Here is a 56845-nt window from a genome sequence, read left to right as displayed (position 1 = left end):
GCCACCATCCCGATGGTGGGCGCCGTCCCCGGCAGCGAGAGCGTCTTCAACATCGTCTTCGTCCTGGTCGTGGTCTACACCCTGGTCCAGGGGCCGACCCTGCCCTGGCTCGCCCGGCACCTCCGGCTGGGCGACGGCGAGGAGCCCGCCGACCTGGGCATCGAGTCCGCACCGCTGGAGCGGCTGCGCGGCCATCTGCTGTCGACGTCCATCGGGCCGGCCTCCCGGATGCACGGCGTCGAGGTCGGCGAGCTGCGGATGCCGGCGGGCGCCGCGGTCACCCTCGTCGTCCGGGACGGCTCCAGTTTCGTGCCCTCGCCGACGACCGTGCTGCGACGCGGCGACGAGCTGCTGGTCGTCGCCACGGACCCGGTGCGCGACGCGGCCGAGCGGCGACTGCAAGCGGTCTCCCGAGGCGGCAAACTGGCCGGCTGGCTGGGCACCGGCGCCACCCCACGCCGGCGCGGCCACGGCCACGGCCACCGCTGAGGGCCGGGGCCGGCGGGCGGCGAACCGGCGGACATTCCCGCAATGTGGCGAACATCTCCGAGGAACCCAAGGGAAAACGCGTGAAGCCCTGACCAATCCCAGGGCTTCACGCGCTCCGGCCTGTACGATGAAGAACGAACAACGACGAACCACCTCTGCCTGATGCAGAGCTGGCGCGACCGCTCGGCGGCCGCGGTCCCCTGCCACCTGCAGCCACCTCTCGGGGTGCGGACCACGCGGTATCACTCGGTCCAGCGCGAGAGGACAGCTCTCGGCGCGTACCCGTGACGACCTCGCGGACGACGCGCTACCAGGCGGCAGAAAGGCCCGGCCGTGGCATCCGCGGTCAAGCACTCCCGTCCCGGTTACGGACAACTGCTCCGCACCCCTGGTGCGTGGACCTTCCTCCTGCCCGGCTTTCTGGCCCGGCAGCCGTTCGCGATGCTGACGATCGGCATCGTCCTGCTCGTCCAGTCCACCACCGGCTCCTACGGCACCGCCGGCGCGGTCTCGGCCACCACCGGTGTCGCGATGGCCCTGTTCGCCCCGCAGAGCGGCAAACTCGCCGACCGCTTCGGCCAGCGCGCGGTGCTGATCCCCGGCATCCTCGTGCACACCGCCGGCGTCGCGGCGCTGATCGTCCTGGCCCTGGCCCACGCCCCCCTGTGGGCGCTGCTCGCCGTGGCCGTCCCCACGGGCGCCTCGACTCCGCAGGTCGGCCCGATGGTGCGGGCCCGCTGGGCATCCCGGCTCGGCGGCAGCCCTCTGATGCCGACGGCGGCCGCCTTCGAGTCGGTGACCGACGAGTTCACCTTCGTGGTCGGCCCGGTCCTGGCGACCGCGCTGTGCACCGGCATCCACCCGGCCGCCGGCCTGATCGCCGAGGCCGCGCTGACCCTGGCCGGCGGCCTGCTCTTCGCCTCCCAGCGCCGCACCCAGCCGCCCGTCCACCGGGCGCAGGCCGACGACCGCCCGCGCGTCTCGGCCCTGTCGGTCCCCGGCGTCCGTGTGCTGATCGTGGCGTTCCTCGGCATCGGCGCCGTCTTCGGCGGCATGCAGGTCTCGCTGACCGCGTTCACCCAGTCCATCGGCCAGCCCGGCATCAACGGCCTGCTCTACGGGATCTTCGCCGGCGGCAACATGCTCGCCGGGATCGCCTGCGGCGCCCTCGCCTGGAAGGTCGGCCCGCGCCGCCGGCTGCTCGTCGCCTACGGGCTGCTGGCGCTGGCCACCACCCCGCTGTGGGCGGTGACCGCGGTACCGCTGCTGGGCGCCGTCGGTCTGGTCGTCGGCCTCTGCATCGCCCCCGCCCTGATCACCGGCTACACCCTGGTCGAGTCCCTGGTCCCGGCCGCCGCCCGCACGGAGGCCTTCACCTGGCTGACCGGCGCGGTCGCCCTGGGCCAGGCCGCCGCCGCCACCTCCGCCGGCCAGCTCACCGACCGCTTCGGCCCCAGCAGCGGCTTCCTGGTCCCCCTGGCCGGCACCGCCCTGGCCCTGGTGGTCCTGCTGGCCCTCCGCGCCCACCTGCTGCCGCGCACCTCGTCCGTGGTGGCCGGCTCGGACCTGCCGGGCAGGGCGGCCGGGAAGGACTCGGCGACGGAGACGGAGACGGAGACGGACGTGCAGGCGGACGTGGAGGCGGAGGCGGATTCCGCCAGGGACTCGGACAGCGACTCGGATACGGACTCTGCGACGGAGAACGGTATGGCAGCCGAGACCGGTACGACGGCAGAGACCGGCCCGGCGGTGGAGGACCGGGGGCGGGAGCTGGCGAACGCCTGACGGGCGACTGACGAGCGACTGACGGACGACTGAAGGACGGGGCTCGGGTGGTTGCCGGGAGGCGGCTCGGAGGGGCGCCGGGAGGGGGCTCGGGTGGTTGCCGGGAGGCGGCTCGGACGGGCCGCCGGGAGGGGCCTCGGACGGTTGCCGGGACGGGGCTCGGCCGGCCGCCGGGAGGCGGCCCGGACGGTTGCCGGCGCACACCTGAGACCGTCCGTTGTGGACCGGCCCCGGACGTGGGGTCGGTCACCGTCTGCCCGGTCGCAGTGGACTGACGCGCCGGAATACTGCAATATGGAGCGTCGTTAGCACTCATCGAGTGAGAGTGCCAGGAGGAAGACAAGTGCCGACCTACCAGTACCAGTGCACCGCGTGCGGCGAGGGCCTTGAGGCGGTGCAGAAGTTCAGCGACGACGCGCTCACGGAGTGCCCCAGCTGCAGCGGACGCCTCAAGAAGGTGTTCTCCGCGGTCGGCATCGTCTTCAAGGGCTCCGGCTTCTACCGCAACGACAGCCGCGGCTCGTCGTCCAGCAGCAGCCCCGCGAAGAGCTCCTCGTCGAGCACGACGTCGTCCTCGGACTCCGCCGGCTCCTCCTCGAGCAGCTCCGACAGCAAGCCGTCCGCGACCACCGCGTCGTCCTCCGGCAGCACGTCGAGCACCAGCTCCGCGGCCTGACGCCCGGCAGCACCGGCAGCCCAGGCGCCACCGGCAGCCCAAGCACCACCGGCGCCACAGGCACCAGGCACCAGGCACCAGACACCAACGGTCTCTTCGGACCCCGCCGTCATCGGACGGCGGGGTCCGCTGCACGTCCGCTCCCGGGGGCGGAGCCTCTTGCGGGGGCACCTCCGGGGCGGCGGACCTCACGCCGACCGGCCCCGCTAAGGTGACCGCCATGGCTGACGCGGAAATAGGCGTAATCGGCGGTTCGGGCTTCTACTCCTTCCTCGACGACGTGACCGAGATCACGGTCGACACCCCGTACGGCCGCCCCAGCGACTCGGTGTTCCTCGGCGAGATCGCCGGCCGCCAGGTCGCCTTCCTCCCCCGGCACGGCCGCGACCACCGCCTCCCGCCGCACCGCATCAACTACCGCGCCAACCTGTGGGCGCTGCGCTCGCTCGGCGTACGCCAGGTCCTCGGCCCGTGCGCGGTGGGCGGGCTGCGCCCCGAATACGGCCCCGGCACGCTGCTGGTCCCCGATCAGCTCGTGGACCGCACCAAGGCCCGCGTCCAGACCTACTTCGACGGTGAGCCGCTGCCCGACGGCAGCGTCCCCAACGTCGTCCATCTGACGTTCGCCGACCCCTACTGCCCCGCCGGCCGCCAGGCCGCCCTCGCTGCCGCCCGCGGCCGCGACTGGGAACCGGTCGACGGCGGCACGCTCGTCGTCATCGAGGGTCCGCGCTTCTCGACCCGCGCCGAATCCCGCTGGCATGCCGCCCAGGGCTGGTCGGTGGTCGGCATGACGGGCCACCCCGAGGCGGTGCTGGCCCGCGAACTGAGCCTCTGCTACACCTCGTTGACCCTGGTCACCGACCTGGACGCGGGCACCGAGACCGGCGACGGCGTCTCCCACGAGGAAGTCCTCCAGGTCTTCGCCCAGAACGTCGGCCGGCTCCGCGAGGTCCTCTTCGACGCGGTCGCCGCCCTGCCCCAGAGCCCCGACCGCACCTGCCCCTGCGCCGACGCCCACGCGGGCTGGGACCTGGGCATCGAACTGCCGTAGGCGCCTGGCGGGAGTGAGCCGGGCCCGGGCCGGCCCACTCCCGGGCCGGCCCTGCCGGCCGCCGGGCACGGCCGCCTTCTCCTCGCCCCGTCTGCCCCTGCTCGTCCCCCACCCGAGTGACGAAGTTATCCACATCCCGGAGCTTCTCCACAGGCCTCAGCAGGCACGGGCGCGATACGGCACGGTGGTGCTCGCCAAATCCACCAAGGCTCGTCCACCTCCCAACCAGAGACGAGACGAGCCCTTCACCGAGGCGGTACCACCATGCCCAGTACCCCAACCACGCCCTACAGCCCACTCACCTCACTCGCCTCACCCTCTCCTGGCCCCTCTTCCGGTCTCTGGTCTGATCTCTCGTCCCCGCCGCTTCCCACTCCCCCGCGGTGCGAAGTGCCCCACTTTCCACCGGTACGAGCCGGCGGCGGCAGACGGGGATGGGGACGGGCCGCGCCGCGCCGGATGCTGATCGCGGGCCTGGCGATGGCCGCCGCAGCACTGGCCGGTGCGGCCTCGTACGGAGCCGTACGAGCCTTACCCGCGACGGGCTGTCCGTCGGCGGCGGCGCTGGGAGGGCGGTAGCCATGCCACAAGATCGAGTGGCTTCTCCCCACACCGCCCGCGAAACTGCTGCGAGTGGCGGGGCACCTGCCGCGGGGGACGGGGGCCGGTCACTGCGGTCGCGCCAATGGCGGCGCGCCGCCCGCACCGGAACCGCCGGCCCGGTCCACCGGACGAAACCGAAACCCTTCCGCCGGACCCGCACTGACGCACTGGTCGACCGCTGGTTCGTGTTGCCCGACTGGACATCTCCGCCGTGCCCTGCCGTAAGTTGCGGTGCTGGTTGTTCGTGCACCGTCCGTGGTGAGCGTCGTGAGCGTGGAAAGAGGCTGTCAGGTGAGCGAGAGCAAGGGCGTCCTGCAGGGATTCAAGGAATTCCTGATGCGGGGCAACGTCATAGAACTCGCGGTCGCGGTGGTCGTCGGTGCGGCCTTCACCAACATCGTGAACGCCGTGGTCAAGGGCGTGATCAACCCGATCGTCGGCGCTCTGGGTTCGCAGAACCTCGACAACTACAAGGCGTGCCTCACCACCTGCCACACGGACAGGAAGACAGGTGCGTTCACCGACGGGATCTACGTCCTCTGGGGATCGGTGCTCAGTTCCGCGCTGACCTTCCTGATCACCGCCGCGGTCGTTTACTTCCTCATGATCCTTCCGATGAACAAGTGGAAGGAGCGCCAGGCAGCCAGGAAGTCGGTCGACAACACCCCGCTCGCCCCGACCGAGGTCGAGCTGCTCACCGAGATCCGCGACGCCCTGATCGCCCAGCGCACCGCCTCTCCCACCGTGCCCTCCCAAAACTCCGGCACGATCGGTACACAGAAGACCCAGGACTAGCCGGTCAGAGACGACCGACCTCCCAGGCGGCCGCCCCAGAGATCTCAGCGATCTCCGATATCCCAGCGATCTCAGCGTTCTCAGCGATCTCAGAGGTGATGGGGCGGCTTCTCGTCGAGGAAACGGGCGAGGTCGGCAGCGCTGTCCCTGCCGGCCGGCCGTTCGCCCCAGCCCCTGTCGGTGTCGTCCGAAGACTGCTGGTTCAGCGGGTCGTCGAAGATCAGAGCCGCGGCAGACTTGGGGCCCGGGCGCCGAGGAACTGCGGGCGCGGTCTCAGCCCCGGTCTCGGACACGGGCTCAGCGGCGGGCGCCTGCTCACGGCCGCCGTCCCCCTCGAGGGCGGACTCCGGCGCAGACTCCGGGGCAGCAGCATCGACCTGGGGCTCAGCGCCCGGCTCGGAATCAGCGGAGGTACTCACCCCTCCAGAGTACGGGCGTCCCCCAGCGAAGCCGTGGGCGCCAATCCTTCCCCCACCCCACCCGCTTCTCGCCGGTACACCGCCACGGCAGCCTCCACCCCTTCATCTCTCCTCGCCGCTCCGCTCCGCCATCACCCACCCCACGAGCTGGCGGCCGCCGCCGGAGAGTGCGCGGTCATCGGCCGAGTCCAGCTCGACCCACGACTTGGCTCGCCCCACACTTGGTCGCCGCTCATCTCTCCGGCCCGAAGGAAGCCGAGCCGCGGAGAGACCCGCTCCGGACCGTGCTCACCGGCGACCGAGCTTCCGTCACTCGGGGGTTGACCACGTCGCCGAAGCAGCTCGCAGACCGATTACACGGCGAAGCAGCCATATCCGCGGCCCTGTTAATCGACGGCAAGGTGCAGGCAGCACATGTCCCGCACGGGTCACCCAGGTCACATGGGCCGAGCGGAGCCTGCCCTCCGGGTCCTCTACGTCCAGAGTTCTCGACGTTCGGAGTTCTCAGCTTCCCTGGTTCTCGGGTCCTGGGGGTTGTCAGCTTCTCCAGGTAGGTGCCTCCGGCACCGGGCGACGCCGTTCCCTAGTGGCCCTTGTCGTGGGTGGGTATGGGGCGCGGGCGCTGGCCGCCGTTGGGTCTGGTCGGCGGGCTCTGTGAGGCATGGCTGCGTTTGTGGGGGCGGGTCCGGTCGGTGCTGCCGGGAAGGGGGTGGCGAGCGGATGCGGATGATGAGCGCTGGGAGGACATGGGAGTTGCTCACCTTTCAGGTGTGGTGAATGCCGGGGGGCTGAGACGTGGGCCCACGCTGCCGGGGACGGTAGGCGGGGGTGGGCGGCAGTCGGGGGTGGGGCGGTGTGGTCAGCGCGGCGAACGAGCAGCCCCAGACGATGACTTGGCGGGCTGGCCAGTGGGCGGTGGAGGGGGCGCCGTGGGATTTCCGTAAGCCGAGATGGCTGGCGGCCAGGCGGGGCAGGGCAGTGGGGGCTTTGTGCGGACTCTCGTGGGAGAGGAGAGTGCGCAGGCCCTGCCGGGGCAGTTGGCGGGTGGGCGGTTCGCCGATCCAGACGAGGGTGCGGTAGGCGACGCCGAAGGCGAGGAAGACGGTGGCGACGGCGTACGGGAGCAGCGCCGAATCGAAGTGCCGGAGCTGGCGGCTGCCCAGGATGGCGGCGAGGGCGAAAGCGAGGGCGGAGACGAAGGCGAGGAACGGGGCGAGGGCGGAGGCCACGAGTGTGGCGTGGACGGTCGGCGTTGAGCTGGTCCGCGGCGGGTAAGCGGGTGTCCGGGGCGGGCCGATCGCCTCGGTATCGCTGATCGCCTCGCTACTGCCGGCCGCGTCGCTACCGCCAGTCGCCACGGTATCGCCGGTCGCCTCGGTGTCACCGGTCGTCTCGCTGGCGCCGGTCGACTCGGTGTCATCGGTCGTTTCGCTGGCGCCGGTAGCCTCAATGTCTTCGGTCGGCCTGGTATCGGCGGTCGGCCCGGCTCCGTTGGGTGCCGCGGGTGGCCCGGTTGCGATATCCACCTCTGTGCCGTGCGGGGTGGCGGCCGGGTCGGGTGGGGCGGCGTCTGGGGGCTGGGGCACGAGGCCACGCTAAGCAGCTACGGGGCCGTTCGCCCGTTCTGTGACCTCTGTGGGTGACGTACCCAGTGACGTACTCGGTCGTACTCGGTGACCTGCGCGGTCGTACGTGGTCGTACGTGGTGACGTGCTCGGTCATCGGCCGCGGGGCTCGGAGGCGTCGCTACATGAAGCCAGGCGTCCGCCCTCGCGGAAACAGGCGTCCGTCCTATGGCACGGCTATGGCGCCCCCTATGGGATGACTCGGCGCAGGGGGGTTTCCTTACGGGCAGGCGGGTGTGCGGTCCTCGAGGGCCTCGTGCCACCACAGGTCGCGGGTCGGCTTCCAGGACACCGGTCGGGAGCAGCGGTTCACCACCAGGACCTTCTGTACGGGCGTACCTCCCGAGGCGGCAGCGCGCGCCAGCGCGTGGTCGAGCAGCGGTTTCACCGGCCGTACCGCCCCGTCCCAGAACGCCGCGTCCGCCGTGATCACCACCCGGGCCGACGACTCCCGGGTACGCGCGACGAGTTCGGGCACCGTCAGGGAGACCGGCAGGGTCGTACGGATCGCCTCCAGCCGGCCGCAGGCGAGCGTGGCGATCACGGATTCCGGCACCAACGGCAGGTGCACCGCGACCCGGTCACCGGCCCGGACCCCGAGCCGGGTGAGCGCGCCGGCGGCCCGTTCGGCCTGGTCCAGGAGCGCGCCGTGCGTGAGCTCTTCCAGGCGGCCCGGTTCCCCGCTCCAGGTGAGGGCGATCCGCGAGGAATCGGGCTCTTGTATTTCCCCGGCGGGGTCTGCATGCTTGGTGATCACACGGCGCAACATGCGGATCAGCATGGGGATCACCGATCAACGATCGCTGAACGTCCGCTGTACGGGGCCCCGCGCCCGCCCCTTCTCGCACCCAGATTCACGCGCAGCTCTCGTACCCAGCAGCTGGTCCGCGCTCTGACGTCATGCGTCATGCGTCATGACGTCAGCGTCATGCCCCCTTCCGGTGCACTTCATCCCTCCTCTCTGCTTCCGATTTCCGTTGCCTGCCCTCGCGTTGCACGAAGCGTCGGCCCACGAAGCGTGTCGCGATGCCTGTGCGTACGCCGTTTGTCGTCCTTCGGCTGTGTGGCAGGGCACCCGTGAGAGGTGGTCCGTCCTTCCCATGTGCAGGTCCATGCCCGTGCCCAGGTCTATGCGCATGCCCAGGTCCAGGTCCATGTCCGCGCCGCTGGGTTCTTCTCCCTCGTCGCGCCGGCAGGCCCGGTGGGCGCTGGCTGCCGTCGCGACCGGCGCCTTCTGTGTCCAGCTGGACTCCTTCGCGTTGAATCCGGCGCTGCCCGTCATCCGTGCTGACCTGCACGGTTCCGCGGCCGCCACCGCATGGACCGTCAGCGGCTATCTGCTCGCCGCCGGTTCGCTGATGCCGGTCGCCGGCCGGCTCGGGGACCTCTACGGCCGGCGGCGGATGCTGCTCCTCGGGCTGGCGCTGTTCGCGGCCACCGCCTCCCTCTGCGCGCTCGCCCCCTCCCTGCCGCTCCTGGTGGCGGCGCGGGTGCTCCAAGGGGCGGGCGGCGCGTTGATCATGCCCACCGGGTTGGCGCTACTGACCAACGTCTGCCCACTGGGCCGCGAGCAACGCGGCCCCGGCGGGCCCCGGGCGATCGGCCGGGCGTTGGGCCTGGCCGGGCTGGCCACGGTCTGCGGGCCGTTCCTGGGCGGTGTGTTGTCCGCCTCGGTCTCCTGGCGGGCCGTCTTCTGGCTCACCGTGCCGCTCGCCGCGGCCGCCTCGTTCTGCGCCCTGCGTGCGCCCGCGTCACGCGCCGCCGACCCGCGCCCCCTGGACCTCACCGGCGCGGTCACCGCCACCGGGGCACTCGCCTGTCTGGCCCGCTGGTTGCAGCAGCCCGCTGACGGGCTCTGGGCGGCCGCCGCGGCGCTGCTCGGCGCGCTGTTCGTACGCGCCGAGCGCCGGGCGGCACGGCAGCCCCTGGGGCGCCGCTCGCCCGCACCGCTGCTGGATCCGTCGCTGTTCCGCAACCGCCCGTACGTGGCGCTGAGCGCGGCGGGTGCGGTGGTCAACGCCGCGACGGTGGCGCTGCTGTACGTCCTCCCGCAGCTGCTGTCGCGGGGGCGCGGGTGGCCGGTGCCGGGCGCGGAACCGGCACTGCTCGCTCCGGCCGCCGCGCTGGCCGTCGGAGGCCCGCTGGCCGGCCGGGTGCGGCCCGCGGCCGTCGTACGCGTGATGACGCTCTGCCTGTTCACCGCGGCGGCGGCGCTCGGCGCCATCGGGTGGGCGGGTGCGGATACGGGGGCGGGGGCGGCTACGGGGGCGACTGGAGGTGCCGGATTCCTCGCGAAGGCTGCGGCCACCGTGGCCGCGGCGGGGCTGGGAGTGGCCGGTGGGCTGGCCCTCGCCGGCACCCAGGCGGTGGTGCGCCGCGAGCACGCCGGCGAGGCGTCCGGCGTGACCAAGGCGGTGATGACGGCCACGGCGGGCCTCGGACTCACGGCCGGCGGCGGCCCGGGCCCGGGCCCGTCCCTGGCGCCTCCGGCCGCGGCCTGCTTGGTGGCGGCCGTGACGCTCGTACTCGTCCGAGGACGAGTACGTGGACGGCGCCGCCCGTAGAGCATGCGCGAACGGCGCCCCCACTGAGGCGGCACGGACCGGTCGACGGCCAGGGAGTACGCGAACGTTCCATAATTCACATACCACCTGATCGCCCCATACTGCGCCCCACCCCCCACCATTCCGCACCACCCACAGTGCACGTGGCGCCCCTCTCGCCTCAGGTCCCGGCCATCGCCTGGTATCCGCCGACCACATCGCACACGTCCCTGAATCCCCGTGCCTCCAGGAGGGCCGCCGCGATCACCGAGCGGTTTCCGCTGCGGCAGTAGAGGACGACCGGGCGGGCCGGGTCCAGTTCGGTGATGCGGTCCGGCAGGGTGGCCAACGGGATGCTGCGGGCGCCCGGGAGCGCGCCCGCCGCGTACTCGGCGGGATTGCGGACGTCGATCAGCTGGGCCCGGGCAAAACGGCCGGCACTCAGGCCCGGACCCGTACCCGGACCCACACCCGCCTCCGCACCAGGTCCCGCATTCGCACCTCCTACGGCCAACTCCGCGACATCGCCGAGGAGTTCCTCAGGGGCGATGCGGTGGCTACGGCGGACCAGTGCCGGTTCACCGTCCAATACGGCGGCCGGGTCGGGGAGATGGCCGAGGACGTGGTCGTAGCCGATGCGGGCGAGGCGCAGGCGGGCCTCGCGTGCCTTTCCCGGGTCGGTGAGCAGGACGATCGGGGTGCCCGGGGCGACCACGCTGCCTGCGTACTCCGCGAAGCGCGTGTCCAGGCTCGTGTGGAGCGACCCCTGCAGATGCGCCCGGGTGTAGGAGGCCAGTGGCCGGCAGTCCAGCAGTACGGCGCCCTGCTGGGCACGGGCCGCGAGGGCCTCCTCCAGGGTGAGGGCGGGCGGCTCGTCGGTATCCAGGAGCGGGTGGCCGTCACGGTTGAGGGCGGCATCGTGGGCGAAGTAGCCGGGCGTTGCGGGTTGTTCGGCGGTGACCAGCCGTACGAATTCGGCCACCGGCATGGGCTGCAGGGCGTAGTTGAGGCGGCGCTGGTCGCCGATGGTGGAGCTGGTCTCGGTGGACAGGTTCCGGCCGCAGGCCGATCCGGCACCGTGTGCGGGAAAGACCCGGGTCGCGTCCGGGAGCGTCAGGAGTTTGGTGTGCAGGGAGTGGTGCAGGCGTACGGCCATGTCGTGCGGGGAGTGACCGGCGGCGGAGAGCAGGTCGGGGCGGCCGACGTCGCCGACGAACAGGGTGTCGCCGGTGAGTACGCCGAAGGGCACCGGGTCGTCGGGGTGTTCGTGGACGACCAGGCAGAGGGACTCCAGGGTGTGGCCGGGGGTGGCGAGCACGGTGAGGGTGACGCCTCCGGCCCTGTCTCCCTCCTGGAGCCGGCTGTTGTCCCTCCCCCCGGCCTGGCGCCTGCCTTCGCCCCTTGCTCCTTCCTGGAGCCCGCCTTCGCGCGAGTGCCCGCGTTCCCCCTCACGCCCGCTGCCCTCCTCGCCGAGGAAGATGCGCTCGCCGTCCCGTAACCGCCGTATGGGGAAGCCGGTTCGGGCGGCCTCCCCGAAGGCGATGGTGGCACCGGTGGCGCGGGCGAGTTCCAGGTGGCCGGAGAGGAAGTCGGCGTGCACATGGGTCTCGATGACGAGCTCGATGCGCAGGCCGGCGGCGGCCGCGTCCTGGAGGTAGTCGTCGATGTCGCGCCGCGGGTCGACGAGGACGGCGCGTCCGGTGGTCTCGTCACCGATCAGGTACGACGCCTGCGAGAGGCAGTCGAGGTAGTACTGCGCGAAGTGCACGGTCGGCCTCCAGGGGATGCGCGCCCCGGGCGGCCCCGGGCGGCGGCTGAGGTCCGCTCGGGCGGGCGGGACGATGCGTTGTGCGGATGCACGGATGTACGTACATTAGGGAGCCGGGTTGGCGGGCGACAAGCCGGGTTCCGGTGCGGCCGCACCGGCTTGGCCCGGCATCAACTGCTCTGCCTCGTCAGCCGATCCGTTCCGTCCTGTTCCGTCCCTAGGCCCGCGGAGGGGTACCCCGCCCATGTCGACCGAGCCGGCCCACCTCCCGCACGCCCCGCGTCCCCTGGACCGGCGCTCGCCGCTTCCCCTCTGGGCGCAGCTCCTCACCGATCTGCGCCGTCGGATGGACGCCGGCGCGTTCACCGAGGAGTTCCCCGCCGAGCACCGGCTCACCGCCGAGTACGAGGTGAGCCGGCACACCGTCCGCGAGGCGCTGCGCAAGCTGCGCGCCGACGGCCTGGTGATCGCCGAACGCGGCCGCGCCAGCCGCCTGGACACCCGCCGCATACAGCAGCCGCTCGGCTCGCTCTACAGCCTCTTCCGGGAACTGGAGGGGCAGGGCGTGGAGCAGCGCAGTGAGGTGCTGCGCCTGGAACGGACCGCGGACGGCACGATCGCCGGGCATCTGGGGCTGGTGCCGGACGCACCGCTGGTCGTACTGGAACGGCTGCGGCTCGCGGACGGCGAACCGCTCGCTCACGACACCGCGTATCTGCCCGCCGAGATCGCCGAGCCCCTGTTGGAGGCGGACTTCGGACACACCTCCCTCTACGGGGAGCTGTCGCGGCGCTGTTCGGTGAAGGTCACCGGTGGCCGGGAGCGGATCCATCCGTTCCTGCCGGACATCCGGCAGGCGTGGCTGCTGGGGCTGGCCGACCGGGAGCCGGCGTTCGCGATCGAGCGGCTGGGGCGGTCCGGGGAACGGCCGGTGGAATGGCGCGAAACCGTGGTCCGGGGTGACCGGTTCACGTTCGTGGCGGAGTGGTCGGACGACAGCCCGGCCGTCGCCCTGGCCCCACGCGCCTCATCCTCGTCCTCGTACTCATCCCCATCCTCGGACTCATCCTCGGCCCCTTCCCAGGAACCGTCCTCGGGCCCGTACCGGTACCCGGACCCGTCCCCGGACCCGTCCACAGGTCCGTCCCCGGAGCCGTCCCTAGGCCCGTCCCGGTCCTCCTCGGATCGGTCCTCCTCGTGTCCGACCGCCTAGCGTGTCCGTCCTCATAGCCGTGGCGGTGCTGTCGTGCGGGCTGTTGATCGGTCTGCTGCTGGGGGCGCTCGGCGGCGGTGGGTCGGTACTCGCCGTTCCCGTGCTGGTGTACGTGCTGGGGCAGTCGCCGCACGAGGCGACCGCGGGTGCGCTGGTCGTCGTCACGGTCGGCGCGGTGACCGGGCTGCTGTGCCACGCCCGCGCGGGCCGGGTCCGGTGGGCGGCCGGCGTGACCTTCGGTGCACTGGGGACGGCCGGCAGCTACCTCGGCTCCCGTTGGAGCGCGGCGGTCCCCCCGGCGATCCTGATGGCGGCGTTCGCCGGGCTGATGCTCGTAGTTGCGGCGCTGCTGCTGTCACGGATCCGGGCCGAGCGGCGCCCAGCGCGGTCCTCGCGCTTACGGGCCTCCCTCCCCCGCTTACGGTCCTCCCTCCCCCGCTTACGGTCCTCCCGCTCCCGCCTAAGAACCTCCCGTTCCTCCGTACCGGCTTCCCGCCCCCACCAGTTGGCCCCCACGCTCCGTTCCGGCCGGGTCGCCGTGACCGCCTCCGCCGTCGGCCTGCTCACCGGCTTCTTCGGGGTCGGCGGCGGCTTCGTCGTCGTCCCGGCCCTCACCCTCGTGCTGGGCCTGGAGATGCCGGTCGCCATCGGCACGTCGCTGCTCGTCATCCTCCTCAACTCCCTTACGGCGCTGGCGACCCGGGCCGGTACCGGCTCCCTGGACTGGCCGCTGCTGGCCGGCTTCGCGGCCTGTGCGGCGATCGGCAGCCACCTCGGCAACCGTCTGACCACCCGGCTGCCCGCCCAGGTCCTGACCACCGCCTTCGCCACCCTCGTCACGCTGCTCGCCCTCACGACCGCAGCCGCCGCCGTCCCCCGCTTGTGGCCCCCGTAACCACGGGCTCCACGGACACACCACGGACTCCACGGCCACCACAGACTCCACGGATGCCACGGTCACCACGAGCACCACGAGCACTACGAGCACCACCAATGCCCCCGACGCCCCCAACAAACAAGAACGCCATCGACGACCACCCCCATAGGAGGAACCCCATGCCCCCCGCCACCGGACCCGCCACCGGCCCCACCCCCGATTCCACCCCCAACGCCGCCCACCCCTCCCCCCACCAAGTCCTCATCGTCGGCGGCGGAACCGCGGGCATCACCGTCGCCGCCCGGTTACGTCGGGCCGGGGTCACGGGCATCACCCTGCTGGAGCCGTCCGAGACGCACTGGTACCAGCCGCTGTGGACCCTCGTCGGCGGCGGGCAGGCGCCGTTGCGCGCCTCGCTGCGTACCGAGGCGGAGCTGATACCGCCCGGGGTGCGCTGGCTGCGGGAGCGTGCCACCGGCGTGGACCCGGTGGCCCGTACGGTCGCCACCGCTTCCGGCCGCGTGCTCTCCTACGGGCGGCTGGTCCTCGCGCCCGGTCTGCACCTCGACTGGGACGGTGTGCCCGGGCTGGCCGCCGCCCTCGGCCACGGCGGGGTGAGCAGCAACTACCGCCCCGACCTCGCCCCGCTCACCTGGGACCTGATCCGCCGTATGCGCCGCGGTACCGCGCTGTTCACCATGCCGTCGGGGCCGGTGAAGTGCGGCGGCGCGCCGCAGAAGATCGCGTATCTGGCGGCCGATTACTGGCGCAAACGCGGTGTCCTCGGCAACATCCGTACGATCCTGGTGCTGCCCGAACCGGCGATGTTCAAGGTCCCGGTCTTCTCGCGAGCGCTGGCGGAGACGGCCCGGCGTTACGGCATCGAGGTCCGGCTCAGTTCGGAGATGACCCATCTGGACGGTGCGGCCCGCGAGGCGGTGATCACCGATCACGCCACCGGCGCCAAGGAGACGGTCCGCTACGACCTGCTGCACGCCGTACCGCCGCAGCGGGCTCCCGAGTGGCTGGCGGACGGCCCGCTGGCCGACCCCGACTCCCCCTACGGGTACGTCAAGGCCGACCGGGAAACCCTCCAACACCTGGATTTTCCCGAGGTTTTCGCCCTGGGGGACGTGGCGTCGCTGCCCACCTCCAAGACGGGCGCGGCCGTCCGCAAGCAGGCCCCGGTCGTGGTCGCCCATCTCCTCGCGAGCCTGCGCGGCCGCCCGGCCACCGCCCGCTATGACGGCTACACCTCGTGCCCGCTGGTCACCGCCCGGCACAAGATGCTGCTCGCCGAATTCGACTACGACCTGCGGCCCACCCCTTCGTTCCCCTTCCTCGACACGACCCGGGAGCGGACGGATATGTGGTTCCTCAAGCGGTACGGCCTGCCTCAGCTCTACTTCAAGGGCATGCTCAAGGGCCTGGCATAGACCCTGCGTTGACGCGTACTACGCCGTCTTCGTATCCCCCGGCACGTCCCTCGTCGCGTCCCTCGTCGTCTTCCCCGACGCGTCGCCCGTCGTCGCCCCCGTCGCGTTGCCCGTCGTCTCCGCCGTCGTCTCCGCTGTGGCCTCCACCGCGGTCTGCTCCGTCACGTCCGCCACCACGCATCCCACGTTGTCGGGCGCGCCGGCCTCGTGGGCCAGGGCGATCAGTTCCGTCACGGCCTCGGCGGGGCCGGGGGCGGTGGCGAGTACCCGCTGGATCGTCTCCGGCGGGACCACTCCGGTCAGGCCGTCGGTGCAGAGCAGGTACCGCTCGCCGGGGCGGACCTCCAGGAGCGTCACGTCGGGGGCGAGGTCGGTGGCCGGGTCGAGGGAGCGCAGGAGCAGGGCGCGCTGGGGGTGGGTGGGGGCCTCTTCCGGGGTGAGGCGGCCCTCGTCGATCAGGGACTGGACGACGCTGTGGTCGTGGGTGAGGCGGATGAGGCCGGTGTCCCGCAGGACGTAGGCACGGGAGTCACCGATGTGCAGGAGCCCGAGCCGTCCGCCGTGGTGGAGGAGGGCGGTGAGCGTCGTACCGGTGGTTTCCGGACCGCCCACGGTTTCCGGACCGCCCACGGTTTCCGGACCGCCCACGCTCTCCGGGCCGCCCGCGACGTCCGGGGCGCGCCGGACACCCGTGGACCAGGACCGGGTCGCCGGTGCTGCGTCCCGGAGGGCCTGGTGGGCGCGCCCGGCCGCGTCCTCCAGCGCGGCCAGGAGATCCGTCGGGGCCAGGAGATCCGTCGGGGCCAGGAGATCCGTCGGGACCAAGGGGGTCCGGTCGCCGGAGTCGTCGGAGTCGTCCGCGTCGAGGTGCCGGAGGGCGTCGATGGCGGCGGTGGCGGCCGCGGCGCCGTCGGGTCCGTAGCCGTCGGCGACGGCCAGCAGCCGGTGGCCCGCGTGGGCGGCGTCCTGGTTGGCCGGGCGGACCAGGCCGCGGTCGGTACGGGCGGCGGCGCGCAGGGTCAGCGGTACGGGGGATGCGGTCATGGTGGTGGGGTCCTTCCTGGAGAGCTGGTCCACGAGGAAGGCGGCCAGGTCGCGGCGGGCTGCCGTGTCGGCCTCGACCTGAGCCCAGTACGCGGCGACCGCCCCGGCCGCCGCGGCCGGTGCCAGCTCGCACACCTCACGGATGCGGGCCAGCGGCATGCCGAGCCGGCGCAGCCAGGCGACGAGCCGGGCCCGTTCCAGCTGGGCCGGTGCGTAGTGCCGGTAGCCGGTGTGCGGGTCGACCCGGGCCGGGGTCAGCAGGCCGAGCTCGTCGTAGAGCCGCAGGGCCTTCGGCGAGAGCCGCGAGGCGCGGGCGAACGCGCCGATGGTCAGCAGCTCGCCGCCGTTCTTCTCCCACGGCTGCACACCGCTCACCTGCCACGGCCCCACACCACTCACCTCCCCCGACCCCACACCACTCACCTCCTCCGGCTCCACACCGCTCGCCTGCCACGGCTCCCGGCCGTCCTCCTCGTGCCGGGCCCGTCGCCCGGCGCCACCGATGCTGGGGCTTCCCCCAGGGACAAGGTCAACGTCCCCGGAGACTCCCTGGCGCGACCGCCTCATCCGGCCGCCGGTCCCCCGCCCCCAACTGGTTGAGGGCCGCCGTCGTCAGTGCCTCGACGCCCATGGTGAGGGTGGGCTGGACGACGGGGGCGAAGTGCGGCGAGTGGTTGGAGGGGATGTCCTGGGCCAGCCGGCCGGCGGCCAGTGCGGTGCGGAACGCGTCGGGGTCCCAGCCGCCCAGCCACCAGTAGTAGAGGGGCGCCCCGGCCGCGGTCGCCAGCAGGCCGGCGTCCTCGCTGCCGGTCGCCGGTTCGTAGGCGAACAGCCGTTGCTCGCCGAAGAGTTGGGTGAAGTCCTGGTTGACCTGCGTAAGGACGTCGGTGTCGTTGACGGTGACCGGGAAGGTGTCGAGGGTCGTGATCTCCGGGTCCCGGCCGGCGCCGGAAGCGGCGGCCTCGGCGCGGGCGATCCGTTCGATGGCGGCCAGGACGGCGGTGCGTACCGTCTCGTCGAAGGTGCGGACGCTCAGCCGTACGACGGCGCGGTCGGGGATGACGTTGGCGGTGTCGCCGGCGTGGAAGGCGCCGACGGTGACCACGGCCCGGTCCTTGGGGGCGACCTCGCGGGCCACCACGGCCTGGACGCGCTGGACGAAGGAGGCCGCCATCAGGATCGGGTCGATGGTGGTCTCGGGCCGCGAGCCGTGGCCGCCGGTGCCGTGGAAGGTGATCTCCAGGCTGTCGGCGGCGGCCATGCAGGCGCCGGGGCAGTACGCGATGAGTCCGGCGCCGAACGGGGCGACGTGCTGGGCCAGCACCACGTCGGGGGTGGGGACCAGGTCCTCGCTGTAGAGGCCGGCCTCGATCATCGCCCGGGCTCCGCTGCCGACCTCCTCGGCGGGCTGGAAGAGGACGACGAGGGTGCCGGACCAGTGCGCGCGTCCCGCGGCGAGCAGGTCGGCGGCGCCCAGCAGACAGGTGACGTGCACGTCGTGGCCGCAGGCGTGCATCCGGCCGGGGACGGTGGAGGCGTAGTCCAGGCCGGAGGCCTCGGTGACCGGCAGCGCGTCCATGTCGGCGCGCAGCAGCACGACCGGGCCGGGGCCGTTGCGCAGCACGCCGGCGACGCCGGTCGTGGCGATGCCGGTGGTGACGTCGTAGCCGTGGCCGGTCAGCCGGCGGGCGACCTCGGCGGCGGTGCGGGTCTCCTGGAAGCCGAGTTCGGGGTGGCGGTGGAGGTCTTTGTAGAGCGCTTCGAGGTCCGGGAGGCGGTCGTCGAGCGCGGCCAGGACGGCGGCGGGGGCGGCCGCTCCCGCCGTGCCGGCCGCCTCCCCCGCGCCGGCCGCCTCCGCCCTGTCGGTCCGGTCTGCTGCTGCCGTATCGGTCTTTCCGGTCGTGGCGCTGTCGCTGTCGCTCATACGCGCATTCGACCATGAACCGCCGCCCGTCATCGAGCACCGGCCCACCCGCCGTACGCCCGCTTCCCTGGCCGGACTTGGCGGTTGCCCGTCCCGGTCTTCGTGACACCGCAGCCCGCTGCTGCAACCGTGGATCACCCGCCTGCGACCGTCGATCCGCAGGCCGAGCCGACGACCGGAGGCTGACGTTGGCCACCTCATCCCAGCGACCGACCGGCGCGCCCCAGGACCTCGCGGCCCACCTGATGGACCACGCCATGGGCCACCTCTTCTCCGCGGCGTTACGCACCGCGGCCCAGCACCGCCTCGCCGACCACCTCGCCGGCGGCGCGCGCACCGCCGAGCAGCTCGCCGCCGCCACCGGCACCCACGCCCCGCACCTGCGCCGGGTGCTGCGCTATCTCGCCGCCCGGGGCATCTTCCACGAGGACGCGACCGGCGCCTACCGGCTCACCCCGGCCGCCCGGCCGCTCCGTACCGACGTACCCGATTCCCTGCACACCGCCGTCCTGATGGCCACCGACGAGCTGTTCCTGCGGACCTCGGCCGGGATGCCGGAGGCGGTACGGCACGGCGGGGCGTCCTTCGAGCGGCTCTTCGGCGCGCCGTTCTTCGACCATCTGGGGGCGCACCCGGCCACCCGGCAGCTGTTCGACGACGGGATGGCGTCGCTGTCCGCGCAGGTGGACGAGGCGGTGGCCGAGGCCTACCCGTTCCCCGGGACCGGCACGGTCGTGGACGTGGGCGGCGGCCGCGGCGGGCTGCTGCGTGCCGTGCTGCGCCGCCGTCCGCAGCTGACCGGGGTGCTCTTCGACCAGGCGCCGCCGCTGGCCCACCACCTCCTGGACGGCGACGAGTTGAAGGGGCGCTGGCGCACCCAGGAGGGCGATTTCTTCGCGACCGTGCCGGAGGGCGGGGACGTCTACGTCCTCAAGCATGTGCTGCACGACTGGCCGGACGACCACTGCCGGCGGATTCTGCGGGCCTGCCGTGCGGCGATGGCGCCCGGCAGGCGGCTGCTGGTCGTCGACTGTGTGCTGCCGCCGGGCAACGCCCCGCACTTCGGCAAGACCCTCGACGTGGCGATGATGACGGTCCTCGACGGGCAGGAGCGGACCGCGGAGGAGTTCGCGACGCTGCTGTCGGCGGGCGGGTTCCGGCTGACGCGGGTGCTGCCGACCGCGGCGTTCCCGTCGATCGTGGAGGCCGTCGCCGAGTGACCGCCGCGCCGCGCCCCCGGATGCCGCGCGACACGCCGCGCTCCCCTCATGGGCGGCACCCGCCGCCCGCGCTCTACTGATCACGTCCGCCCCGGCCGACGCCTCCGGGGCGGCGGGTCCGCGGCCGACGAGAGGAGCCGATGTGCCGGTCCGGATGCGCGCCCGCCACCGCGACGAGGCGCATCGCACCGCCACCCCGTTGGAGCTCTTCTTCGACCTGTGCTTCGTCGTGGCGGTCGCCCAGGCCGGCCGCCAGTTGGCGCATGCGCTGGCCGAGGGCCACTGGGGGCACGGCGTGTCGGGCTATCTGATGCTCTTCTTCGCCGTGTGGTGGGCGTGGATGAACTTCAGCTGGTTCTCGTCGGCGTACGACACCGACGACCCGCTGTACCGCGTGGTCACGCTGGTCCAGATGGCGGGCGTGCTGGTCCTGGCGGCCGGCGTGCCGCGGGCGTTCGTCAGCAGCGACTTCACCGTCATCTGGTGCGGCTTCCTGGTGATGCGGCTGGCGATGGTCGCGCAGTGGCTGCGGGCGGCCCTGGGCAGCGAGGGCGCCGAGCGGCGGGCCGCGCTGTGCTACGCCCTGGGGGTGACGGTGTGCCAGGTCGGCTGGCTGGGGCTGCTGGTCCTGCCGCGGGAGGACGTGCCGTGGGTGTTCCTCGTCGTGGGCCTGCTGGAGCTGGCCGTTCCGGCGCTGGCGGAGCGGATGCGGCAGACGGCCTGGCATCCGCACCACATCGCGGAGCGCTACGGCCTGTTCACCATCATCGTGCTGGGCGAGACGGTCGCCGCGGCCACCGTCGCGGTGCAGGCGGCGCTGGACGCGCACGAGGAGCTGGGCCGTCTGCTGCCGATCGCGGCCGGCGGGCTGCTGGTGGTCTTCTGCGCGTACTGGATCTACTTCGCGGTGCCCATCCACCTCCATCTGCGCTCCGGCCGCCAGGCGTTCGTGTGGGGCTACGGGCACTATCCGGTGTTCGGGTCGGCGGCCGCGGTCGGGGCGGGCATCGAGATCGCGGTGGCGCAGGCGTTCGGCAAGGCGCGGCTGTCGACGGCGGCGGCCGCGGCGTGCGTCACGGTGCCGGCCGCGCTGTTCCTGTTCACGGTCTGGCTGATCCACTCCCGTCACCAGAAGCGCGGGCCGGCGCAGCAGCTGGTGCTGCCGGTGTCGTCGGTGCTGATGCTGGTGTGCACGTTCGCGGGGCGCTGGGCGGTGCTCGCGGCCGGGCTGGTGGCGTCGGCCACGGTGGCGGTGGGCGTCACCCTTACGGCCCGTCAGGGCACCGCTCTGGCGGAATAGGCCCGGACCGGCCTCCCGGGCGGGGCCCCGGGAGGGCGTCCCCCATATGCGCGGCGAACGGCCGTACCTGTCCGGGCATCACCCTGATTGCGCATCAGATCCGGCCATCTTCGGGCCTCCGCGCCGGCCCCCTGGTCAGCAGACCGACCGCGCCTTCCCAGCAGCCCATTGCCCGTCAATTACCCACTAATGGCTCCCACTTCCCGGCGCCTCGCGCTCTTGTTCCCCCCGCTTCCCCCCGGCCAGCGGAGGCGCCCCGACACAGACGCGGTAGGGTGCAGATTGCCCTTTTTATGACAGGGGGAGTCCCTTGAGGGAGGCCCCGGAGGGCAACCGTCCGTACCTGAGGAGACGCCAGACATGGCCCGCCACGCCCAGACCCGCGTGGGGACGAGACTGTCCCGGCGCAGCAAGGCCGTGAGCGGTCTCGCCCTCTCCACGCTCGTCGGCACCGCCCTGTGGGCGTGGCCGGCCTCGGGCGACGACCACGAAAGCCGGACCGACGCCAAGAGCACCACGTCCACGACGGCTTCCGGCCCGGACACGCCACGCACCCCCGCCGCCGCGGCGAAATCCGCCCCGAACGCCGCACCCGGCGTCCCGGCCGGCCAGCCGATCCCCGGCCTCAGCGACGCGGCCCGCAAGGCGATACCGGCGAACTCCCGGCAGGTGCTCGTCGTCACCGGCAGGGGCATGGACTCCTACGACTCCCAGGTCGTCCTCTACACCCGCGAGGAGGGCTCCGACATGTGGGAGCCGGGCCCCACGTGGTCCGCGCACAACGCCGCGCACGGTTGGACCGACGACCACCGCTACGGCGATCTGCGCTCCCCCATCGGCGTCTACAGCCTCACCGACGCCGGCGGCCGGCTGCCCGCCCCGGACGGCACCAAGCTCCCCTACGACCACAACGACAGCTTCGTCGCCGACGGCACCGGCGTGGAGGGCGAGCCGCTGGCCGGCGCCTTCGACTACGTCATCGCCATCAACTACAACCGCGAGCCCGGTTCCTCCCCGCTGGACCCGCGGCGCCCCTGGGGCGACTCCAAGGGCGGCGGCGTCTGGCTGCACGTCGACCACGACGGCCCGACCCAGGGCTGTGTGAGCCTCAAGCCCGAGGTGATGCGGGAGCTGCTGCGCACCCTCGACCCCGATCTGCACCCGGTCGTCGTGATGGGACCGGCCCATTACTGAGCGGGCGGCGGCCGCCGGGCTCCCCGCCGGGCCGCAGGACGCCCTGACCGACGTCCTCGGCCTGCGGGTCGGCCATGCCCGGCGGGCCGGCGGGGGCGCGCTGACCGGCACCACCGTCGTCCTCGCGCCGGAGGGCGGGGTGGTCGCGGCCGTCGACGTGCGCGGCGGCGGGCCCGGCACCCGGGAGACCGACGCGCTGGACCCGCGCAATCTCGTGCCGCGTATCGAGGCGGTCGTGCTGACCGGCGGCAGCGCCTACGGTCTTGACGCCGCGTCCGGTGTCGTCGGCTGGCTGGAGGACCACGGCCGCGGCTTCCGCGTCGGCCCCGACCCCGCGCAGGTCGTCCCGGTCGTCCCGGCCGCCGCGCTGTTCGACCTGGGCCGCGGCGGCGACTGGCGGGCCCGCCCGGACGCCGCCCTGGGCCGCGCGGCCGCCGAGGCCGCCGCGGCCACCGAGCCCGGCGCGCCGGTCGCCGAGGGCAACACGGGCGCCGGCACCGGAGCCGTGGCCGGCGGCTTCAAGGGCGGCACCGGCACCGCGAGCGCGGTCCTCCCCTCGGGGGCGACGGTCGCCGCGCTGGCCGCCGTGAACGCCGCGGGCTCGTTCGCCGATCCCCGCACCGGCGCCCTGTACGGCCTGCCGGACGCGGCTCCGCCCGACCCCGAGGTGCACACCGCCGCGCTCCGCCGTCTGGCCGAGGCGCGGGAGATCTCCCTCGCCCGCTTCGCCGCTTCGGTCCGTCCGCCGCTGAACACCACCCTCGCCGTGGTCGCCACCGACGCCGTCCTCACCCGCGCCCAGGCCCAGAAGCTCGCCGGCACCGCACACGACGGGCTGGCCCGCGCGCTCCGCCCGGTGCACCTCCTCTCCGACGGCGACACCGTCTTCGCGCTGTCCACCGCCGCCCGCCCGCTGCTCCCGGACACGACGGTCGTCGCCGACCCCGCCTTCGGCGTCCATGCGGAGGCCGGTGCGCTGAACGACATCCTGGCCGCCGGCGCGGACGTGCTGACCCGTGCGGTGGTACGGGCGGCGCTCACCGCGGAGAGCGTGGACGGGCCGGGCGGCTGCTTCCCCTCGTACCGGGACCTGTACGACGGCGGCTGACCGGCCACCCAGGGCCGCCGGGTCAGACGCCGGCGGCGCCCAGCAGGGTCCCCGCCACGTAGGTGACCGCCATGGCCAGCGCGCCGCCGCCGGCGTTCCGCAGCACCGCGCGCCCGGGCGGCGCGGCGCCCAGCCGGGCGCTGGACCAGCCGCAGACGGCCAGCGCGACCAGCACCGCGACCACCGTGATCCACAGCCGGTGCGCGGCGGGCGGCAGCACGATCGCGAGCAGCGGCAGCAGCGCCCCGGCGGTGAAGGCGAGGAAGCTGGCGGCGGCCGCGTGCCAGGGGTTGGTGAGTTCGTCGGGGTCGATGCCCAGCTCGACCTCGGCGTGCGCGCGCAGCGCGTCGTGCTCGGTGAGCTGCTCGGCGACCTCGCGGGCGAGCTGCCGCTCCAGCCCCTTGCCCTCCAACAGCTCGGTCAGTTCGACCAGTTCCGCCTGGGGTGCGGTCGCCAGCTCCCGGCGCTCCAGCGCCAGTGCCGCCTTCTCCGAGTCGCGCTGGGTGGACACCGAGACGTATTCGCCGGCCGCCATCGACATCGAACCGGCCAGCAGCCCGGCCAGTCCGGCCGTCAGCAGCGTGGCACGGTCCTGGGTCGCGCCGGCCACCCCGACGACGAGTCCGGCCGTCGACACGATGCCGTCGTTGGCGCCGAGCACCGCCGCCCGCAGCCAGTTGAGCCGGCTGCCGAGGCCGCCGCCGTGCGCCTCGTCGTGCTCCGGAGTCTGCAAGGTCACCTCCCGAGGGTCTCATCCGTACCCCGTGTGCCCCGCTCGACGCCCCCGCCGCACCCCGGTTCGGCCGGTGGTAGAAACGGCCGTATGTCCGCACCGCCCCCCTCCCGACCTCCGCAACACCCGCCGCCCACGCTCGTCCAGCCGGCTCCCGAGGCGCCCGGCGCGCCCGCGCCACGCCGCCGGCTGTGGTGGCACCGGCTGATATTCGGGCTCTGGTACCGGCCGGTGGACGTCCTGGACGAGGCGCGGGACCGCAGCGCGTGGAGCGCCGCGGTGCTGCTGTCGCTGATCAGCGGCGGCATCGGGGTGCTGTCGGTGGACGCGTTCCGCGGCCAGTGGGCGGCCGACCGCTCGGCGGCGCTGCAACTGGTGGGGCTGGCCGAGGCCGGGGTGCTGGTGGCGAGCCTGGCGCTGGGCGCGGTGACCCATGCGATAGCCCGCACGCTCGGCGGCAGCGGCCGGTTCGCGCCGACCGCGAGCCTGTTCATCGTGCTCTTCTGGGTGACGGACCTGCCGCGGCTGGCGATCGTCGCCTGGCTGCCGACCGACGCCACCTTCGTCCAGGCCGCGACCTGGACGACCTGGGGCTTCGGCTACTTCCTCGCGGTGCTGCTGATACGCGGCCAGCACCACCTGCCGACGGGGAAGTCGGCGCTGTCGGTGACGGTGCAGATGCTGGCCGCGCTGGCCCTGCTCAGGCTCGGCCCGGTCCGCTGATCCGGGCGGGCGCCCACCGGCTCGTCCCCGGGGCCGGCCGGTTCGCGTCCGGCCCCCGCGGCACCGGTCAGCTGCGGCTGGTCAGCTGCCGGACGAGCTCCTCGAACGCCTCCCGCTCCGCGACGGTCAGCTCCACGCACTCCGCCGGGGGCCCGGCCGGTCCGGTCTGCCGGGGCACCGAGCCGAGCAGCTCCGGCGGTTCGGGGAGCCGCTCCGGGGCCGGTGTCGCGTACCGCGTCCGCATCTCGCGCCGGTCGCGCCGCATGGCCGCCTCGTACCGGCCGTTCCGCAGCAGTCTGAGGATGCCGACGACCCAGAGCACGGCCACCGCGAGGAGCACGCCGAGGCCGATCTGCTGCAGAATCGATACGGAGGGGAGCATGCGGTCCTCCAGGACGTATGAGGCGCTGGGCTAGAGCCAGTAGACACTACGCATCCACGGTTACAACAGAGGATCTTGGGACTAAAGTCCCGAAGTGACGCATCTCCTATGACATTTCGCTACATTTCTGGCACCCTCCCACGCCCCCTCCACGGCCCGTACGCCTGCCTATACGTCCCCAAGAGGCCAATCCGTCAGGGTCGGGAGGGTTGCGTGGGACACACCGGACGCTTCCCCGCGGCGCGGCGGGCCGCCCACGATGGCGGCACATCGCCCGCGACGTGAGGAGCCCCCGTGCCGCAGCCGCCCCGACCCCCCGCGGCCCCGCCCGCCCGTGCCCTCGACGGCATCCTGGTCGCGGACTTCAGCCGGGTGCTGGCCGGCCCGCTGGCCGCCGCGACGCTCGCCGACCTCGGCGCCGAGGTGATCAAGGTGGAGCGGCCGGGCACCGGTGACGACACCCGCGCCTGGGGCCCGCCGTTCGCCGAGGACGGGACGGCCGCGTACTTCGACGCCGCCAACCGCTCCAAGCGGGGGCTCGCCCTGGACCTCGGCGACCCGGCCGACGCGGCCGCGGCCCGCGAGCTGGCGCGGCGGGCCGACGTACTGATCGAGAACTTCCGCCCCGGCGCGCTCACCAAATACGGCCTGGACCACACCGCCACCCGCGCCGCCAATCCGGGCCTGGTGCACTGCTCCATCACCGGCTTCGGCTCCGGCGCGGGCGCCTCGCTGCCCGGTTACGACTTCGTCGTGCAGGCCGTCGGCGGGCTGATGAGCATCACCGGCGAGCCCGGCGGCCCGCCCCTGAAGGCGGGGGTGGCGCTGGTGGACGTACTGACCGCCAAGGACGCCACGACCGGCATCCTGGCCGCGCTGCGCCACCGCGACCGCACCGGCCGGGGGCAGCTGGTGGAGGTCAATCTGCTGTCGTCCCTGCTGGGTTCGCTGGTCAACCAGGCGTCCGGCCATCTGGCCACCGGCCGCGACCCGGGCCCGATGGGCAACCGCCACCCGAGCATCGCCCCGTACGAGACGCTGGCCTGCCGGGACGGCCGGCCGCTGGCGGTGGCGGCGGGCAACGACCGCCAATTCCGGGCCCTGGCCACGGCACTGGGCTCCCCGGAGCTGGCCGACGACCCCCGCTTCGCCCGCAACCAGGACCGGGTACAAAACCGTACAGACCTCATCAAAGCACTGGAGGAGCGGCTGGCCGTCGACACCCCGGAGAACTGGACCGAGCGACTGCTCGCCGCCTCCGTCCCGTGCGGCCCGGTCAACACCCTCTCGCAGGCCCTGGAGTTGGCGGAGCGGCTCGGACTCACCCCGGTCACCCCCGTCGGCGAGGACCGGATCCCCCAAGTCACCAGCCCGCTCCGACTCTCGGACACGCCGGTGACACCGCCGACGGCACCACCCCGCCTGGACGAAAACGGCACCGCGCTGCGAACCTGGCTGTCGGGACCGGCCGACCATCCTCTCCCGCCGAGAATGTGACCTTCGTCACAACATGGCCTGACCCGCAACCAAATCTGCCCGTAGGTGCTGTTTACCAGCACGGAAATACACAACACCCCTGTATGGAGCAGCTCGTGACATCGCCGGACACCCCCGCGCCCGATCGGTCCCGCACCCCGCACCAGCTGTTCCCGTCAGCCGAGCAGCAGGTGACCGGCGCCCCGCGCCGCACCCGCCGGATGCGCCGCACGCTCGCGGTGACCGCCCTGCTCGCAGCGGGTGCGCTGGCCCTGTCGGCCTGTGGCGGCGACGCCGAGGCCGGCGGCCACGACGACGGGAAGAACGGCCAGGCGGGCGCGGACGCCGCGGCCAAGAAGGACGCCTCGGACGCCAAGATCACGGTCTCCTCGAAGGACGGCGCCACCGACGCCAGCATCAACGACACCGGTGTGAAGGTCACCGGCGGCAAGTTGACCGACGTCAAGCTCACCGTCGCCGACACGAACGCCACCGTGGCCGGCGCCATATCGCCCGACGGCACGTCCTGGAAGCCCGGCGTCCAGCTGGAGCGCGGCACCAAGTACAAGCTCGTGGCGAACGCGAAGGACGCCAAGGGCCGTTCGGCCACCGAGAACGCCACCTTCACGACGGTCTCGTCGGCCAACAGCTTCATCGGCTCGTACACCCCCGACAACGGCAAGACCGTCGGCGTCGGCATGCCGGTGTCCTTCAACTTCGACAAGGTGATCACCAACAAGAAGGACGTCCAGTCCCACATCACCGTGACCTCCAGCAGCGGCCAGGAGGTCGTCGGCCACTGGTTCGGGTCCCAGCGCCTGGACTTCCGGCCGGAGGACTACTGGAAGGCCGGCTCCAAGGTCACCATGAAGATCGACCTGGACGGTGTGAAGGGCGGCAACGGCATCACCGGTGTGCAGTCCAAGACGGTGTCCTTCACGATCGGCCGCTCGCAGGTCTCCACGGTCGACATGAACACCCAGACCATGACGGTCAAGCGGGACGGCAAGGTCCTCAAGAGGGTCCCGATCTCCGGCGGCAGCCCCGAGCACCCCACCTACAACGGTCAGATGGTGATCTCGGAGAAGTTCGAGCAGACCCGGATGGACGGCTCGACGGTCGGCTTCGGCGGTGAGTACGACATCAAGGACGTCCCGCACGCCATGCGGCTGTCGTCCTCCGGCACCTTCATCCACGGCAACTACTGGGGCTCCCCCTCCGTCTTCGGCAACTCCGGCACCAGCCACGGCTGCGTCGGCCTGCGCGACAACAAGGGCGGCGGCGGCGACACCCCCGGCAAGTGGTTCTTCAACGAGTCACTGGTCGGCGACGTCGTCATCGTGAAGAACTCCCACGACAGGATGGTCCAGCCGGACAACGGCCTCAACGGCTGGAACCTCTCCTGGTCCGACTGGAAGGCAGGCAGCGCGGTCTGACCGCCTCCCGTCCCGACGAACGGTGGCCGGCCCCACGCAGGGACCGGCCACCGTTCGTTTGAGGTCGCCGCCGAGCGCAGCGGCACGCGGGTCAGCGCAGCAACAACTCCACCACCCCGGCGAACCCCTCGTTCCCGTGCCCGTCCGCCACCCGCCGCTCCATCAGCGCCAGCACCGGTGCCCACAGCTCCGGGCTGACCCCCTGGGCCCGTGAGACGTCCCCGATGGCGTCGTGCGAGACCTGCATGGCCAGGGGCGAGCCGGTGACCGAGTAGTCGCCGGAATCGACCTGCTCCGCCATCGTGGGCAAGCCACCGGCCATCGCCTGGATCCACGGCACCAGCAGCGTGTTCGTGAACCCGGCGACCGGCCCGCCCGCCGAGCGGATCAGCGCCGCGGCGTGCGCGAAGCCGCCGAACATCCCGTACATCCCGCTCAGCAGCGCAAGATCATTGAGCGGTGCGAGCCCGGGATCCTCCCCCAGATAGACGCTCCGCGCGAACGAGTCCAGCAGCCCCCGGTACCTGTCGAAGGCCGACCGGGACCCGCTGTACAGCACGAACGCCTGCGGTGTCGCCAGGATCTCCGGTACGGCCATGATCCCGCCGTCGAGGTACTCGCCCCCGAGCGCCGTCACCCGCTCCGCCATCTTCCGGGCTTCCTCGGGCGACCCGTTGGTCACATTGACCACCACCCGCCCCTGCAACCCCGTCGGCCCGCCGGCCTGCTCCAGCAGCGGCCCGACATCGCCGTAATCGAGGATGCAGACGATCACGACGTCACAGCCGTCCACCGCCTCGGCCACCGACCCGGCCTCCCACGCTCCCCGCGCGACGAGCCCCTCGGCCTTCCCCGGCGTACGGTTCCACACCCGCACCGCATGCCCACCCGCCACCAACGCCCCGGCCAGCGCACTCCCCATGCTCCCCAGCCCCAGCACCGCGACACCGGTCTTCTCCACCGACACGAAAGAACTCCTCTACCTGGTAACTCGCGCTCTCCGGAGATCCGGGTCTCCGGATCTCTCGATCACGCGATCAGTCTTGGCCCAGGCAAAAGGAGGGACAAGTACCCACTTTTTAGTGCGTACTTACCTGGAGGTGACCGGCTTGCCCACAGGTGAATGAGCAACAAGGATCGGCGGCGCCGGTCCGCCGGTGTGGCCATGAAGCCGGGGCCCGGACCGCCTGTGGTGGCGGCCCGGGCCCCGGCGGGGTGGAGGGGGGTCAGGCGGTGGCCGGGACGCCCGGGTGGTCGGGGGACGGGGTTTCGGCGGGGGTCGCAGGGGTCGGCCTGCGGAGGCTCTTCAGGAGCAGGACCAGGGCGGTGCTGACGCACGTACCGGCGGCGATGGCGAGCAGGTAGAGCAGTGGCTGGCCGATCAGCGGGACGACGAAGACGCCGCCGTGCGGGGCGCGCAGGGTGCAGCCGAAGGCCATCGACAGGGCGCCGGTGACCGCGCCGCCGACCATCGCGGAGGGGATCACGCGCAGCGGATCGGCGGCCGCGAACGGGATCGCGCCCTCGGTGATGAAGGACGCCCCGAGCACCCAGGCCGCCTTGCCGTTCTCCCGCTCGGTCTTGGTGAAGAGCCTCCCGCGGACGGTCGTGGCCAGTGCCATCGCCAGCGGCGGGACCATACCGGCGGCCATCACCGCGGCCATCACCTTCAGGCTGCCCTCGTTCGGATTGGCCAGCCCGCCGACCGCGAAGGTGTACGCGACCTTGTTCAGCGGGCCGCCCAGGTCGAAGCACATCATCAGGCCGAGCAGCGCGCCGAGGATGATCGCGTTGGCACCGGTGAGGCCGGACAGCCAGTCGGTCAGCCCCTTCTGCAGGGCGGCGATCGGCTTGCCGACCACCAGGAACATCAGGAAGCCGACCACGATGGACGACACCAGTGGGATCACCACGACCGGCATGATGCCGCGTAGCGGTGCCGGGACGTGCAGGCGCTGGATCGTCATCACCACACCGCCCGCGAGAAGTCCGGCGATCAGACCGCCGAGGAAGCCCGCGTTGATGGTGAGCGCGATGGCCCCGCCGACGAAGCCGGGCACGAGCCCGGGCCGGTCCGCCATGCCGTACGCGATGAAGCCGGCCAGTACGGGGACGAGGAAGCCGAACGCGACGCTGCCTATCTGGAACAGCAGGGCCGCCCAACTGGTGGACTCCGTCCAGAGGAAGTGGTCGGCGACGGACGGTGCCTTGTTGATCGTGTAGCCGCCGATCGCGAAGGCGAGCGCGATGAGCAGACCACCGGCGGCGACGAACGGAACCATGTAACTCACGCCGGTCATCAGCCACTTGCGCAGCCGGGTGGCGTAGCCGTCGGCGGCGTCGGCGCCCCTGTCCATGGGCGCGGCGGGGCGCCCGGCCGTGCCGGCCCCGCCGGACGCACCGACCGCACCGATCGCATCGGTCTCGCCTCGGGCGGCCTTGTCCCGTACCTCGGCGATGAGTTCGGCGGGGCGGTTGATGCCCGCCTTCACCCCGACGTCGACGGTCGGCTTACCGGCGAACCGCTCCTTGTCCCGTACCTCGACGTCATGGGCGAGGATCACGCCGTCCGCGTCGGCCACGAGCTGCGGATCGAGCCGCTTGAACCCGGCCGAGCCCTGCGTCTCGACGAACACCTCGACGCCGGCGGCCCGCCCGGCCTTCTCCAGCGACTCGGCGGCCATGTAGGTGTGCGCGATGCCGGTGGGGCAGGAGGTGATGGCGACGATACGGAAGGGGGCGGGGGTGGTGACGGGGGTGGGCTCCGGCTCCGGGGCGGGAGTGGCCTCCTGCTCGGGGGCGGCCGCCTGCTCGGGGACGGGCTCGGGTGCCGGGGCGGCCTCCGGTGCCGGGACCGGCTCGGGTGCCGGGGCGGGCTCCGGCTCCAGGGCAGCCTCCCGGTCCGCGGGGGCTTCGCCCGCGGGCTCGCCCGCCGCGGTGGACTCCTCCGCCGCAGTGGACTCCTCCGGCTCCGCCGGCTTCTCCACTTCCTCCGGCGTCTCGCCCCGTATCAGCGCCGCCGCGCGGCCCGGTTCGGTGGCGGAGCGCAGGGCGCCGGTGAAGGACTCGTCCATCAGGTGGCGGGCGAGCGTGGAGAGGATCGACAGGTGGTCGGCGTCGCCGCCCGCCGGGGCCGCGATCAGGAAGATCAGGTCGGCCGGGCCGTCCGGCGCCCCGAAGTCGATCCCGGCGGCGCTGCGCCCGAAGGCCAGCGTCGGCTCGGTGACATGCCCGCTACGGCAGTGCGGGATCCCGATCCCGCCGTCCAGCCCGGTCGGCATCTGGGCCTCGCGCGCGGCCACGTCCGCGAGGAAGCCCTCAAGGTCCGTGACGCGCCCGGACGTGACCATCCGCTCGGCCAGCGACCGTGCGGCGGCGTCCTTGGTTTCTGCGGACAGGTCGAGATCGACCAGGTCCGCGGTGATCAGCTCGCTCATCGCGCGCTCCCTTCAGTACCGGCCCGAACGCCTGCCGGGCGACCGACCCTCGCGAACAACACGTCGGCGGACGGCAGCACGTGCATGTGTACGCACTCCGCACCCGACCCCGCCCTGCTCCCCCGGCTCTTGATGACTCCCGCCCAGGTCCGCATGACGCTCGCCCGGACCGCCCCCACGAAACTCGCCCGACTCTGTGCGCCCCGGCCGCTCGCTCGGCGCCGCATGACACCCACCCGGCGGGGCGTGACACCCGGCCCGCCGCTCATGGCCCCCGGCCGCTCGTTCATGACACCCACTCGGCGCCGCCTGACACCCGGCCCGCCGCTCACGAGGCCCACCCGCCCGTTCATGACACCGGCTCCGTCAGCGGCCGGTCGTACGGCACGTCATCGGTGGTCATGACCGCCGCCGGAGCCAGGTCCCGCGGCGTCGGCATCTGGCTGCCGGGCAGTTGGACGGCGGCCGCGCCGTGCGCCACCGCCGCGGCCAGCGCGGCCCTCCCCATGCCGCCGGCCGCGAGGAAACCGGCCAGTGACGCGTCGCCGGCCCCCACGTTGCTGCGGACGGCGGCGACCGGCGCGCTGCCGAAGTGGGTGCCGTTCTCGTCGACCAGCAGCTGGCCGTCCGCCCCCAGGGACGCGAGTACGGCCCGCGCACCGCGCGCCCGCAGCTCCTCGGCGGCCTTGACCGCGTCCCCCACGGTCACGAGCGGGCGGCCGACGGCCTGGGCCAGCTCCTCGGCGTTCGGCTTGACGACGTCCGGGCGTTCGCGCAGGGCCGCGGTCAGCGACGGGCCGGAGGTGTCCAGGGCGATCCGGGCCCCGGCACCGTGCGCCCGGGCGACCAGCTCCGCGTACCACTCGGGCGCCAGACCGCGCGGCAGGCTGCCGCAGCAGGCGATCCAGCGGGCGCCCGCCGACCGCTCGCCGACGGTGGCGAGCAGCGCCTCCGACTCGTCGGCGGACAGCTCGGGACCGGTCGCGTTGATCTTGGTGAGGGTGCCGTCCGGCTCGGCGACCGAGATGTTGGAACGGGTCTGGCCGGCCACCGGCACCCCCGCCACCTCGATCCCCTCCGCGTTCAGCAGCCCGGCCAGCGCCGCACCCGCGGGACCGCCCAACGGCAGTACGGCGAGGGTGCGGTGGCCGGCGGCGGTGAGCGCCCGGGAGACGTTGACGCCCTTGCCGCCGGGGTCGATCCGGTCCGCGGTCGCCCGGAGCACGGCCCCGCGCTCCAGCGCCGGGATCTCGTACGTACGGTCCAGGCTGGGGTTGGGCGTGACGGTGAGGATCAGGTCGGTGGCGGAGGGCTGCAGGTCCGAGGCCGAGGGCTGCGGGTCCGTGGCGGACGGCTTCGGGCCCGTGGCCGACGGCTTCAGGTTGGTCGGCGTCATGCGCGGATCGGTGGAGGTCATGCGCGTACTACTTCCGTGCCTGCGCGCTCGATGGCGAGGGCGTCGTCGGGGCTCAGACCGGTGTCGGTGATGAGCAGGTCCACGTCCGAGAGGTCGCCGAAGCGGGCGAAGTGCCGCTGCTCGAACTTGCCGGAGTCGGCGAGCAGGACGACCCGGCGGGCGGCACGGATCAGCGCCCGCTTGACCGCGGCCTCCGCGAGGTCCGGCGTGGTCAGCCCGCCGTCGAGGGAGAAGCCGTTGGTCGCCAGGAACAGCACATCGGCGTTGATCTCGCGGTAGGCGCGCAGCGCCCAGTCGTCGACCGCGGCCCGGGTACGGTGCCGGATCCGGCCGCCTACGAGGTGCAGGGTCAGCCCGGGGTGGTCGGCCAGCCGCGCGGCCACCGGCAGCCCGTGGGTGACGACCGTCAGCTCGGCCTCCAGCGGGATCTCGGCGGCGAGCCGGGCGGCCGTGGTGCCGGCGTCCAGGATCACGCTGCCGAAGCCGTGGCCGCCGCGGGATCCGCCGCCGTGCTCACCGTTCTCGCTGCCCGGGAGTTCGGCGAGCGCGGCGCGGGCGATGCGCAGCTTCTCGTCGGCGGCGACGGCGTCCCGCTCGGCGAGGTCCGGCTCGAAGTCCAGCCGGCCGGCCGGGATGGCACCGCCGTGCACTCTGCGCACCAGACCGGCCCGGTCCAGCGCCTTGAGGTCGCGCCGTACGGTCTCGGCGGTGACCTGGAATTCCTCGGCGAGGGAGAGTACGTCGACCCGCCCGCTCTCACGGGCCAGTCGCAGGATCTCCTGCTGCCGTTCCGGTGCGTACATCGCGTTTGTGTCCGTTTCCCTGCCCGAACCTGTGGTTTCGCTTCGATGCTACGCCTGCATTTCGGCGAAGTAAACAGACTCGGGCGTCAGCCGGACTCAAACAGACATCGACAGGGGCGGAAGCCGCAACACCAAACCGGAAAGACCGTAAAGGTCGGCAAGACCGGAAAGACCGGAAAGGCGGCCACACAAAAGAGCCCCGACGCCGCAAAGGGCACCGGGGCTCGTCCTGCTACTGCCTGCTTGCTCGCTTGCTCGCCTGCGCGCTGGAAGCAGGTTTACCGGGGTTATCGGTTACGCGGCCGCGTCGAACCCCGTGTCGTGCGCCATCCGCTTCAGCTCCAGCAGCGCATGCTTCTCGATCTGCCGGATCCGCTCGCGGGTGAGGCCGTGCTGCTTGCCGACCTCGGTCAGCGTGCGCTCGCGGCCGTCCTCGATGCCGTAGCGCGCCTTGATGATGGACGCGGTGCGGTGGTCGAGGCGGTCGATGAGGTCCTCCAGCTCCTCACTGCGCAGCAGCGTGAGCACCGACTGCTCGGGCGAGGCCGCGGAGGTGTCCTCCAGCAGGTCGCCGAACTGGGTGTCGCCGTCGTCGTCCACCGACATGTTGAGACTGACCGGGTCGCGGGCCCAGTCCAGTACGTCGGTGACGCGGGCGGGCGTGGTGCCCAGCTCGCCGGCGACCTCCTCGGGCTCCGGGTCGCGGCCGTTCTCACGGTTGAACTCGCGCTGCACCCGGCGGATCCGGCCCAGCTCCTCGACGAGGTGCACGGGCAGCCGGATCGTGCGCGACTGGTCGGCGATGGAGCGGGTGATCGCCTGACGGATCCACCACGTGGCATACGTCGAGAACTTGAAGCCCTTGGCGTAGTCGAACTTCTCCACGGCCCGCACCAGGCCGGCGTTGCCCTCCTGGATCAGGTCGAGGAGGGGGAGTCCGGCGCGCGGGTAGCGGCGCGCCACCGCGACGACCAGCCGCAGGTTGGAACGGATGAAGATGTCCTTGGCCTTGGCGGCCTCCGCGGCCAGCGCCTCCAGCTCCTCGCGGCTGGCACCTGCGGCATTGCCGTCGGTGACCTCGCCGTCCAGGATCTGCTGGGCGTAGACACCCGCCTCGATGGTCTGGGACAGCTCGACCTCCTTGGCGGCGTCGAGCAGGGGCGTACGCGCGATCTCGTCGAGGTACATGCCGACCAGGTCGCGGTCGGCGATCTCCCCGCCTACGGCGCGAACACTGTTGGCCCCGTCAGAAGCGCTGGTGCTTTCCTGACGTCGGGCGACGGCACGGGTTGCCATGCGTGTGCTCCCTTTGCGATGAGTCGGTCGCGGGACGGTGGGGCGGGCCGGTTGCTGCACCACGCGCTGCGACGTGTGCGGTGCGACATGGCGTGTCACACCGGCTTCACACCGACTGACGTGCGCCGATACCGGTGGGCATCGGCTGCGATGCTTGCCGAGTGGCCCGTCCGAAGGAAACAACGGCTGGAATCCGGACAGAATTCCCACACGGCGCGGCTATTTTTCTGATCATGCAGTACCCTGCGCTCCCACCGAGGAGGTCGTATGCCGTCAGGGCAAGGGGAAGTGCAGGTCAGAGCGGGCATCGAGGCGGACCTTCCGGCCCTTACGGATCTTTACAACCACTACATTCGTGAGACTTCGATCACGTTCGACCTGGAGCCCTTCACCCCCGAGGAGCGCCGCCCCTGGCTGCTCTCCCACCCTCAAGACGGCCCCCACCGGCTTCTGGTTGCGCAGGTACCCGCAGAACGGACAAAAAACCCGCCCAACGGGCCGAGGCACAACGAGCAGGTCCGACGCCCTGCGGCGGCAGCCGCAGGACCGGGGCTGGAAACGGGCCCGGGACTGGACGCGAGCCTGGGGCTGGCTACTGGCCCGGGGCTGGCCACGGGCCCGGCGCGGGACACTGGCCTGGGGACGGAGATGGGCCCGGGCCCGGCGGCCACTCTGCTCGGCTACGCGACCAGCAGCGCCTTCCGCCCCAAGGCCGCCTACGCCCCGTCCGTCGAGGTCACCGTCTACTGCGCCCCGGAGGCCGCCGGCCGTGGCGTCGGCACGCTCCTCTACGAGGCCCTGTTCGAGGCGCTGGCCAAGGAGGACGTGCACCGAGCGTACGCAGGCATCACCCAGCCGAACGAGGCCTCCACCCGCCTGCACACCCGCTTCGGCTTCCGGCACATCGGCACGTACACGGAGGTGGGCCGCAAGTTCGGCCGCTACTGGGACGTGGCCTGGTACCAGAAGGACCTCGGCTGATCAGCCCGGCGACCACCCCGCGCGACCGACTGGCACGCCCGCCTCACACTTCGCCTCACCTCGTACGGGCTCACCCCGTACGGCTCACCTCGTACGGGCTCACCCCGACGGCCCGCCCCGTACGGCTCAGCTCGTACGACCCGGCCCCCCGCTGCTCCGGTTGACGCGGCGGCCCCCCGGGTGTCGCCTGGACAGGAGGCGTGCCGGGGAGGCGGCCGACGGCAAGGCCCCCGGGCACGCAGGCATACGGGAGTGGGCCCGGGGGAACGCGGGCCCACAACCAGCGGGGCGATCGAGAGGAGCCCGCCATGGACCAGCACGCTCGCCGGCGCGGCGCGAGGGCCGCTCGCTCACACGGCACGGTCGACGTCGAACACGGAGCCACCGCCGACCCCCGCCGCGGCTCCGCCGCCGCGGAAGGGGCCGCGGGAACCTCAGGGACCGCGAGGACCTCGGGAACCTCGAAGACCTCACGCCTGGCGGCCATGACCGAGCGCGTCCCGGCCACCGTCGCATGGCCGATCATCGCGGCGCTCGCCTTCGGCCTGTTCACGATCTTCCGCACCCACACCGCCGGCATCAAGGGCGGACCGGCCCTGCTGTACGGAGTCGCCGCGGCCGTGGTCACCGGCGTCCTCGGGCTGCTGATCGCCCGCTACCAGTCCTCCATGCTCACCGAAACCCGGGCGCTCTCCTACGGCGCGCTCTTCGGGCTGTCGATGGGCTGGGTCTACAGCCTGGGCGGGGAGACGATCCTGAAGTCCTGCATCTTCGGGTTCGTCATGGGCGGGATCATGTTCCTCTCCGCCCTCTACCTCTTCCGCGCCCGTAGCGCCCACGAACCCCACGGCGCACACCGCCCGCGCCAGCCGCACGGCACCCACCGCCGCCGCCTCCCCGCCGCCACTCGCTGACGCCGGACGTGTCCCCTCCTCGGAACGCCCAGGAACAACGCTGAACAGCATCGTCCGAAAGCCCCGGAGCAGTCGCCTGGCGGAGCCGCCTCAGCCCACCTCCAGCGTCGCGTCCTCCGACGTCCTCCGTATCGTGCGCAGCGGCCGACCCGGCGACCAGGTCTCCACCACCACCCACGGGCTCTCGATGTACGTACGCACCACCTCCGTCACCTCCGCCCGGAACAGGTGGAACGGCTCGGGCGGACGCACCTCCACCGCGTAGCGCGCCATCAGCTCGGGGTCGGTCGTCTCGACCGCCCGCCCGGACACCCGTACGTCCCCCAGCTCCGGCACCTCGCTGTGCTGCCCCGGATTGGCGTGCAGCGAGAAGCGGGGATCGCGCCGCAGGTCCTGGGCCTTGCGTGAGCCGTTCATCATCCCCAGCCACAGCTCCCCGTGCCGGAAGTCCGCCTCCAGGCCGCTGAGTCGGGGTGCGCCGTCCCGCCGGAGCGTGGCCAGCACGTGGTGCCGGTACGCCCCGAAGCGAGCCCCCACCCGGCCGGCCAGCTCGGGCACCGCCTCCTCGACCACCGACCAGGCAACTCCGGCGATCGGCACGTCACTTCGACTCGTCCCGCCCCCGTTCCTGCCCCCGTTCCTGCCCCCGTTCCTGCCGTCGTTCCCGCCCTCGTTCCTGTCCTCGATCTTGCCGTCACTCATGCCGCCATTGCTCATGACGTCACCCTCCCCCCGATACCCGACACCTCCTGTCGGGTTTTCCGTGCCGGATCAGCGGCGCGGTCGACCCGCCGCCTCAGCCCGGACCGCCGCTGCGACCCTCCGATCCGATCACTGACATCAGCCTGCCACCCGCCACTGACAATCGCCCCGACCGTCCCGAACGCCCCCAGCCCCCCCCCGACACGTCCGGCTGGCCCCAAGCCCCTCGCCTCCCTCCACCCATCCCCCCAAGGCCGTACGACCAGCGCCGTAAGCCGAAAGCCCGTTACGTTCCCGGCCGCGGCCGACCTAGCCTCGGCGCATGGAAACGACGAGCGGCACACTCGACGAGGCGTTACAGCGCCTGCACGCATCCGGCCCCGAATTCAAGGGATTCCTGAGCAACCACGGCCCGATGGCCATCGAAGCGATGGTCCGCAACGGCCAGGCCCGCACCGTCCACCGCTGGCTCGACACCTACGAGCACAAGCTGGAGGACGTACCGGTCGCCAAGTCACCCATTACGGACGCCAATTGGCAGCAGGCACTGGGCGAGACCGACCGGGTCACCGACTGGACCGCGTACTTCACCGAGCGGGTCGCCGAACGGCCCTGGCGGGACGTTCTCGCCGAGTGGTGGCCGCGGCTGCTCCCCGGTATCGCGGGCGCCGCCACCCACCCGGTCATCCGCCTGGGGCACGCCGTCCGCAGCCTCCTGGCAGAGGGGGAGAATCCCCCACGGCTCGCCGAGTTCGCGCACGCCCTCGGCTACTGGGCCGCCCGGCATCTGCCGCTCCCCACCGCCGTACGCCCCACCGGCCACGCCACCCCTGCCGAGGCACTCGCAGCCGTCCCCCGTATTGCCGACCAGCGGGTCGCACCGGTCCAGGGTTATGCCCAACTCCCCGATACGGACGGATGGTTGGCAACTACCGAGTCGCTGTACGTTCCCGAGGGCCCGGAGGCCGTACGGGAGGGACTGACCGCGCTCGTCCGGGCCGCCACCCTCAACTACGGCGACTACGGCCACGGAAACGGCATCATGCTGGTCCACGCCGCCACCGCGCCGAACGCGGTCCTGCGCATCCTGCCCGCGCTTCCCCAGGAGCTGTGGGCGGCCTCCTTCACGGTGGCCTGGGCCGCGACCTCGGCGATCACCGCCATCTACGCCGCGGACACCCCGCGCCGGGCCCCGGACGCCGGTTCCCTCACCCCCGAGGAGGTCTTCGCGCGGGCGGTCGCCAACGGGAACGAGCATGCGATCAAGTTCGCCGACACCGCGCTGGACGTGGCCGCGACCTCCGAGGACGGCGACACCCGCGCCCTGTCGGCGGCCCTGAACGCCGTCGCGCTGATCGACGTGGACGACTGATCATCCCTGAGCACCCCTGAGCAACCCTGACCGGCCCCGACCAGGGATGACCAGTCCCGATCTCCGGGATCAGCCCGGATCAGCCAACACTCAGCCGTACTGCAGCGACCGCTTCGCCAGCCCCATCCAGAAGCCGTCGATCACGCTCCGCCCGCTGTCCAGCTGCCCCTGGGCGTCCGCGGCCCCCAGGGCCACGAACAGCGGCGCGAAGTGCTCGGTGCGCGGATGCGCCAGCCGCCCCGCCGGCGCCTTGTGGAGGAAGTCGAAGAGGGCGTCGAGGTCCTGGGCCTCCAGGGCCTGCCGCCCCCAGTCGTCGAACTCCGCCGACCAGGCGGGCGTGCCGTCGTGCGACTGCCGCAGCGCCGCCAGGTTGTGGGTGAAGAACCCACTGCCGATGATCAGTACGCCTTCGTCGCGCAGGGGGGCGAGCCGGCGGCCGGTCTCGTACAGGAGGCGCGGATCGAGCGTGGGCATCGAGAGCTGAAGGACCGGAACGTCGGCGTCCGGGTACATCTCGACGAGCGGGACGTACGCACCGTGGTCGAGCCCCCGGTCGGGGAGGTCCGCGATCGGGGTGCCGGCCGTCCGCAGCGTCTTCCGTATGCGCTCGGCCAGCTCCGGGGCACCGGGGGCCGGGTACCGCACCTCGTAGTAGTGGCGGGGGAAACCCCAGAAGTCGTAGACGAGCGGCACGGTCTCGGTGGCGCCGAGGGCGATCGGGGCCGCCTCCCAGTGCGCGGAGATCATCAGCACCGCCTTCGGGCGCGGCAGCTGCGCGGACCAGGCGGCCAGTTGACCGGGCCACACCGGATCGTCGGCGAGCGGGGGCGCGCCATGGCTGAGGTAGAGAGCCGGCATTACAGACATCACATCTCCACGGCGTCACACTGGCGGTAGTCGATAGATGCAGTGACATCCGGCCACCGCAGCTCCAATTACTTGAACCTTCAAGCATTGGTTGCCAGTCTAGCCGGGACTTGTTAAAACTTAAAGAACTCTCCTAGCGGTGAGAGAGTGAATGGCATGAGCAACGAACCCGCACCCGAGCCGCGTTGGCTCAGTGACGAGGAGCAATACGCCTGGCAGTGCTACCTCCACGCCACCACGCTCCTGGAGGACCACCTCGACCGTCAGCTGCAGCGTGACGCCGGGATGCCGCACGTCTACTACGGACTGCTCGTCCAGCTCTCCCGGGCACCGCGGCGCCGGCTGCGGATGACCGAGCTGGCCCAGAACGCCAAGATCACCCGCTCCCGGCTCTCGCACGCGATCGCGCGCCTGGAGAAGAACGGCTGGGTGCGGCGCGAGAACTGCCCGTCCGACAAGCGCGGCCAGAACGCCTACCTCACGGATGAGGGCATGCGGGTGCTGGAGAAGGCGGCCCCGGGACACGTCGCCGCCGTCCGTGCCGCGATCTTCGACCGCCTGTCGCCGGAGCAGGTCGGTCACCTGGCCGAAATCTGCCAGGTGATGACCGAAGGGCTGCAACCCCAAGGCGCCGACCTCCCCTGGCTCCGCTGACCCTCAGCGAAGCCGGAGAAGGCCGGCGCCCGTCATGCCTCAGATCCCGGTAGGAGCCGGCGTGGCGCGCCTCAGTGGGCCATCACCGGGACCGGGACCTCGTCCGCGCCCTCGGCCGCGGTCTTGCCGTCCGCCGAGGAGGCCACCGGCGAACCGGCGCCCGGACGCCCGGTGTTGATGAGGGTGAAGGCGATCGTGCCGGCCAGCAGCAGGATGCCGACCGCCCACCAGATGGCGGTGGTGTAGCCGTGCACCATCGACTGGAGCTTGAGCAGATCACGGGAGTGCGCACCGGCCGCGTGCGAGGTGGCGTACGCCGTGGTGGCGCTCGCCGCGATCGTGTTCAGCAGGGCCGTGCCGATCGCGCCGCCCACCTGCTGCGAGGTGTTGACCATCGCGGAGGCGACACCGGCGTCGCGCGGCTGGACCCCGTGGGTGGCCAGCGACATCGCGGGCATGAACGCCGTACCCATGCCGAGGCCCATCAGCAGGAAGCCGGGCAGGATCAGCGCCGGGTAGGACGTGTCCAGGTCGATCTGGGTCAGCACCAGCATGCCGGTCGCGGCCACCACGAAGCCGGGGGCCATCAGCAGCCGCGGCCGGACCCGGGTCATCAGCCGGGCACCGATCTGCGTCGAGCCGGTGATCATGCCCGCGATCATCGGCAGGAAGGCCAGACCGGTCTCGACCGGCGAGTACCCCTTCACCTTCTGCAGGTAGTAGGTCAGGAAGAGGAAGAGTCCGAACATCCCGATCACGGCCAGGCCGAGCGACGCGTAGACGCCGGCGCGGTTCCGCTCGGAGACCACCCGCAGCGGCAGCAGCGGCGCCTTCACCCTGGACTCGACCAGCACGAAGGTCAGCAGCAGCACGGCGGCCGCGACGAACAGCCCCAGCGTCGGGCCGGCCAGCCAGCCGTCGGACTCGGCGCGGGTGAACCCGTAGACCAGCGAGACCAGACCGAGGGTGGCCAGGACGACGCCCGGGATGTCCAGCCGGGACGGGTTACGGCTGCCCGCGGGCTCCCGGATGACCAGGTAGGCACCGGTCGCGGCGATCGCGGCGAACGGGATGTTCACGAAGAAGGTCCAGCGCCAGTTCATGTACTGGGTGAGCACACCGCCGAGGATCAGACCGACGGCGCCGCCGCCACCGGCGATCGCACCGAAGATGCCGAACGCCTTGGCACGCTCCTTGGCCTCGGTGAACGTCACGGCGAGGAGGGAGAGCGCGGAGGGCGCCAGCAGCGCGCCGAAGACGCCCTGCAGTGCGCGCGCACCGAGCAGCACGCCCTCGTTGGCCGCGGCCCCGCCGAGCGCGGAGGCGATCGCGAATCCGGCCAGCCCGGTGATGAAGGTCCGCTTCCGGCCCCACAGGTCGGCGACCCGCCCGCCGAACAGCAGCAGTCCGCCGAAGGCCAGCGCGTACGCGGTGATCACCCACTGCCGGTTGGCGTCGGTGATGCCGAGGTCCTTCTGGGCGGAGGGCAGCGCGATGTTCACGATGGTCGCGTCGAGGACGACCATCAGCTGGGCGAGGGCGATGAATATCAGCGCTTTCCAGCGCCGGGGATCGACGGACGGGACGGTTTCAGGCATGGCGGGATCCACCTAGTGGCGTGTGAGCGAACAAGAGCGAAGGAGGGGGCGGGACGAACGGGACGGACGAATGGAGGGGGAGGTAGCAGGCCGAGCGAGGAAGGAGAGAGGAAGGAGAGAGGCGGCGCGGGGACGTGTGACGCGTGATGCGCGACACGCAATGCGTGATGCGTGATACGTGATACGTGATGCGTCAGGATTTCCGGCGCCTGAGGTCCTCCAACGTGGCGGCACAACCGGGGAGTTCGGAGCGGGCGGGCGCCTGCAGGCCGTCCAGGAACAGCTGCAGATGCCGGTGGACGAACTTGTCGAAGTCGATGCACGCACTCCCCGGCAGCGGCCGGGTGAGCTGGGTGATCGCGACCATCAGATCACCGACGGCGATGTCGGTACGCAGCTGACCGCTGTCGCGTGCGGCGCCCATGAGGGCCTCGACGGCCGCCTCCAGGCGGGCGCGCGCGGCGACCAGATCGGGGTGGTCACGGTCGACGCCGTCGGAGAGCAACGGGCACAGGGCCCCGATCTTCTCCTCCACCGCAGCGTGGACGAAGCGCCTCAGCGCTCGGAAGGCATCGGACTCCTCGACAAGGACGGATTCCGCCCGGTCCGCGGTACGGGACATGACGGAGAGCGTGACGTGGTGGATCAACTCCAGGCGATCCGCGAAGTGACGATAAAGCGTCGCATTGCCGACCCCGGCACGTCGAGCGATTTCATCGAAGGGGACGTCGGCCCCGAACTCGACCATCGTCTCGCGGGCGGCCGCGATGATCCGCTCCCGGTTGCGCAGCGCGTCCGCCCGCAGCCGGGGTGACGACGTGCCGTGCTTCACCTTCTTGGCACTCGTGGCGCCGACACCTACGACCATCCGACTCACCCCTTCCGACTCTCGACTTCCCGGCTTCCGACTTCCCGGCTCCCGGCCAACCGGGGAAAGGCTCCCCGGTTTGACCGAACGACTGGTTAAACGGGGAACCGCTCCCCGGATATTTCACGTCGGCATGTGACCTGCCGCACACGGCCGCGGCGGCCCGCGTCCCGCCCCTCTCGCGCACCTCGCCCGCCCTCTCCCGCTCCCCCGGTGGCCCTCGCCCGGCCCCGGGTGGCCCCGGGTGGCCCCGTGCCTCCGATTGATGTAATTCCGCGCGCGAGCGATCACCCCGCGTCCCAAGGTGATCGTTATGAAGCTCAAGGTATCCGCGGTGCTGGCCGCCGGTGCGGCCACCGCGGCGGCGGCCATAGCGTTGGGTTCACCCCCCAACGCCGTGGCCATACCTCCTGGGCCCGGTGCCCCGCCCAGCGGCCCCTGCGCGCTGCACGGCATCACCAACGACGTCGCCGAATCGGCCGACACCCCCGCCGGTTTCGCCCGCTCGTCGGGCGTCGTACGGGCCCTGACACTCTTCATCGACTTTCCGGACGCCCGCGCCACGATGCCGGCCAGCGCCCGCTTCGCCGAGTTCTTCCCCGCCACCACCGACTTCTTCCGCACCAGCTCGTACGGCAGGCTGACCTACCTGCCGATACCGCTGTTCCGGTGGATCCGGATGTCCCGGCCACTGGCCGCGTACGGCATCCAGCGCGGCACCAACTTCGACCCGGCCTCGGACGGCGGCTATCACGCGCTGTCGCAGGAGGTCGTGCGCACCATCGACCCGATCGTCAACTTCCGTGACTACGACGTCATCAACATCATCGCGGCGCCCAACGCGGGGCCGCCGGCCACCCGTACGGTCCTGTCGGTCACGTTCAGCGGGGGCGATCTGGGTCTGAAGACGGCCGACGGGGTGCCGTTCCGGAACGCGTCCTTCATCTGGAGCCGGCAGTCCGGGCTGAGCGCCTTCCGCGTCCTCAACCACGAGAACGCGCACAGCTTCGGGCTGCCCGACCTCTACTACACGGACGACCGCCCGGAGCCGCCACCGGTGGGCCACTGGGACCCGATGGACGAGGACTGGGGGCCGAACAACGACTTCGTCGGCTGGCACAAGTGGAAGCTCGGCTGGCTGGCGCCCCAACAGGTGCACTGCGCGCCGCCGCACGGGACGCCCGGTGAACACACCCTCACCCCGGTCTCCACACCGGGCGGCACCAAGATCGTCGTCATCCCGACCTCACCGCACAGCGCCCTGGTGGTCGAGGCCCGCAGCCGCGGCCTGCTCGACCCCGCGGTCTGCCGGCCGGGCATCCTGGTCTACCGCGTCGCCACCGACGTGCCCTCCGGCCGCGGCCCGCTCCGGATCGTGGACGCCACCCCGCACAGCGGCGGCTGCTACCGGGCCAACCCGTACGTCGACCCGGAACTGACCGATGCGACCTTCCTCCCCGGCGAGACCTACGCCGACCACGCCACCGGTGCCGCGGTCACCGTCCTCACGGAAAACCAGGACGGCACCTACCGCGTCCGCGTCACCCCGGCCCGCGCCTGACCCCCGACCTCCCCACCAACGGGCCCGCAGGGGGCTCCCGCAGGGGCCCTCCTCAGAGGGCTCTGCCCAGGCAGCTCCCACACAGGGCGCCCTCCTCAGGGGCACCCCTCAAGGGCTCCCCTCATTAGCGCCCCCTCATCAGCGCTCCCCTCAGGGAAGGTCGTCCCCCTCCTCCCGCCAGTGCCGCCGCCCGATGCTGATCAGCCGCAACTGGCGGCGCGCCGTACGCACCACCTGATCGGCGGCCCCGGGCGCCCCGTCCTCGTCGGCGTCGAGCAGCGCGGCGGCGGTGGTGACCAGCCGGTCCACGTACAGCTCGGCCAGCATCCGGACGTCGTCATCGCGCCATCCCTCCGACACCGGCTGGGACTTGAGCGCCGCCGCGACCTCCTCCGCGAACCTGTCGAGTTCGTCCGCGATGGCCTGCCGTACGGCCCGTACGCCGCCGTGCCGCTCACGGGCGATGAACCGGATGTGCAGCGGGTACGCCCGTACGTGCCGCTCGACGACCGCGACCGTACGGTCTATTCGCTCCTCGGCGCCGTCCTGTTCGGCGAGGATCGCCCGCACCATCACGTGCAGACTGCCGAGCGCCTCCTCGACCAGCGCGACACCGAGCTCCCCCAGATCCTTGAAGTGCCGGTAGAACGCGGCCGGGGCGATGCCCACCACCCGCGTCACCTCCCGCAGGCCCAGACTGCTCAGGCCCTGTTCCGCCAACAGGCCGAGCGCCGCGTCGAGCAGCGCCTGGCGGGTCTTCTGCTTCTGGGCCTGGCGGACCCCAAGGGTGTGACTCATGTCATCCAGTAAACAACCGTTCTCTTAACTTCTCCACCCCTGTACCGCCGTATGCTGGAGGGGCTCAGTGAACAACTGTCCTCCGAGTGGAAAAGGCAGATCATGCTCTTCCTCGTCGCAGCCCTCCTCCTGATGGGGATCATGCTGGGCACCGCGGCACACCTCCCCGTCCCCGTCACCCTCATCGCGGCCACCGTCATCAGCGGCTGGCTGCTCGTCTTCTTCCTCCGCGAACGCCGCCACAAGACCGAGGTGACCTCCCGATGACCGCGCTCAGCGAAGCCCCGCGGACGATCTCCCCCGCGCCGGCCGCCGCCGCCCGCTCCCACGCCGACGGCATGGCCGTGGCCTCCTTCATCCTCGGCCTGCTCGGGACCCTGGTCCTCAACCTCGTCCTCGGCCCCTGTGCCCTGATCCTCGGCGGCCTCGCGCTGGCCCGCGGCACCACCCGCCGCGGCCGCGCCCTCCTGGGCCTAGCCCTCGGCGCCACGGACCTCCTCCTGCTCGCCCTCCTCGTCACCACGGACGGCACGCTCAGCTGGCACATCGCCGGCTGACACCCAGCCAGGAGACACCCCCGCAGGGCCCCGCCCCAACACCGCCACACCCCCTACCGCACCCCCGCCACGACCACGCTGACCTGCGCAAACACAAACCTTGCAAGCGCGGATCCCTTATCCGCTAGGCTAGTCGCCGGATCACGCCGTGATCCACGCCTCCGTAGCTCAGGGGATAGAGCACCGCTCTCCTAAAGCGGGTGTCGCAGGTTCGAATCCTGCCGGGGGCACCAGCGGAAAGACCCCCAGCCGGTCATGGCTCGGGGTCTTCGGCGTTTACGGGGTTTCCGGTGGGAGGCGGAGGGCCGGCGGGGAAGGGGAGGGCGGGGCGATCCCTACGGCCCAGCCGGCCGACGGCGGGGAAGGCGACGGCGGCGGTGTCGGGTTCGCCGAGTGGAGCTCTCAGCTGTTTGACGGGTGGAGTCCTCAGCTGCCGGGCGGGCGGAACTCGACGGCCTTCTTGGCGGCCTCGTCCATGTCCTCCACGGCAAGCAGCGGCGTCGCCTTGGACTGCAGCGCACCCGAGGCCCGGACCGTCATGGCGACGGTGGCCATCGCGAGTGGGTCGGGGAAGTCGACGATGCAGTAGAGGTCCGTCTCGCCGTAGGCGAAATACATCGACTCCAGGGTGCCGCCGCAGGAGGCGACGGCCTGCTGCACGGCGGCCCGGCGACCGCTGCCGCCTTCGGCCAGCAGCCCCTTCGCCCCCTCAGGGGTGTAGCTCGCCTGCACCAAATACCTCGGCATCTGTCCTCCGGTGGTCCCGCTGCCGCGGGCGCGCGGCATCCCTCACCATCGTGATCCGGGACGGGGGAGAGTGTGCGGTTGCGTGCGGCCGAACGGATTGCGCACGGCCTCCCATGGCGATCTCGGGGAACCGCGCCGGGCCGGACGAGGGGCGAGTTATCCACAGGGGCCGCGGGGAGGTGGACGGAGCTCGTAGGCTTTCGGGGTGGCTCTGGTGGACGTGGGAATGGTCGAGGACATGGATGCAGCAGACGCTCCCGAGGCGGGCGAGGCGAGCGAGGCGGTGCAGGTACTGCGCCGTGTCTTCGGATACGACGCGTTCCGGGGCAGCCAGCAGGAGATCATCGAGCACGTCATAGGGGGCGGCGACGCCGTCGTCCTGATGCCGACCGGTGGCGGCAAGTCGCTCTGCTATCAGATTCCGTCGCTGGTCAGGCCAGGTGTCGGGGTCGTGATCTCGCCGTTGATCGCGCTGATGCAGGACCAGGTCGACGCCCTGCGGGCGCTCGGGGTGCGGGCCGGGTTCCTCAATTCGACGCAGGACCTGGAGGAGCGGCGGCTCGTCGAGGCGGAGTTCCTGGCCGGGGAGCTGGACCTGCTGTATCTGGCGCCGGAACGGCTGCGGGTCGAGCAGACGCTGAACCTGCTGGACCGGGGCAAGGTCTCCCTCTTCGCGATCGACGAGGCGCACTGTGTGGCGCAGTGGGGGCACGACTTCCGGCCGGACTATCTGGCCCTGTCGATGCTGCACGAGCGCTGGCCCGACGTACCGCGGATCGCGCTGACGGCCACGGCGACGGAGGCCACGCACGCCGAGATCAGCTCCCGGCTGAAGATGGCCGAGGCCCGGCACTTCGTGGCGAGCTTCGACCGGCCGAACATCCAGTACCGGATCGTGTCCAAGAGCGAGCCCAAGCGGCAGCTGCTGGAGCTGCTGCGGAGCGAGCACGCCGGCGACGCCGGGATCGTCTACTGCCTCTCACGGGCCTCCGTGGAGAAGACCGCACAGTTCCTGGTGGACAACGGCATCGCCGCGGTGCCGTACCACGCCGGTCTCGACTCCCGTACGCGCGCGGAGCACCAGGCGCGGTTCCTGCGGGAGGACGGGCTGATCGTGGTCGCCACCATCGCGTTCGGGATGGGGATCGACAAGCCGGACGTACGGTTCGTGGCACATCTGGACCTGCCGAAGTCGGTGGAGGGCTACTACCAGGAGACCGGGCGCGCCGGGCGGGACGGCCTGCCGTCGACGGCCTGGCTGGCGTACGGGCTGCAGGACGTGGTCCAGCAGCGGAAGATGATCGACGGTTCGGAGGGGGACGAGGCCCACCGGCGGCGGCTGTCGGCCCATCTCGACGCGATGCTGGCGCTGTGCGAGACGGTGCAGTGCCGACGGGTCCGGCTGCTGGCCTACTTCGGGCAGGAGAGCGACAGCACCTCTTGCGGCAACTGCGACACGTGTCTGACCCCGCCGCAGACCTGGGACGGCACGGTCGCCGCGCAGAAGCTGCTGTCGACGGTCGTACGGCTGCAGCGCGAGCGCGGGCAGAAGTTCGGCGCGGGCCAGATCATCGACATCCTGATGGGGAAGAAGACCGCCAAGGTCATCCAGTTCGATCATGATGCGCTGAGCGTCTTCGGGGTGGGCGCCGATCTCCGCGAGGCCGAATGGCGCGGTGTGGTACGGCAGTTGCTGGCGCAGGGGCTGCTCGCCGTCGAGGGCGAGTACGGCACGCTGGTGCTCACCGAGAAGAGCGGCGAGGTGCTGCGCGGCGGGCGTGAGGTGCCGATGCGGCGGGAGCCGGAGAAGGCCGCGCGGGCCGCGAAGGCGAAGACCGCGAAGGGCAAGCGGGCGCCGGTGGATCTGCCCGAGGAGGCGCTGCCGGTCTTCGAGGCGCTGCGTGGCTGGCGGGCCCGTGCGGCCAAGGAACAGGGCGTGCCCGCGTATGTGATCTTCCATGACGCGACGCTGCGGGAGATCGCCCTCCTGGGACCGGCGACGACGGCCGAACTCGGAACGGTCAACGGGGTCGGCGAGAACAAGCTCGCGAAGTACGGCCAGCAGATCCTGGATGTGCTGGCCGGGCGGGAGGGCGACGGGGACGGCGCGGCCGAGCAGCGGGCGGTGGCGGTCGCCGATCCCGAGCCAGGACGCGGGCGCGGGCCCGTACCCGTACCCGCCCCGCAGGACCAGGAGGAAGAGGTGCTCCCGGAGCCGCCGGACGACATCGACTGGTGACGGGCGCCATCGGCCGGCGAGCGAGGCGGTGTCAGACGACGACCGGGGCGGCCTCGGCCGGCGAGCGGGCGGTGTCGGTCAGGGACTGCGGTATCGGCCGACGACCGAGGCGGTATCGGCAGGGGCGCCATCGACCGGGGCGCCATGTCCGGCGACCGGGGCGGCGGGTGGGGGAATCTTCAGCGCGGCCATCCGACGGCGGGGCGCGTACGACCCGTTCGCCCCCGCAGTGGACGCAGCACTCGCCGCACGCCCCGGGCGCCTTGCCGGGCTTGCGGCCTTTGGCCGGGACTGCCGGGCGCGCTGTCACGGGACCGATTCCAGAGATCTTGCTGACTGTTACACAACGTACGGATTGCCGTTAAGGACGCTCCGTAAGGTGCCTCCCGTACCGTGACCCGGGCGGCCCGAGCCGCCCCCGACGAGGAGTACCCATGCGGGCCCAGCGCCGCTCCATGATCCGTACCGCCACCGTCGCCACCGGTGCGCTCGCCGTCCTGCTGCTGCCCACGGGCGCCGCGTTCGCCGCGGATTCCACCGCGCCCACGGAAAGCCGTACGTCGATCATGCTGCCCGACAACGGGCTGGCCGGGATCGCCGAGAAGGCCGGGCACCTGCCCAAGGCGGGCCTGATCGGGGGCGCCGCCGCACTGGGCGTGGCGGGCGCGACCATCGCCGTCCACCGCCGCCGCCAGTCGAGCGGCAGCCGGCAGGTCTGAGCACCCACCGGGGGAGGCGGAAGCTACTCCCCCGGTTGCTCCTCCACCATCCGCTTACTCCCCCGGCTGTTCCTCCACGATCCGCTTACTCACCCGGCTGTTCCTCCACCATCCGCTGGACGTCCTCGTACGCCAGCGCCGCGCCGCCCGGCTCGGGCAGCGGCTGCCCCGTACGGATCGCCTCGGCCGTCCCCAGGGTGGCCTGCAGGGCCGTACGGAAGAGCAGCGAACCGGTGCTGATCCGGCGCACGCCGAGTTCCGCCAGCCGGGCGACGGTGTGCCGGCCCGGCGTGAAGAGGATGTTCAGCGGGGCCTGGACCTCGCGGACCAGCACGGCGATGTCCTCGTCGGCGACGATCCCCGGTACGAACACCCCGTCCGCGCCCGCCGTCAGATAGCTCTCGGCGCGGGCCAGCGTCTCCGACAGCGGCGGCGGGTTGTCCACCCGCCAGTGGGTGTCGACCCGGGCGTTCAGGAACAGCCCCGGCGCCCGCTGCTTCACCGCGGCGAGCACCTCGGCCTGCCGCGCCGGGTCCTGCAGCCCCGCGCCGCCGGGCAGCCCGTCCTCCAGATTGAGCCCCGCCGCCCCGGCCTCCGCCAGCGCCCCCGCCAGGTCCGCCACCTGCTGCGGCCCGCCACCGAACCCACCCTCGATGTCGACGGTGTACGGGCAGGCCAGCCGGCCGTTGAGGCGCAGGGCCAGGGCGAGGGTGGCGTCCTTGACCTCGGCGAGCCCGCGGCCGTCCGGATAACCGTGGGCCGCCGCGACCCCCAGGCTCGTCGTGCCGACCGCCGCGAATCCGGCCGCGGCGAGGGCGACCGCCGACGCGACATCCCAGGCGTTGGGGAGCAGCAGCGGCTGGTCGGCATGGTGCAGCGCGTGGAAGTGGAAGGTGGCGTACTCCGGGGAGGTGCTCATACGGGCACCGTAGGCACGAGTCCCTTCGGTACGCACCGAAGACTCGCGGCGGACAATCGAGTCATGACCACTCCGGCGTACAGCACCGAGCTCGCACGGCTGGCCGCACTGCTCGCGGACCGCACCCGGGCCGCCTTCTGCCTGGCCCTGCTCGACGGGCGCGCCTGGACGGCCGGCGAGCTGGCCGCGTACGCACAGGTCGCGCCCTCGACGGCGAGCGAGCATCTGACCCGGCTGACCGAGGGCGGACTGCTCGTCGAACGGCGCCAGGGCCGCCACCGCTACCTCCAGCTCGCCGGCCCGCACGTCGCCGAGCTGCTGGAATCCCTGACGGCCCACCTCGATCCGCCGCAGGGGGCGCCGCGCGGGCTGCGCGCGGTGTCCGCCTCCGCGGCGCTGGCCCGGGGCCGCACCTGTTACGACCACCTCGCCGGCCGGCTCGGCGTGGCGATCACCGACGCGATGACGGCACGCGGCCTGGTCGACCAGGACGGCGGCTTCGCGCTCACCGACGCCGGCCGGGACTGGTTCACCGAGGCGCTGGGCGTCGAACCGGCCGCCCTGCGCACCGGCCGCCGGCCACCGGCCCGTGCCTGCCTCGACTGGACCGAGCGCCGCAACCACCTCGCGGGCACGGCCGGCGCCCGGCTCTGCGACCGGCTGCTCGACCGCCGCTGGATCCGCCGGATCGGCAGCGGCCGGGCGGTACGCCTCACCGACGACGGCGCGGCGGCGCTCCAGGAGCTGCTGGGGCTGGACGGGGCGGCGGCGGGGCTGCGGTGAGGAGCCCGCGGCTGCGGTGAGGGACCCGGGGCTGCGGTGAGGGACCGGGAGCTGCAGTAAGGAGCCCCGGGGCGGCGGTGCGGGGCCCGGACCTGCGGTGCGGGGACGCGTCAGCAGCCCGCCGGACCGCCGGACACGGCACCTAACGGGTGCCGCGGGTGCCGCGGGCGTCTCCCGCCCCGCACGCCCCCGCCCGCCCGTACACCGTGATGCGGGCGCCCCGGACCTCCGTCGTGCGGCAGACCTCGAAGGCGTCGCGCAGGGTGGCCCGCTTGGCGATCTCCTGGTCGTTGTCGTCGGCGGGCTGGCCGTCCGGGTCACCGGCGACCACGATCCGGCGGCTGGCCAGCATCCGGGCGCGAATGGCATCGCCGGAGCGTTCGGTGCCGTAGAGGGTGTGGGAGGCCAACGGGCTCTTGGCCAGGGCGAGATCGGTCAGGCCGCGGAAGTCGTGCGGCCGGGTCGCCCGCCAGATCCGCCGCCGGGCCGGCATGAACAGCAGGCCGTCGCCCGGCTCGGCCACCTCGCGTACGGCCCGGGCGACCGCGGTGACGTCGTCGACCCGGCTGTCCGGGCTGCGCAGATGCACGTCGATGGGCAGCAGGGCGGCCAGCACCAGCGCGACGGCGGCGGTCCGGCGCAGCCGGCGGGCCCGGGTCTGCCCCGGTTCGCCGGCCGGGCGCAGCAGCCGGGCCAGTGCGGCGCCGGCGAGCAGCGCGAAGCCGACGACGTAGTAGAGGACGTAGCGGTCGACGTAGGCCGGTTCGACGTGCGAGAGCAGCAGCAGGAGGAGGGTGGGCAGGAGCAACAGCGGAATGCCCAGGGCGCGCAGGCCGATCGGGCCGCGGGAGCGGATCCGCACCCGGGCACAGGCCAGGCCGAGGACCGCCAGCACCGCGAAGGTCAGCAGCTGCAATGGGTCCGGCCACATCAGCCAGCTGATCTGCGCCGACTGCCGGGTGCTGAACACCGCGAGCGGGGCCAGACCGGCGAGGACGGTGGCCGCGGACAGCGCCCAGGCGCGCAGCACGCGGCGGGGCAGCCGGGCGAGGATCAGCGCGGCGGCGTGCACGGGCAGCACCAGGCACGCGAACTCGTGCAGCAGACAGGCGGCCAGCATGAGCGCCGTGTAGCCGAGCCACAGCGTGGGCCGCGGGCGCGGGACCGGCCGTGGGTGCGGCCGTGGGTGCGGGGACGAGGGGTTGGGCTGCGCGGCCCCGGCGGTCACGACCAGCAGATACGTGGCCCAGACGACCAGTGCGCAGACCGTCGCGTACGAGCGTCCCTCCTGCGCGTACTGCTGGACGACGGGGATGCAGGCGAACGTGAAGCCGGCCAGCAGGCCCGCCCGCCGGCCGACGAGGCGGTGCCCGAGCAGGGCGACGCCCGCGGTGGCGGCGGTCATCGCGGCCACCGACGGCAACCGCAGCCCCACCACCTCGCCGAACACCCCGTCGAGGGTGGCGTCGTAGACCCGGAACCAGCCGTGCATCAGCGCGTAGTACAGGCCGTGGACGACATCGACGTGCAGCAGCGTGTGCCACAGGTCGGGCAGGCTGCGGTGGGCCATGTCGTAGGTGACCGCCTCGTCACGCCATATGGCGTCCTGGCGGCGGATCCCCCACGCCCCCAGGAGCAGCATCACCCCGGAGGGCATCAGCATCACCGCGCCCTGCGCCGCCCACGCTCGGCGCGTGGCGACGGCGGACGCGGAGGCCGGCTTCTGTGCTTGCGCTACGTCGATGACGGGCTCCGGTCACGTACGGGACCAAGGACGGGCCAGCGGGGAGGTACGAGCGGAACGGGCCGGGGGCTCCGGCGGAACGGGGCGGGACGGACCCGCCTGCCGCTGCCACCGGAGCCCCCGGACCGCTCACCCGAGACGGGTCAGCTTCGCCCCGAAGGTCGGCTCGGTGAGGTCGTCCTTGAGGACGACCGGGACCTTCTGGGTGCTCGCGCCGTTGCCGACCGTCAGCACACCGACCTCGGTGCCGGCCTTCGCCTCGTGCGGCAGGGTCTTGCCGCCGGTGCTCATCGAGAACGTCGCCTTCATGCCGGGCCAGCCGACCGCCGACAGGTCCTTGGTCGCCACGACCGGCGTCTGCCCGCCGAGGCCGTCGTCCACGTACCCGACGACCTGACCCTTCTTCACCACGGTGTCGGAGACCAGCGCGTTACGGGCCGCCGTGATCACCTTCTCGGTGTTGTCCAGCACCAGGTCGAGCTGCGCGTTGGGGTCCGGGCTGTTGGTGTGCTGGTCCATCGTCACACCGAGGATCAGCTGGTCCTTGCCGCCGACGGTGCGGTAGCTGGCCCACATGAACGTGCCGCCGGCCGGCGAGCTCGATCCGGTCTTGATGCCGGCGACCTGACCCGCCATCGTCGTGAGCAGGCGGTTGTTGTTGTAGATCTTCTCCGGCAGGCCGTCGATCTGGACGTTCTCGGTGCGGACGACCTCGCGGAACGCATCGTTCTTCATGACCTGCTCGGCCAGCTTGAGCTGGTCGACGGCGGTGCTCACGGTCGCCTTGTCCAGACCGCTGGGGTCGGTGTACGTCGTGTGGGTCATGCCCAGCTTCTTGGCGGCGGCGTTCATCTTCTTCACGAACGCCTCCTCGGAACCGGCGTCCCAACGGGCAAGCTGCCGCGCGACGTTGTTGCCCGAGGGGATCATCAGCATCTGCAGCATCTGGTACTGGTTGAACTGCTGGTCCTTCTTGAGCGGAACGCGCGACTCGTCCCGCTTCTTCGAGTCCGCCTCACCCTGCGCGTCGATCGTGATCGTCTCGCCCTTCTCGCCCTTCTTGAGCGGGTGGCCGCTGAGGATCACGTACGCGGTCATCACCTTGGCGACGCTCGCGGTCGGCACCGGCTTCTCCGCACCGGAACTGCCCATCCGGCCCACGCCGACGACCTCGGCGGCGGCCTGGCCCTGGTCCGGCCACGGCATCGAGAGCGTGCCGCCCTTGAAGGTGAACGAGGTGGAGGCGCCGACGGCGAGTTGGGGCTCGGGCAGCGGGCGCACCCCCTGGACGATCACGAAGATGATCGCCAGCAGCACCACCAGCGGGGTCCAGATCTTGAACCGGCGGACGACCGTGCGCAGCGGGGTCTCGGGCGGCGGCGGGGTGTTGGTGAGCTTCGCCAGGAGGTCGAGCGGCGGCAGCGGCTCCTGCTTGGTCCGCTCGGACTCGGGCAGTGCATCGGGACGGGCCGGCGCGGTGGCACCGGCCGGGGCGGCGGCCGGCAGGGCACCGGGCGCGCTCGCGGGCTTGGGCGGCGCGGCGGAGGGCTTCTCCTTCACCCCGGCCTGGTCCGCCGCCTTGTCGGCCGTCTTGGCCGTCGTCCTGTCCGCCGACTTCTCGGCAGGCTTGTCGGCAGGCTTGTCCGCGGCCTTTTCGTCGGCCTTCGGGGCGGGCTTGCCGGGCGTACCGAGGGGGGTCCGGGGCGCCGTCTTGCCGAGGGACTTGCCGGCCGTGCCGTCGTCCGCCGACTTCAACGCCACGAACTGACTGGTCCGCTCCGAGTCACGCTCGGCAGCGACCCCCTTGCCACTGTCCTTGCCGTCGTTGCTGCCCTTGTCGTCCTTGCTGCCCTTGTCGGAGTCCTTCTTGGCGTCCTTGCCGGGATCCTTCGGGGCGTCCTTCGCGTCCTCGCTCTTGGCGGAGGCCTTCGCGGAGGCCTTCCCTGAGGCCTTTTCAGCGTCCTTTTCGGCGTCCTTCTCGGCAGCCTTGGCCGGGGCCTTGGCAGGCGGGGTGATCTTGAAAGCGGTGGTCGCCTGGTCGACCGGTGCGGCCGTGTCGGCGGAGGCGCTCTTCCCCTTGACCTTCGCAACAGCGAACACTCGGGTCGCCTCATCCACTGCCGACCCGTCGGCCCCGTCCTCCTCGTCGGCCGCCTCTACGGGCTTGCCCTTCTGCGGCCCGACGGTCTTGAACACAGCGGTCGGCTGATCAACGACCGCAGGCTTGGCCTTGGCCGCGGACTTGGGCTTGGCCGCGGACTTGGGCTCGGACCTGGCCTCGGACTTGGGCTCCTCCGCATCCTCGGGCTCGTCCGCATCCGTGGGCTCGGCCTTGGCCTTGGCCTTGGCACCGTCCTCCGACTCGGCGGCAGCTTCGGGCTCCCCCTCCGACTCCCGCTCCCGGTCGCCCTCCGAATTTGCGGAAGCGTGGCGGGTCTTCGCGCGCCCCTCATCGCCCTTCGCGCCGTCCTCGACGCCCTTCGCGCCACCGTCATCGGACGTGTCGCGAGCGTCGGCAGCACCAGCCTCGGTACCAGTCTCGGCACCGGCTTCGGCGCCGCCCTCGGCCTCCTCGTCGCCCTTCCCGGCGACCCAGGCGGCCACAGCCGTCCGCAGACGTTCGTCACCGACCTCGGGGGCCTCGGCGTCGCCGCCGGCCTTCTGCGCCCCCTCGGACGCCTCCGACGCCTCCGCATCCCCGTTCAGCGCGGACACCTCGGCATCCCCGTTCAGCGCGGACGCCTCCGCATCCCCGTTCGGCTCGGACGCCTCGGACGGCTCGGTCGACTTCTTCGAGTCCTCGCCCTCCCCCGTCGCCGATTCCTCCGCCGGCTCGGCCGGCTCCCCTCGGAGGACGGACAGGCGCGGATCACGTTCGCTCCGCGCCGTCTCCCCCGACGACTGCTTCTTGTCCGACTTGTCGGGGGACTCGCCCGCCACCGATGTCTCCTTCATATGTCGCACTGCCGCATTGACCCAGTGTTTCCAAGTGTCCTGTGTTCCGGTGGCAGCACCTCGCCGCCACGCGAACCGGTATGCGCCGCAACCCCACGGATAGATGTCGCCAACGTGCAAGACGAGAACGACATACCTACCGGTTCCCTACCGAACCCCCCACGCACTCTCGACAGATGAATGTGAGAGGGGTCACCCTGTCATTCATCCACGCGGGGAGGCATGGATGGGCAGGAGCCGCAGAACAATTCCGGAGGAGCTTCTGCTGCTCGCTTTGGACCCGGCGACGGGCACCACAGCGCAGCCGCAGTCGCTCGACCTCGGCCTGGCCGGGGCCCAGCTAGTAGAGCTGGCTCTGGCAGGACGGATAGCCCCAGACGGGGATCGTATCGCCGTGGTGATGGCACGGCCGACAGGAGATCCGACTCTGGACTCCGCGCTCGAACTGCTGCGCCGACGCGGCAGTCCGGTGCGCGCGGTCCACTGGATCGGCGGGCCCCGGCTGGGGCTGCGCCAGACGTACCTCACGCATCTCGAACGGTGCGGCATGGTGCATGCCGTGGCGGGCCAGATGTGCGGGGTTCTGCCGACGACGCGCTATCAAGCGACGGAGACGGCCATCAGCCGGGAAATCAGGGCCCGGCTGGACAACGCGATCCGCACCGGCGTACCCCCGGACCCGCGGACCGCGGCGCTCGCCGCGCTGGCTCATGCGGTCGGACTCGGCAAGCACCTCTATCCAGGGAACGAGGGGCGGTCATCGCGCTCCCGTCTCCGGGATCTGATCCGGCACGACCCCATGGGCGGGCTGGTGGCCCACGCCGTCATGGACGTGCAGAACGGCGCCGCGGCGCAACCACGGCGGGCGCAGGCCGCCGCGGGCGGTGCCGTACGGCAACCGGCGGCCCGCGCCACGGCGAACGCGTCCGGTACGCCGGGCCAGTCGCGGCACGGTCACGGCAGGATGGCCCGGGTGGGCGCCCGCTGACGCCCTGAAGGGCCCGTACGACCCGTTTCACCAGTGCACCACCGTCCCACGATCCCGTTCGGGAGCCGCAGCAAGGAAGCGCGGGGTGGCGGGCCGGCCGTTC

Annotated in this window: 49 protein-coding genes and 1 tRNA gene (1 of these 50 cut by a window edge); 28 read left to right on the top strand and 22 right to left on the bottom strand. The window is 72.3% G+C overall.

Annotated elements, in window-relative coordinates; all coding sequences use genetic code 11:
- The 5 genes from ACFV1J_RS27195 to mscL form a co-directional block, all read left to right on the top strand.
- Positions 1-489 carry the end of a potassium/proton antiporter gene (locus ACFV1J_RS27195; protein ID WP_385862263.1) on the top strand. It extends 1059 nt beyond the left edge of the window, so 489 of the gene's 1548 nt are visible here — the last part of the coding sequence; the start codon falls outside the window, past its left edge; it ends in the stop codon at positions 487-489.
- A gap of 333 nt (positions 490-822) precedes the next feature.
- Complete coding sequence (locus tag ACFV1J_RS27190) at positions 823-2274, top strand: MFS transporter (RefSeq protein WP_385862261.1); 1452 nt, start codon at positions 823-825, stop codon at positions 2272-2274.
- A gap of 343 nt (positions 2275-2617) precedes the next feature.
- Positions 2618-2950: an FmdB family zinc ribbon protein gene (locus ACFV1J_RS27185; protein WP_385862259.1), complete on the top strand. Its 333-nt coding sequence runs from the start codon at positions 2618-2620 to the stop codon at positions 2948-2950.
- A 220-nt stretch (positions 2951-3170) separates the two neighbouring features.
- On the top strand, positions 3171-4004 hold the full coding sequence (locus ACFV1J_RS27180; RefSeq protein ID WP_385862258.1) for an S-methyl-5'-thioadenosine phosphorylase: 834 nt from the start codon (positions 3171-3173) through the stop codon (positions 4002-4004).
- A gap of 894 nt (positions 4005-4898) precedes the next feature.
- Positions 4899-5402, top strand: a complete 504-nt coding sequence (gene mscL / locus ACFV1J_RS27175) for a large conductance mechanosensitive channel protein MscL (protein ID WP_385862255.1) — start codon at positions 4899-4901, stop codon at positions 5400-5402.
- Between the two features lie 89 nt (positions 5403-5491).
- Here mscL and ACFV1J_RS27170 read toward each other — a convergent pair whose 3' ends face one another.
- From ACFV1J_RS27170 to ACFV1J_RS27160, 3 genes are all read right to left on the bottom strand, one after another.
- Positions 5492-5695 carry a hypothetical protein gene (locus ACFV1J_RS27170; protein WP_385862254.1) on the bottom strand — a complete coding sequence of 68 codons (204 nt, stop codon included), beginning with the start codon at positions 5693-5695 and terminating at the stop codon, positions 5492-5494.
- Positions 5696-6585: 890 nt separating this feature from the next.
- Positions 6586-7407: a hypothetical protein gene (locus ACFV1J_RS27165; protein ID WP_385862252.1), complete on the bottom strand. Its 822-nt coding sequence runs from the start codon at positions 7405-7407 to the stop codon at positions 6586-6588.
- Positions 7408-7666: 259 nt separating this feature from the next.
- Positions 7667-8215 carry an AMP-binding protein gene (locus ACFV1J_RS27160; protein WP_385862250.1) on the bottom strand — a complete coding sequence of 183 codons (549 nt, stop codon included), beginning with the start codon at positions 8213-8215 and terminating at the stop codon, positions 7667-7669.
- A gap of 385 nt (positions 8216-8600) precedes the next feature.
- Between ACFV1J_RS27160 and ACFV1J_RS27155 the strand changes: the two genes are divergently transcribed.
- A complete protein-coding gene (locus ACFV1J_RS27155; RefSeq protein ID WP_385862249.1) occupies positions 8601-10010 on the top strand; it encodes an MFS transporter in 1410 nt (469 codons plus the stop codon).
- A 160-nt stretch (positions 10011-10170) separates the two neighbouring features.
- Here ACFV1J_RS27155 and ACFV1J_RS27150 read toward each other — a convergent pair whose 3' ends face one another.
- Positions 10171-11757, bottom strand: a complete 1587-nt coding sequence (locus tag ACFV1J_RS27150; RefSeq protein ID WP_385862247.1) for a rhodanese-like domain-containing protein — start codon at positions 11755-11757, stop codon at positions 10171-10173.
- 244 nt (positions 11758-12001) lie between these two features.
- Here ACFV1J_RS27150 and ACFV1J_RS27145 point away from each other — a divergent pair, with 244 nt between their 5' ends.
- The 3 genes from ACFV1J_RS27145 to ACFV1J_RS27135 all read left to right on the top strand — a co-directional run bounded on the left by ACFV1J_RS27145 (position 12002) and on the right by ACFV1J_RS27135 (position 15283).
- Entirely contained in the window at positions 12002-12970 is a 969-nt protein-coding gene (locus ACFV1J_RS27145) for a UTRA domain-containing protein (RefSeq protein ID WP_385862245.1), read from the top strand.
- A gap of 1 nt (position 12971) precedes the next feature.
- Positions 12972-13865 carry a sulfite exporter TauE/SafE family protein gene (locus ACFV1J_RS27140; protein ID WP_385862243.1) on the top strand — a complete coding sequence of 298 codons (894 nt, stop codon included), beginning with the start codon at positions 12972-12974 and terminating at the stop codon, positions 13863-13865.
- 161 nt (positions 13866-14026) lie between these two features.
- Positions 14027-15283: an FAD-dependent oxidoreductase gene (locus ACFV1J_RS27135; RefSeq protein ID WP_385862241.1), complete on the top strand. Its 1257-nt coding sequence runs from the start codon at positions 14027-14029 to the stop codon at positions 15281-15283.
- An 18-nt stretch (positions 15284-15301) separates the two neighbouring features.
- Here the strand turns inward: ACFV1J_RS27135 and ACFV1J_RS27130 are convergent, their stop codons facing one another.
- Positions 15302-16717 carry a MerR family transcriptional regulator gene (locus tag ACFV1J_RS27130; RefSeq protein ID WP_385862240.1) on the bottom strand — a complete coding sequence of 472 codons (1416 nt, stop codon included), beginning with the start codon at positions 16715-16717 and terminating at the stop codon, positions 15302-15304.
- Positions 16718-16856: 139 nt separating this feature from the next.
- On the bottom strand, positions 16857-18251 hold the full coding sequence (locus tag ACFV1J_RS27125) for an amidohydrolase (RefSeq protein ID WP_385862238.1): 1395 nt from the start codon (positions 18249-18251) through the stop codon (positions 16857-16859).
- Between the two features lie 188 nt (positions 18252-18439).
- Here ACFV1J_RS27125 and ACFV1J_RS27120 point away from each other — a divergent pair, with 188 nt between their 5' ends.
- From ACFV1J_RS27120 to ACFV1J_RS27105, 4 genes are all read left to right on the top strand, one after another.
- Positions 18440-19471 carry a methyltransferase gene (locus tag ACFV1J_RS27120; protein WP_385862236.1) on the top strand — a complete coding sequence of 344 codons (1032 nt, stop codon included), beginning with the start codon at positions 18440-18442 and terminating at the stop codon, positions 19469-19471.
- Between the two features lie 142 nt (positions 19472-19613).
- Positions 19614-20771 (top strand): low temperature requirement protein A, encoded by a 1158-nt coding sequence (locus ACFV1J_RS27115; RefSeq protein ID WP_385862234.1) that lies wholly within the window; start codon positions 19614-19616, stop codon positions 20769-20771.
- A 360-nt stretch (positions 20772-21131) separates the two neighbouring features.
- Positions 21132-21965, top strand: a complete 834-nt coding sequence (locus tag ACFV1J_RS27110; RefSeq protein WP_385862233.1) for a L,D-transpeptidase family protein — start codon at positions 21132-21134, stop codon at positions 21963-21965.
- On the top strand, positions 21958-23073 hold the full coding sequence (locus ACFV1J_RS27105; protein WP_385862346.1) for a P1 family peptidase: 1116 nt from the start codon (positions 21958-21960) through the stop codon (positions 23071-23073). The genes ACFV1J_RS27110 and ACFV1J_RS27105 overlap by 8 nt, the downstream gene beginning before the upstream one ends.
- A gap of 22 nt (positions 23074-23095) precedes the next feature.
- Here ACFV1J_RS27105 and ACFV1J_RS27100 read toward each other — a convergent pair whose 3' ends face one another.
- Positions 23096-23812, bottom strand: coding sequence for a VIT family protein (locus ACFV1J_RS27100; protein WP_385862230.1), 717 nt, complete (start codon positions 23810-23812; stop codon positions 23096-23098).
- 84 nt (positions 23813-23896) lie between these two features.
- Here ACFV1J_RS27100 and ACFV1J_RS27095 point away from each other — a divergent pair, with 84 nt between their 5' ends.
- The gene (locus ACFV1J_RS27095) at positions 23897-24529 is read left to right on the top strand and encodes a YIP1 family protein (RefSeq protein ID WP_385862228.1); all 633 of its coding nucleotides are present in this window, start codon (positions 23897-23899) and stop codon (positions 24527-24529) included.
- Positions 24530-24596: 67 nt separating this feature from the next.
- On the opposite strand, the gene ACFV1J_RS27090 is transcribed toward ACFV1J_RS27095, so the two are convergent.
- Positions 24597-24911, bottom strand: a complete 315-nt coding sequence (locus ACFV1J_RS27090; protein WP_385862226.1) for a hypothetical protein — start codon at positions 24909-24911, stop codon at positions 24597-24599.
- A gap of 294 nt (positions 24912-25205) precedes the next feature.
- Between ACFV1J_RS27090 and ACFV1J_RS27085 the strand changes: the two genes are divergently transcribed.
- Positions 25206-26408: a CaiB/BaiF CoA transferase family protein gene (locus ACFV1J_RS27085; RefSeq protein WP_385862224.1), complete on the top strand. Its 1203-nt coding sequence runs from the start codon at positions 25206-25208 to the stop codon at positions 26406-26408.
- Between the two features lie 83 nt (positions 26409-26491).
- The gene (locus ACFV1J_RS27080; protein WP_385862222.1) at positions 26492-27823 is read left to right on the top strand and encodes an Ig-like domain-containing protein; all 1332 of its coding nucleotides are present in this window, start codon (positions 26492-26494) and stop codon (positions 27821-27823) included.
- Between the two features lie 91 nt (positions 27824-27914).
- Here the strand turns inward: ACFV1J_RS27080 and ACFV1J_RS27075 are convergent, their stop codons facing one another.
- From ACFV1J_RS27075 to ACFV1J_RS27055, 5 genes are all read right to left on the bottom strand, one after another.
- Complete coding sequence (locus ACFV1J_RS27075) at positions 27915-28790, bottom strand: NAD(P)-dependent oxidoreductase (RefSeq protein WP_385862220.1); 876 nt, start codon at positions 28788-28790, stop codon at positions 27915-27917.
- A 259-nt stretch (positions 28791-29049) separates the two neighbouring features.
- Positions 29050-31260 (bottom strand): fructose-specific PTS transporter subunit EIIC, encoded by a 2211-nt coding sequence (locus ACFV1J_RS27070; RefSeq protein ID WP_385862218.1) that lies wholly within the window; start codon positions 31258-31260, stop codon positions 29050-29052.
- 349 nt (positions 31261-31609) lie between these two features.
- Complete coding sequence (gene pfkB / locus ACFV1J_RS27065; protein WP_385862344.1) at positions 31610-32557, bottom strand: 1-phosphofructokinase; 948 nt, start codon at positions 32555-32557, stop codon at positions 31610-31612.
- A 116-nt stretch (positions 32558-32673) separates the two neighbouring features.
- A complete protein-coding gene (locus ACFV1J_RS27060; RefSeq protein WP_385862217.1) occupies positions 32674-33480 on the bottom strand; it encodes a DeoR/GlpR family DNA-binding transcription regulator in 807 nt (268 codons plus the stop codon).
- Between the two features lie 294 nt (positions 33481-33774).
- Positions 33775-34776: an RNA polymerase sigma factor RpoD/SigA gene (locus tag ACFV1J_RS27055; RefSeq protein ID WP_385862214.1), complete on the bottom strand. Its 1002-nt coding sequence runs from the start codon at positions 34774-34776 to the stop codon at positions 33775-33777.
- 648 nt (positions 34777-35424) lie between these two features.
- Here ACFV1J_RS27055 and ACFV1J_RS27050 point away from each other — a divergent pair.
- Positions 35425-35757 carry a GNAT family N-acetyltransferase gene (locus ACFV1J_RS27050; RefSeq protein ID WP_385862211.1) on the top strand — a complete coding sequence of 111 codons (333 nt, stop codon included), beginning with the start codon at positions 35425-35427 and terminating at the stop codon, positions 35755-35757.
- A 308-nt stretch (positions 35758-36065) separates the two neighbouring features.
- Positions 36066-36671, top strand: coding sequence for a hypothetical protein (locus ACFV1J_RS27045; protein ID WP_385862209.1), 606 nt, complete (start codon positions 36066-36068; stop codon positions 36669-36671).
- A 90-nt stretch (positions 36672-36761) separates the two neighbouring features.
- On the opposite strand, the gene ACFV1J_RS27040 is transcribed toward ACFV1J_RS27045, so the two are convergent.
- Positions 36762-37208, bottom strand: a complete 447-nt coding sequence (locus ACFV1J_RS27040) for a pyridoxamine 5'-phosphate oxidase family protein (protein WP_385862342.1) — start codon at positions 37206-37208, stop codon at positions 36762-36764.
- Positions 37209-37695: 487 nt separating this feature from the next.
- On the opposite strand from ACFV1J_RS27040, the gene ACFV1J_RS27035 reads away from it, so the two are divergent.
- Positions 37696-38745 carry a questin oxidase family protein gene (locus tag ACFV1J_RS27035; protein WP_385862207.1) on the top strand — a complete coding sequence of 350 codons (1050 nt, stop codon included), beginning with the start codon at positions 37696-37698 and terminating at the stop codon, positions 38743-38745.
- Positions 38746-38835: 90 nt separating this feature from the next.
- Here the strand turns inward: ACFV1J_RS27035 and ACFV1J_RS27030 are convergent, their stop codons facing one another.
- Positions 38836-39612 (bottom strand): dioxygenase, encoded by a 777-nt coding sequence (locus ACFV1J_RS27030; protein ID WP_385862206.1) that lies wholly within the window; start codon positions 39610-39612, stop codon positions 38836-38838.
- Positions 39613-39768: 156 nt separating this feature from the next.
- Between ACFV1J_RS27030 and ACFV1J_RS27025 the strand changes: the two genes are divergently transcribed.
- The gene (locus ACFV1J_RS27025; protein WP_360944713.1) at positions 39769-40266 is read left to right on the top strand and encodes a MarR family transcriptional regulator; all 498 of its coding nucleotides are present in this window, start codon (positions 39769-39771) and stop codon (positions 40264-40266) included.
- A gap of 71 nt (positions 40267-40337) precedes the next feature.
- Here ACFV1J_RS27025 and ACFV1J_RS27020 read toward each other — a convergent pair whose 3' ends face one another.
- Together ACFV1J_RS27020 and ACFV1J_RS27015 are read right to left on the bottom strand one after the other, a co-directional pair.
- Positions 40338-41864 carry an MFS transporter gene (locus ACFV1J_RS27020; RefSeq protein ID WP_385862204.1) on the bottom strand — a complete coding sequence of 509 codons (1527 nt, stop codon included), beginning with the start codon at positions 41862-41864 and terminating at the stop codon, positions 40338-40340.
- A gap of 193 nt (positions 41865-42057) precedes the next feature.
- Entirely contained in the window at positions 42058-42732 is a 675-nt protein-coding gene (locus tag ACFV1J_RS27015) for a TetR/AcrR family transcriptional regulator (protein ID WP_385862202.1), read from the bottom strand.
- 313 nt (positions 42733-43045) lie between these two features.
- On the opposite strand from ACFV1J_RS27015, the gene ACFV1J_RS27010 reads away from it, so the two are divergent.
- The gene (locus ACFV1J_RS27010) at positions 43046-44293 is read left to right on the top strand and encodes a M6 family metalloprotease domain-containing protein (RefSeq protein ID WP_385862200.1); all 1248 of its coding nucleotides are present in this window, start codon (positions 43046-43048) and stop codon (positions 44291-44293) included.
- 150 nt (positions 44294-44443) lie between these two features.
- On the opposite strand, the gene ACFV1J_RS27005 is transcribed toward ACFV1J_RS27010, so the two are convergent.
- Positions 44444-45091 (bottom strand): TetR family transcriptional regulator, encoded by a 648-nt coding sequence (locus ACFV1J_RS27005; RefSeq protein WP_385862198.1) that lies wholly within the window; start codon positions 45089-45091, stop codon positions 44444-44446.
- A gap of 102 nt (positions 45092-45193) precedes the next feature.
- Between ACFV1J_RS27005 and ACFV1J_RS27000 the strand changes: the two genes are divergently transcribed.
- The 3 genes from ACFV1J_RS27000 to ACFV1J_RS26990 all read left to right on the top strand — a co-directional run bounded on the left by ACFV1J_RS27000 (position 45194) and on the right by ACFV1J_RS26990 (position 45881).
- Positions 45194-45358, top strand: a complete 165-nt coding sequence (locus ACFV1J_RS27000) for a hypothetical protein (RefSeq protein ID WP_385862196.1) — start codon at positions 45194-45196, stop codon at positions 45356-45358.
- Positions 45355-45648, top strand: coding sequence for a hypothetical protein (locus ACFV1J_RS26995; protein ID WP_385862194.1), 294 nt, complete (start codon positions 45355-45357; stop codon positions 45646-45648). The genes ACFV1J_RS27000 and ACFV1J_RS26995 overlap by 4 nt, the downstream gene beginning before the upstream one ends.
- Positions 45649-45805: 157 nt before the next feature.
- Positions 45806-45881 (top strand) — tRNA-Arg (locus tag ACFV1J_RS26990).
- A gap of 193 nt (positions 45882-46074) precedes the next feature.
- On the opposite strand, the gene ACFV1J_RS26985 is transcribed toward ACFV1J_RS26990, so the two are convergent.
- Positions 46075-46395, bottom strand: a complete 321-nt coding sequence (locus ACFV1J_RS26985; protein WP_385862192.1) for a GYD domain-containing protein — start codon at positions 46393-46395, stop codon at positions 46075-46077.
- 226 nt (positions 46396-46621) lie between these two features.
- Here ACFV1J_RS26985 and recQ point away from each other — a divergent pair, with 226 nt between their 5' ends.
- Positions 46622-48634 (top strand): DNA helicase RecQ, encoded by a 2013-nt coding sequence (gene recQ / locus ACFV1J_RS26980; protein WP_385862340.1) that lies wholly within the window; start codon positions 46622-46624, stop codon positions 48632-48634.
- 434 nt (positions 48635-49068) lie between these two features.
- A complete protein-coding gene (locus ACFV1J_RS26975) occupies positions 49069-49353 on the top strand; it encodes a hypothetical protein (RefSeq protein ID WP_385862190.1) in 285 nt (94 codons plus the stop codon).
- A gap of 85 nt (positions 49354-49438) precedes the next feature.
- Here ACFV1J_RS26975 and ACFV1J_RS26970 read toward each other — a convergent pair whose 3' ends face one another.
- Positions 49439-50272, bottom strand: coding sequence for an isocitrate lyase/phosphoenolpyruvate mutase family protein (locus ACFV1J_RS26970; protein ID WP_385862188.1), 834 nt, complete (start codon positions 50270-50272; stop codon positions 49439-49441).
- 63 nt (positions 50273-50335) lie between these two features.
- Between ACFV1J_RS26970 and ACFV1J_RS26965 the strand changes: the two genes are divergently transcribed.
- Positions 50336-51055 carry an ArsR/SmtB family transcription factor gene (locus tag ACFV1J_RS26965; RefSeq protein ID WP_385862187.1) on the top strand — a complete coding sequence of 240 codons (720 nt, stop codon included), beginning with the start codon at positions 50336-50338 and terminating at the stop codon, positions 51053-51055.
- A gap of 142 nt (positions 51056-51197) precedes the next feature.
- Here the strand turns inward: ACFV1J_RS26965 and ACFV1J_RS26960 are convergent, their stop codons facing one another.
- Together ACFV1J_RS26960 and ACFV1J_RS26955 are read right to left on the bottom strand one after the other, a co-directional pair.
- On the bottom strand, positions 51198-52718 hold the full coding sequence (locus tag ACFV1J_RS26960; RefSeq protein WP_385862185.1) for a hypothetical protein: 1521 nt from the start codon (positions 52716-52718) through the stop codon (positions 51198-51200).
- Between the two features lie 210 nt (positions 52719-52928).
- Entirely contained in the window at positions 52929-55739 is a 2811-nt protein-coding gene (locus tag ACFV1J_RS26955) for a D-alanyl-D-alanine carboxypeptidase (protein WP_385862183.1), read from the bottom strand.
- A gap of 241 nt (positions 55740-55980) precedes the next feature.
- Here ACFV1J_RS26955 and ACFV1J_RS26950 point away from each other — a divergent pair, with 241 nt between their 5' ends.
- Positions 55981-56742, top strand: coding sequence for a GPP34 family phosphoprotein (locus ACFV1J_RS26950; protein ID WP_385862182.1), 762 nt, complete (start codon positions 55981-55983; stop codon positions 56740-56742).
- Positions 56743-56845: the final 103 nt, after the last annotated feature.

Source organism: Streptomyces sp. NPDC059649, assembly GCF_042734445.1.
In the GTDB taxonomy this organism is placed as follows: Bacteria; Actinomycetota; Actinomycetes; order Streptomycetales; family Streptomycetaceae; genus Streptomyces.
This window is presented reverse-complemented; position numbering and strand designations above follow the sequence as displayed.

What these genes read in the sequence shown, in the direction of transcription:
- ACFV1J_RS27180 (WP_385862258.1), top strand. Translation starts at nt 3,171, where the DNA reads ATGGCTGACGCGGAAATAGGCGTAATCGGCGGTTCGGGCTTCTACTCC.
- ACFV1J_RS27160 (WP_385862250.1), bottom strand. Translation starts at nt 8,215, where the DNA reads ATGTTGCGCCGTGTGATCACCAAGCATGCAGACCCCGCCGGGGAAATA.
- ACFV1J_RS27155 (WP_385862249.1), top strand. Translation starts at nt 8,601, where the DNA reads ATGTCCGCGCCGCTGGGTTCTTCTCCCTCGTCGCGCCGGCAGGCCCGG.
- ACFV1J_RS27145 (WP_385862245.1), top strand. Translation starts at nt 12,002, where the DNA reads ATGTCGACCGAGCCGGCCCACCTCCCGCACGCCCCGCGTCCCCTGGAC.
- ACFV1J_RS27135 (WP_385862241.1), top strand. Translation starts at nt 14,027, where the DNA reads ATGCCCCCCGCCACCGGACCCGCCACCGGCCCCACCCCCGATTCCACC.
- ACFV1J_RS27125 (WP_385862238.1), bottom strand. Translation starts at nt 18,251, where the DNA reads ATGAGCGACAGCGACAGCGCCACGACCGGAAAGACCGATACGGCAGCA.
- ACFV1J_RS27110 (WP_385862233.1), top strand. Translation starts at nt 21,132, where the DNA reads ATGGCCCGCCACGCCCAGACCCGCGTGGGGACGAGACTGTCCCGGCGC.
- ACFV1J_RS27095 (WP_385862228.1), top strand. Translation starts at nt 23,897, where the DNA reads ATGTCCGCACCGCCCCCCTCCCGACCTCCGCAACACCCGCCGCCCACG.
- ACFV1J_RS27090 (WP_385862226.1), bottom strand. Translation starts at nt 24,911, where the DNA reads ATGCTCCCCTCCGTATCGATTCTGCAGCAGATCGGCCTCGGCGTGCTC.
- ACFV1J_RS27080 (WP_385862222.1), top strand. Translation starts at nt 26,492, where the DNA reads ATGGAGCAGCTCGTGACATCGCCGGACACCCCCGCGCCCGATCGGTCC.
- ACFV1J_RS27070 (WP_385862218.1), bottom strand. Translation starts at nt 31,260, where the DNA reads ATGAGCGAGCTGATCACCGCGGACCTGGTCGATCTCGACCTGTCCGCA.
- ACFV1J_RS27060 (WP_385862217.1), bottom strand. Translation starts at nt 33,480, where the DNA reads ATGTACGCACCGGAACGGCAGCAGGAGATCCTGCGACTGGCCCGTGAG.
- ACFV1J_RS27055 (WP_385862214.1), bottom strand. Translation starts at nt 34,776, where the DNA reads ATGGCAACCCGTGCCGTCGCCCGACGTCAGGAAAGCACCAGCGCTTCT.
- ACFV1J_RS27050 (WP_385862211.1), top strand. Translation starts at nt 35,425, where the DNA reads ATGGGCCCGGGCCCGGCGGCCACTCTGCTCGGCTACGCGACCAGCAGC.
- ACFV1J_RS27045 (WP_385862209.1), top strand. Translation starts at nt 36,066, where the DNA reads ATGGACCAGCACGCTCGCCGGCGCGGCGCGAGGGCCGCTCGCTCACAC.
- ACFV1J_RS27035 (WP_385862207.1), top strand. Translation starts at nt 37,696, where the DNA reads ATGGAAACGACGAGCGGCACACTCGACGAGGCGTTACAGCGCCTGCAC.
- ACFV1J_RS27030 (WP_385862206.1), bottom strand. Translation starts at nt 39,612, where the DNA reads ATGTCTGTAATGCCGGCTCTCTACCTCAGCCATGGCGCGCCCCCGCTC.
- ACFV1J_RS27025 (WP_360944713.1), top strand. Translation starts at nt 39,769, where the DNA reads ATGAGCAACGAACCCGCACCCGAGCCGCGTTGGCTCAGTGACGAGGAG.
- ACFV1J_RS27020 (WP_385862204.1), bottom strand. Translation starts at nt 41,864, where the DNA reads ATGCCTGAAACCGTCCCGTCCGTCGATCCCCGGCGCTGGAAAGCGCTG.
- ACFV1J_RS27015 (WP_385862202.1), bottom strand. Translation starts at nt 42,732, where the DNA reads ATGGTCGTAGGTGTCGGCGCCACGAGTGCCAAGAAGGTGAAGCACGGC.
- ACFV1J_RS27010 (WP_385862200.1), top strand. Translation starts at nt 43,046, where the DNA reads ATGAAGCTCAAGGTATCCGCGGTGCTGGCCGCCGGTGCGGCCACCGCG.
- ACFV1J_RS27005 (WP_385862198.1), bottom strand. Translation starts at nt 45,091, where the DNA reads ATGAGTCACACCCTTGGGGTCCGCCAGGCCCAGAAGCAGAAGACCCGC.
- ACFV1J_RS27000 (WP_385862196.1), top strand. Translation starts at nt 45,194, where the DNA reads ATGCTCTTCCTCGTCGCAGCCCTCCTCCTGATGGGGATCATGCTGGGC.
- ACFV1J_RS26995 (WP_385862194.1), top strand. Translation starts at nt 45,355, where the DNA reads ATGACCGCGCTCAGCGAAGCCCCGCGGACGATCTCCCCCGCGCCGGCC.
- ACFV1J_RS26985 (WP_385862192.1), bottom strand. Translation starts at nt 46,395, where the DNA reads ATGCCGAGGTATTTGGTGCAGGCGAGCTACACCCCTGAGGGGGCGAAG.
- recQ (WP_385862340.1), top strand. Translation starts at nt 46,622, where the DNA reads ATGGTCGAGGACATGGATGCAGCAGACGCTCCCGAGGCGGGCGAGGCG.
- ACFV1J_RS26975 (WP_385862190.1), top strand. Translation starts at nt 49,069, where the DNA reads ATGCGGGCCCAGCGCCGCTCCATGATCCGTACCGCCACCGTCGCCACC.
- ACFV1J_RS26970 (WP_385862188.1), bottom strand. Translation starts at nt 50,272, where the DNA reads ATGAGCACCTCCCCGGAGTACGCCACCTTCCACTTCCACGCGCTGCAC.
- ACFV1J_RS26965 (WP_385862187.1), top strand. Translation starts at nt 50,336, where the DNA reads ATGACCACTCCGGCGTACAGCACCGAGCTCGCACGGCTGGCCGCACTG.
- ACFV1J_RS26960 (WP_385862185.1), bottom strand. Translation starts at nt 52,718, where the DNA reads ATGCTGATGCCCTCCGGGGTGATGCTGCTCCTGGGGGCGTGGGGGATC.
- ACFV1J_RS26950 (WP_385862182.1), top strand. Translation starts at nt 55,981, where the DNA reads ATGGGCAGGAGCCGCAGAACAATTCCGGAGGAGCTTCTGCTGCTCGCT.